Origin of the sequence: Pseudomonas inefficax, assembly GCF_900277125.1 — a bacterium.
Classification (GTDB): Bacteria; Pseudomonadota; Gammaproteobacteria; order Pseudomonadales; family Pseudomonadaceae; genus Aquipseudomonas; species Aquipseudomonas inefficax.
On sequence record NZ_OPYN01000224.1, the window covers coordinates 170,871 to 212,274 of the forward strand.

35 protein-coding genes and 2 pseudogenes (1 of these 37 running past the window's edge) are annotated in these 41,404 nt (G+C 63.0%); 20 read left to right on the plus strand and 17 right to left on the minus strand.

All coding sequences use genetic code 11. The features are described 5' to 3' along the window. A protein-coding gene (gene putP / locus JV551A3_RS28560) for a sodium/proline symporter PutP (protein WP_133975824.1) crosses the window boundary here: on the minus strand, positions 1–437 show its 5' end (the start). 1,042 nt of this gene lie to the left of the window's left edge; 437 of the gene's 1,479 nt are visible here — the first part of the coding sequence; its start codon is at positions 435–437; its stop codon lies off the left edge, out of view. Between the two features lie 74 nt (positions 438–511). On the opposite strand from putP, the gene JV551A3_RS28565 reads away from it, so the two are divergent. The 5 genes from JV551A3_RS28565 (at position 512) to JV551A3_RS28585 (ending at position 7,534) form a co-directional block, all read left to right on the plus strand. Next, complete coding sequence (locus JV551A3_RS28565; RefSeq protein ID WP_133975826.1) at positions 512–763, plus strand: hypothetical protein; 252 nt, start codon at positions 512–514, stop codon at positions 761–763. Positions 764–794: 31 nt separating this feature from the next. After that, positions 795–4,748 (plus strand): trifunctional transcriptional regulator/proline dehydrogenase/L-glutamate gamma-semialdehyde dehydrogenase, encoded by a 3,954-nt coding sequence (gene putA / locus JV551A3_RS28570; RefSeq protein WP_133975828.1) that lies wholly within the window; start codon positions 795–797, stop codon positions 4,746–4,748. Between the two features lie 208 nt (positions 4,749–4,956). Next, positions 4,957–5,214: a hypothetical protein gene (locus JV551A3_RS28575; RefSeq protein ID WP_133975830.1), complete on the plus strand. Its 258-nt coding sequence runs from the start codon at positions 4,957–4,959 to the stop codon at positions 5,212–5,214. Between the two features lie 95 nt (positions 5,215–5,309). After that, entirely contained in the window at positions 5,310–5,546 is a 237-nt protein-coding gene (locus JV551A3_RS28580; RefSeq protein WP_133975832.1) for a hypothetical protein, read from the plus strand. 185 nt (positions 5,547–5,731) lie between these two features. Then, a complete protein-coding gene (locus JV551A3_RS28585) occupies positions 5,732–7,534 on the plus strand; it encodes an acyl-CoA dehydrogenase (RefSeq protein ID WP_133975834.1) in 1,803 nt (600 codons plus the stop codon). Between the two features lie 17 nt (positions 7,535–7,551). Here JV551A3_RS28585 and JV551A3_RS28590 read toward each other — a convergent pair whose 3' ends face one another. The 3 genes from JV551A3_RS28590 to JV551A3_RS28600 are packed head-to-tail and all read right to left on the minus strand — an operon-like array spanning position 7,552 to position 10,440. Beyond that, a complete protein-coding gene (locus JV551A3_RS28590; protein WP_133975836.1) occupies positions 7,552–8,472 on the minus strand; it encodes a DMT family transporter in 921 nt (306 codons plus the stop codon). A 2-nt stretch (positions 8,473–8,474) separates the two neighbouring features. After that, on the minus strand, positions 8,475–9,434 hold the full coding sequence (locus tag JV551A3_RS28595; RefSeq protein WP_133975838.1) for a 2OG-Fe(II) oxygenase: 960 nt from the start codon (positions 9,432–9,434) through the stop codon (positions 8,475–8,477). A 25-nt stretch (positions 9,435–9,459) separates the two neighbouring features. Beyond that, entirely contained in the window at positions 9,460–10,440 is a 981-nt protein-coding gene (locus JV551A3_RS28600; RefSeq protein ID WP_133975840.1) for a hypothetical protein, read from the minus strand. A 124-nt stretch (positions 10,441–10,564) separates the two neighbouring features. Between JV551A3_RS28600 and JV551A3_RS28605 the strand changes: the two genes are divergently transcribed. The 8 genes and pseudogenes from JV551A3_RS28605 to yccS all read left to right on the plus strand — a co-directional run bounded on the left by JV551A3_RS28605 (position 10,565) and on the right by yccS (position 21,043). Further along, positions 10,565–11,440, plus strand: a complete 876-nt coding sequence (locus JV551A3_RS28605; protein WP_133975864.1) for a LysR family transcriptional regulator — start codon at positions 10,565–10,567, stop codon at positions 11,438–11,440. An 8-nt stretch (positions 11,441–11,448) separates the two neighbouring features. Continuing rightward, positions 11,449–11,546: pseudogene (locus JV551A3_RS31495) on the plus strand (hypothetical protein); the annotation flags it as partial. A gap of 31 nt (positions 11,547–11,577) precedes the next feature. Then, entirely contained in the window at positions 11,578–13,020 is a 1,443-nt protein-coding gene (locus JV551A3_RS28610) for a TldD/PmbA family protein (RefSeq protein WP_133975842.1), read from the plus strand. After that, positions 13,020–14,339 (plus strand): TldD/PmbA family protein, encoded by a 1,320-nt coding sequence (locus tag JV551A3_RS28615; RefSeq protein ID WP_133975844.1) that lies wholly within the window; start codon positions 13,020–13,022, stop codon positions 14,337–14,339. The genes JV551A3_RS28610 and JV551A3_RS28615 overlap by 1 nt, the downstream gene beginning before the upstream one ends. A gap of 127 nt (positions 14,340–14,466) precedes the next feature. Next, positions 14,467–15,894 carry a multidrug transporter subunit MdtD gene (mdtD, locus tag JV551A3_RS28620; protein WP_112249395.1) on the plus strand — a complete coding sequence of 476 codons (1,428 nt, stop codon included), beginning with the start codon at positions 14,467–14,469 and terminating at the stop codon, positions 15,892–15,894. 112 nt (positions 15,895–16,006) lie between these two features. Next, on the plus strand, positions 16,007–17,344 hold the full coding sequence (gene dbpA / locus JV551A3_RS28625) for an ATP-dependent RNA helicase DbpA (protein WP_235874650.1): 1,338 nt from the start codon (positions 16,007–16,009) through the stop codon (positions 17,342–17,344). A gap of 122 nt (positions 17,345–17,466) precedes the next feature. Further along, positions 17,467–18,648: a BaiN/RdsA family NAD(P)/FAD-dependent oxidoreductase gene (locus JV551A3_RS28630; protein WP_133975848.1), complete on the plus strand. Its 1,182-nt coding sequence runs from the start codon at positions 17,467–17,469 to the stop codon at positions 18,646–18,648. A 211-nt stretch (positions 18,649–18,859) separates the two neighbouring features. Continuing rightward, positions 18,860–21,043: a YccS family putative transporter gene (gene yccS / locus JV551A3_RS28635; protein WP_133975850.1), complete on the plus strand. Its 2,184-nt coding sequence runs from the start codon at positions 18,860–18,862 to the stop codon at positions 21,041–21,043. A gap of 129 nt (positions 21,044–21,172) precedes the next feature. On the opposite strand, the gene JV551A3_RS28640 is transcribed toward yccS, so the two are convergent. After that, positions 21,173–21,910, minus strand: coding sequence for a substrate-binding periplasmic protein (locus tag JV551A3_RS28640; RefSeq protein ID WP_133975852.1), 738 nt, complete (start codon positions 21,908–21,910; stop codon positions 21,173–21,175). A gap of 155 nt (positions 21,911–22,065) precedes the next feature. Between JV551A3_RS28640 and JV551A3_RS28645 the strand changes: the two genes are divergently transcribed. Further along, a complete protein-coding gene (locus JV551A3_RS28645; RefSeq protein ID WP_133975854.1) occupies positions 22,066–22,518 on the plus strand; it encodes a GNAT family N-acetyltransferase in 453 nt (150 codons plus the stop codon). A 122-nt stretch (positions 22,519–22,640) separates the two neighbouring features. On the opposite strand, the gene JV551A3_RS28655 is transcribed toward JV551A3_RS28645, so the two are convergent. The 9 genes from JV551A3_RS28655 to tkt form a co-directional block, all read right to left on the minus strand. Further along, positions 22,641–22,937: a winged helix-turn-helix domain-containing protein gene (locus tag JV551A3_RS28655; protein ID WP_075046570.1), complete on the minus strand. Its 297-nt coding sequence runs from the start codon at positions 22,935–22,937 to the stop codon at positions 22,641–22,643. 12 nt (positions 22,938–22,949) lie between these two features. Next, on the minus strand, positions 22,950–23,450 hold the full coding sequence (locus tag JV551A3_RS28660) for a M48 metallopeptidase family protein (RefSeq protein ID WP_084785286.1): 501 nt from the start codon (positions 23,448–23,450) through the stop codon (positions 22,950–22,952). A 39-nt stretch (positions 23,451–23,489) separates the two neighbouring features. Beyond that, a complete protein-coding gene (locus JV551A3_RS28665) occupies positions 23,490–25,616 on the minus strand; it encodes a putative bifunctional diguanylate cyclase/phosphodiesterase (protein ID WP_133975856.1) in 2,127 nt (708 codons plus the stop codon). 322 nt (positions 25,617–25,938) lie between these two features. Then, entirely contained in the window at positions 25,939–27,003 is a 1,065-nt protein-coding gene (gene fba / locus JV551A3_RS28670; RefSeq protein WP_008093958.1) for a class II fructose-bisphosphate aldolase, read from the minus strand. Between the two features lie 100 nt (positions 27,004–27,103). Further along, complete coding sequence (locus JV551A3_RS28675) at positions 27,104–27,433, minus strand: MliC family protein (protein WP_133975868.1); 330 nt, start codon at positions 27,431–27,433, stop codon at positions 27,104–27,106. Between the two features lie 160 nt (positions 27,434–27,593). Next, on the minus strand, positions 27,594–27,845 hold the full coding sequence (locus JV551A3_RS28680; RefSeq protein ID WP_133975870.1) for a hypothetical protein: 252 nt from the start codon (positions 27,843–27,845) through the stop codon (positions 27,594–27,596). Further along, complete coding sequence (locus JV551A3_RS28685) at positions 27,845–29,008, minus strand: phosphoglycerate kinase (RefSeq protein ID WP_133975872.1); 1,164 nt, start codon at positions 29,006–29,008, stop codon at positions 27,845–27,847. Before JV551A3_RS28685 ends, JV551A3_RS28680 begins: the two co-directional genes overlap by 1 nt. Before the next feature lie 12 nt (positions 29,009–29,020). Further along, positions 29,021–30,082 carry an erythrose-4-phosphate dehydrogenase gene (gene epd, locus JV551A3_RS28690; RefSeq protein ID WP_013974502.1) on the minus strand — a complete coding sequence of 354 codons (1,062 nt, stop codon included), beginning with the start codon at positions 30,080–30,082 and terminating at the stop codon, positions 29,021–29,023. Between the two features lie 150 nt (positions 30,083–30,232). Continuing rightward, positions 30,233–32,230 (minus strand): transketolase, encoded by a 1,998-nt coding sequence (tkt, locus tag JV551A3_RS28695; RefSeq protein WP_133975874.1) that lies wholly within the window; start codon positions 32,228–32,230, stop codon positions 30,233–30,235. Between the two features lie 344 nt (positions 32,231–32,574). On the opposite strand from tkt, the gene JV551A3_RS28705 reads away from it, so the two are divergent. The 4 genes from JV551A3_RS28705 (at position 32,575) to JV551A3_RS28720 (ending at position 37,147) form a co-directional block, all read left to right on the plus strand. Beyond that, positions 32,575–33,567, plus strand: coding sequence for an ArsR/SmtB family transcription factor (locus JV551A3_RS28705; protein WP_133975878.1), 993 nt, complete (start codon positions 32,575–32,577; stop codon positions 33,565–33,567). A gap of 18 nt (positions 33,568–33,585) precedes the next feature. After that, the gene (metK, locus tag JV551A3_RS28710) at positions 33,586–34,776 is read left to right on the plus strand and encodes a methionine adenosyltransferase (RefSeq protein ID WP_003249375.1); all 1,191 of its coding nucleotides are present in this window, start codon (positions 33,586–33,588) and stop codon (positions 34,774–34,776) included. A gap of 145 nt (positions 34,777–34,921) precedes the next feature. After that, complete coding sequence (gene ligB / locus JV551A3_RS28715; protein WP_133975880.1) at positions 34,922–36,622, plus strand: NAD-dependent DNA ligase LigB; 1,701 nt, start codon at positions 34,922–34,924, stop codon at positions 36,620–36,622. A 132-nt stretch (positions 36,623–36,754) separates the two neighbouring features. After that, positions 36,755–37,147, plus strand: a complete 393-nt coding sequence (locus JV551A3_RS28720) for a DUF1090 domain-containing protein (protein WP_133975882.1) — start codon at positions 36,755–36,757, stop codon at positions 37,145–37,147. A 157-nt stretch (positions 37,148–37,304) separates the two neighbouring features. Here the strand turns inward: JV551A3_RS28720 and JV551A3_RS28725 are convergent, their stop codons facing one another. Further along, positions 37,305–37,751, minus strand: a complete 447-nt coding sequence (locus tag JV551A3_RS28725; RefSeq protein ID WP_133975885.1) for a c-type cytochrome — start codon at positions 37,749–37,751, stop codon at positions 37,305–37,307. 119 nt (positions 37,752–37,870) lie between these two features. On the opposite strand from JV551A3_RS28725, the gene mltA reads away from it, so the two are divergent. Beyond that, on the plus strand, positions 37,871–39,022 hold the full coding sequence (mltA, locus tag JV551A3_RS28730) for a murein transglycosylase A (RefSeq protein ID WP_133975887.1): 1,152 nt from the start codon (positions 37,871–37,873) through the stop codon (positions 39,020–39,022). Positions 39,023–39,137: 115 nt separating this feature from the next. Here the strand turns inward: mltA and JV551A3_RS28740 are convergent, their stop codons facing one another. Both JV551A3_RS28740 and JV551A3_RS28745 read right to left on the minus strand, forming a co-directional pair. Beyond that, positions 39,138–39,524, minus strand: coding sequence for an MAPEG family protein (locus JV551A3_RS28740; RefSeq protein ID WP_075046579.1), 387 nt, complete (start codon positions 39,522–39,524; stop codon positions 39,138–39,140). 28 nt (positions 39,525–39,552) lie between these two features. Further along, on the minus strand, positions 39,553–40,386 hold the full coding sequence (locus JV551A3_RS28745) for an EamA family transporter (protein ID WP_112249375.1): 834 nt from the start codon (positions 40,384–40,386) through the stop codon (positions 39,553–39,555). Between the two features lie 283 nt (positions 40,387–40,669). Between JV551A3_RS28745 and JV551A3_RS28750 the strand changes: the two are divergent. Further along, positions 40,670–41,404 (plus strand): annotated as a pseudogene (locus JV551A3_RS28750) (cation:proton antiporter domain-containing protein); the annotation flags it as partial.

Genomic DNA, 41,404 nt, shown 5'->3' on the forward strand with positions numbered 1-41,404 from the left:
CCGGCAACGATGCCGGAAGCGCAGTAGATGGTGAAGAACACCAGGATGACGATGGCCGAGATGATCCGCAGCAGGCCGCTATTGTCTTCGAAACGGCTGGAGAAGTAGTCCGGCAGGGTCAGCGCATCACCGTTGTGCTCGGTCTGCACGCGCAGACGGCCAGCGACGAACAGCCAGTTCAGGTAAGCGCCGACGGTGAGGCCGATGGCAATCCAGGCTTCGGACAAGCCGGAGAAGTAGATAGCGCCCGGCAGGCCCATCAGCAGCCAGCCACTCATGTCGGAAGCGCCGGCGGAAAGCGCGGTGACCACACTCCCCAGGCTGCGACCGCCGAGGATGTAGTCGGAAAGGTTGTTGGTGGAGCGATAGGCGGCGAAGCCGATCAGCACCATTGCGGCGATATAGATCACGAAAGTGATCGTTAGTGGATTGCCCATGCGTGTGCCCTGGCGTTTGTTTTTATGTCATGCACAACCGCAGCCATGGCGGTTGCACCCAGGCGGCGAATCGTATGCAACAACGCAAAGCGGGTGCAACCATTTTTCATTTGCAAGTTGCACCTGCTCGTGCATTTTCCGAAAAATCTGATTTTTTGCTCCTTTTTGGAGCAAAAAGCCTGCTTTCAAGAATAAAACGCACCAGAAACGACCCTTTTCAGAATATGAAAATGGCAGTCGGACGAGTTGCACCTTTTCCGTCAAAAATTCGGGTTGCACCTGGTTGCACCCGAATTGTCCTACAGCTACTCTTGGCGTCAGCTTAGGCCACAACCGTGGCAATAACGAGGATAAGAAATGGCGACGACCACCCTTGGGGTCAAACTCGATGACCCGACCCGTGAGCGACTCAAGGCAGCTGCGCAGTCGATTGACCGCACCCCGCACTGGTTGATCAAGCAAGCGATCTTCAATTACCTGGAGAAGCTCGAGGGTGGTGCCACCCTGACCGAACTCAACGGCCATGCCAGCAACCTGGCTGACGACGCCGGAGAGGTCCAGCCCGAACACAGCCACCAGTGCTTCCTCGAGTTCGCCGAGAGCATCCTGCCGCAGTCGGTACTGCGCTCGGCGATCACCGCCGCCTACCGCCGCCCCGAGCAGGAAGTGGTGCCGATGCTGCTGGAGCAGGCGCGCCTGAGCGCCCCGCTGGCCGAAGCGACCAACAAGATGGCCGCCGGCATCGCCGAAAAACTGCGTAACCAGAAGAGCGCTGGCGGTCGTGCCGGCATCGTCCAGGGCCTGCTGCAGGAGTTCTCGCTGTCGTCCCAGGAAGGCGTGGCACTGATGTGCCTGGCCGAAGCCTTGCTGCGCATCCCCGACAAGGGCACTCGTGACGCGCTGATCCGCGACAAGATCAGCACCGGCAACTGGCAGCCGCACCTGGGCAACAGCCCGTCGCTGTTCGTCAACGCCGCCACCTGGGGCCTGCTGCTGACCGGCAAGCTGGTGTCCACCCACAACGAATCCGGCCTCACCTCTTCGCTCACCCGCATTATCGGCAAGAGCGGCGAGCCGATGATCCGCAAGGGCGTCGACATGGCCATGCGCCTTATGGGCGAGCAGTTCGTTACCGGCGAAACCATCGCCGAAGCCCTGGCCAACGCCAGCCGCTTCGAGTCCAAGGGCTTCCGCTATTCCTACGACATGCTCGGCGAAGCCGCACTGACCGAGCACGACGCACAGAAGTACCTGGCGTCCTACGAGCAGGCCATCCACTCGATTGGCAAGGCCTCCCATGGCCGTGGCATCTATGAAGGCCCGGGCATCTCGATCAAGCTGTCGGCGCTGCACCCGCGCTACAGCCGCGCCCAGTACGAGCGCGTGATGGAAGAGCTGTACCCGCGCCTGCTGTCGCTGACCCTGCTGGCCAAGCAGTACGACATCGGCCTGAACATCGACGCCGAAGAAGCCGACCGCCTGGAGCTGTCGCTCGACCTGCTCGAGCGCCTGTGCTTCGAGCCTTCGCTGGCCGGCTGGAACGGTATCGGCTTCGTCATCCAGGCCTATCAGAAACGCTGCCCGTATGTGATCGACTATGTCATCGACCTGGCCAAGCGCAGCCGCCACCGCCTGATGATTCGCCTGGTGAAAGGCGCCTACTGGGACAGCGAAATCAAGCGCGCCCAGGTCGAAGGCCTGGAAGGCTACCCGGTCTACACCCGCAAGGTGTACACCGACGTGTCCTACGTCGCCTGCGCCCGCAAGCTGCTGGCAGTGCCAGAAGCCATCTACCCGCAGTTCGCCACCCACAACGCCCACACCCTGTCGGCCATCTACCACATTGCCGGTCAGAACTATTACCCGGGCCAGTACGAGTTCCAGTGCCTGCACGGCATGGGCGAGCCGCTTTACGAGCAGGTGGTCGGCAAGATTTCCGAAGGCAAGCTGAACCGCCCGTGCCGCGTCTATGCACCGGTCGGCACCCACGAAACATTGCTGGCCTACCTGGTGCGTCGCCTGCTGGAAAACGGCGCCAACACCTCGTTCGTCAACCGCATCGCCGACCACTCGATTTCCATCCAGGAACTGGTCGCCGACCCGGTCGCCAGCATCGAGCGCATGGGCACCCAGGAAGGCAGCATAGGCCTGCCGCACCCACGTATCCCGCTGCCGCGTGAACTGTATGGCAGCGAGCGGGCCAACTCGGCCGGCATCGACATGGCCAACGAACACCGCCTGGCATCGCTGTCCTGCGCCATGCTGGCCACCGCCCACAACGACTGGAAAGCCACGCCACTGCTGGCCTGCGCCGCCAGCGAGGGTGCAGTCGCACCGGTGCTGAACCCGGCGGACCACCGCGACGTGGTCGGCCATGTTCAGGAAGCCACTGTCGCCGACGTCGACAATGCCATCCAGTGCGCACTGAATGCAGCACCGATCTGGCAGGCCACCCCGCCGGCCGAGCGTGCCGCCATTCTGGAGCGCACCGCCGACCTGATGGAGGCCGAAATCCAGCCGCTGATGGGCCTGCTCATCCGCGAGGCCGGCAAGACCTTCGCCAACGCCATCGCCGAAGTGCGTGAAGCCGTGGATTTCCTGCGCTATTACGCGGTGCAGGCACGCAACGATTTCAGCAACGACGCCCACCGCCCGCTGGGCCCTGTGGTGTGCATCAGCCCGTGGAACTTCCCGCTGGCGATCTTCACCGGTCAGGTGGCCGCAGCGCTCGCCGCCGGCAACCCGGTCCTGGCCAAGCCGGCCGAGCAAACCCCGCTGATCGCTGCGCAGGCCGTGCGCCTGCTGCTGGAAGCCGGCATCCCTGAAGGCGTGCTGCAACTGCTGCCAGGCCGCGGTGAAACCGTCGGTGCCGGCCTGGTGGGTGACGAGCGCGTCAAAGGCGTGATGTTCACCGGTTCCACCGAAGTGGCCCGCCTGCTGCAGCGCAATGTTGCCGGCCGCCTGGACAACCAGGGCCGCCCGATCCCGCTGATCGCCGAAACGGGTGGCCAGAACGCGATGATCGTCGATTCCTCGGCACTGACCGAGCAGGTAGTGATCGATGTGGTGTCCTCGGCCTTCGACAGCGCCGGTCAGCGTTGCTCGGCACTGCGCGTGCTGTGCCTGCAGGAAGACTCCGCCGACCGCGTGATCGAAATGCTCAAGGGCGCCATGGCCGAAAGCCGCCTGGGCTGCCCGGACCGCCTGGCCGTGGACATCGGCCCGGTGATCGACGCCGAAGCCAAGGCCGGCATCGAGAAGCACATCCAGGGCATGCGTGAGAAAGGACGCTCGGTCTACCAGGTGGCGATTGCCGATGCTGCCGAGATCAAGCGCGGCACCTTCGTCATGCCGACCCTGATCGAGCTGGAAAGCTTCGACGAGCTCAAGCGTGAAATCTTCGGCCCGGTGCTGCACGTGGTGCGTTACAACCGTCGCAACCTGGACCAGCTGATCGAGCAGATCAACAACTCCGGCTACGGCCTGACCCTCGGCGTGCACACCCGCATCGACGAAACAATCGCCAAAGTGGTGGAAACCGCCAACGCCGGCAACATGTACGTCAACCGCAACATCGTCGGTGCGGTGGTGGGTGTTCAGCCGTTCGGTGGTGAAGGCCTGTCCGGCACCGGCCCGAAAGCTGGCGGCCCGCTGTACCTGTACCGCCTGCTGTCGACCCGCCCGGCCGACGCGATTGGCCGCCACTTCCAGCAGCAGGACGGCGAAGGCAAGCCTGACCGCGCCCTGCACGAACAGCTGATCAAGCCGCTGCATGGCCTGAAGTCCTGGGCCGAGAGCAACCAGCTGGCCGACCTGGTCGCGCTGTGCAGCCAGTTCGCCAGCCAGTCGCAGAGCGGCATCGCCCGCCTGTTGCCAGGCCCGACCGGCGAGCGCAACAGCTACACCATCCTGCCACGCGAGCACGTGCTGTGCCTGGCCGACAACGAAGCCGACCTGCTGGCGCAGTTCGCCGCAGTACTGGCCGTTGGCAGCTCGGCGGTATGGGCTGACGGCGAGCCAGGCAAGGCCCTGCGTGCCCGCCTGCCGCGAGAGCTGCAGGCCAAGGTCAAGCTGGTGGCAGACTGGAACAAGGATGAAGTGGCGTTCGACGCCGTGATCCACCATGGCGACTCGGACCAGCTGCGCGGCGTGTGCCAGCAGGTAGCCAAGCGTGCCGGGGCAATCGTTGGTGTACATGGGCTGTCCAGCGGGGATCACCAGATTGCGCTGGAGCGCTTGGTGATCGAACGTGCGGTGAGTGTGAACACTGCTGCTGCGGGTGGTAATGCCAGCCTGATGACCATTGGCTGAGAAAGCAGTCCGTTCATGATAAGGAGAGCTTCGGCTCTCCTTTTTTGTTTCCGTAGCTGCCCCTTGGCAAGACGCATATAACGCGCACTGCGAGCGCTCGCTCTTCAGCCACTTTCAATTCATCAACCTAGTAAGAATGCCAGTTTTATTGGCACACACGAAGAGAGATCATTTGCCTCGCACTCAATCCACTAGCAGCGAGAGAAAAATGAACAAAGAAATTGAAGTTAATGGCATCACGATCTTCGCCAAAGAAGAATATGAAGGTGAAATCTGGACCAACCTCTACCAGCCTAACGGACCGCTCCAGAGCTGTGTCGTGCGGGACATGAACGTGATTGACGCTCTTCACACCGCAAAGTCTGCGCTGCAACCCGGCAAGCCACTGAAGGTTTACGCCACGATCACAACCAGTGGCCATCCAATCCTGCTGGAAAAAGTCAGGATCGGTAATTTCTCGGAATAACCCCTTCACCCATCCGAGCTCGAAGTTGTTCGCCAGACTTTGCGCAAAGCCAACTTGATCTATAACAAGTTCAACAATCCAGAAGGAGCACCACCATGGCCGAATTCAACATTGATAAAATAAGCCTTTTTGCAGAACAAGGCAAAGTTTCAGCGAATCTTTATGTCGCCTCCGGCGGCTTTCGATCCTACGTCGTCGTGGACAAAACTGTCATCAAGGCATTACATACGGCTCTCGTAACAATCGCACACAACGATAGTTACCAGATCGTCGCCACTACCGATGAATCAGCTTCGCCATTTGTACTCACCGAGCTCCGAATCGACAACTAGCACTAAAAGCTTTTAGTTAACGCTGGACTCAAGACCTACATAAGAAAGGCTTTTATCTCCTTCGCTCCAAAGTAGGCACATGCAATATTTGCAGTAACTCACCTTGATGATCATTTCGATCAATCGTCCTTGTCGCCAGTGCTGATAATGTATCAGGCTACCCTTCCGTATCTAGGACTGCCGACATGGACGAGACTTTACTCAGCTCTCGCAACCTCGCCTTCGAACTCTACGAAGTCCTCGACGCCGAGGCCCTGATCCAGCGCCCACGCTTCGCCGAGCACAGCCGCGAAACCTTCGACGCTGCCCTGACCACCGCGCGCACCATCGCCGAAAAGTTCTTCGCCCCGCACAACCGCAAGGCCGACGAAAACGAGCCGCGCTACGTGGACGGCCGCGCCGAGCTGATCCCCGAGGTGAAACCCGCTGTCGAGGCCTTCCTCGAAGCCGGCTTCCTCAACGCCAACCGCGACTTCGAGGTCGGCGGCATGCAGCTGCCCAGCCTGGTCTCGCAAGCCTGCTTCGCCCACTTCCAGGCCGCCAACGCCGGCACCACGGCCTACCCGTTCCTGACCATGGGCGCGGCCAACCTGATCGAGAGCTTCGGCAGCGATGAACAGAAACGCCTGTTCCTGCAGCCGATGATCGAAGGCCGCTACTTCGGCACGATGGCCCTGACCGAACCTCACGCCGGCTCGTCACTGGCCGATATCCGCACCCGCGCCGAACCTGCCGGTGACGGCAGCTACCGGCTCAAGGGCAACAAGATCTTCATCTCCGGCGGTGATCACGAGCTGTCGGAAAACATCGTGCACATGGTGCTGGCCAAGCTGCCGGATGCACCGCCCGGCGTGAAGGGCATCTCACTGTTCATCGTGCCCAAGTACCTGGTCAACGAAGATGGCAGCCGTGGCCCGCGCAACGATGTGCTACTGGCCGGTCTGTTTCACAAGATGGGCTGGCGCGGCACCACCTCGACTGCACTTAACTTCGGTGACAATGGCCAGTGCGTCGGCTACCTGGTCGGCCAGCCGCATCGCGGCCTGGCGTGCATGTTCCAGATGATGAACGAGGCACGCATCGGCGTTGGCATGGGCGCAGTGATGCTCGGCTACGCCGGCTACTTGTATTCGCTGGAGTACGCCCGCCAGCGCCCGCAGGGGCGGTTGGCGGACAACAAAGATCCGCAAAGCCCGGCGGTGCCAATCATCGAACACACTGATGTGAAACGCATGCTGCTGACGCAGAAAGCCTACGTCGAAGGCGCCTTCGACCTCGGCCTGTACGCAGCGCGGCTGTTCGACGACACCCACACCGGCAGCGACGAAAATGCCCGCAACCAGGCGCAGGAGTTGCTCGACCTGCTGACCCCGATCGTAAAGTCCTGGCCCTCGACGTTCTGCCTGAAGGCCAACGAACTGGCGATCCAGGTTCTCGGCGGCCATGGCTACACCCGCGAATACCCGGTTGAACAGTATTACCGCGATAACCGCCTGAACCCGATCCACGAGGGTACCGAGGGCATCCAGTCGCTCGACCTGCTCGGCCGCAAGCTGGTACAGAACAATGGCGCCGGCCTCAAGCAACTGATCCGCCTGATCGCTGCCACCGGCGAGCGCGCCAGCCACCACCCGAACCTCGACCCACTGCGTCAGCCACTGGAGCAACTGGTCAACCGCCTGCAAGGTGTAACCCTGACCCTGCTGGGCGACCTGGCCCAGGGCAAAGTCGCCGGCGCCCTGGCCAACTCGGCCCTGTACCTAAAGGCCTTCGGCCACTGCGTGATCGGCTGGCGTTGGCTGGAACAGGCGATTCATGCCGAGCTTGGCCTGCTCAAGGGCAACCCCGCCGACCGCGAGTTCTACCTTGGCAAGCTCCAGGCCGCACGTTACTTCCTGACCTGGGAAGTACCTGGGTGCCACAATGAACTGGCCTTGCTCGAGGCGCGCGACGACACCTGTCTCGCCATGCAAGACGAGTGGTTCTAGACAGCCTTTGAAGTGCATCACTGAGCACACTTGGCGGGTGATGCCGAACTGCGGGGATTGCGAGCAATAGCGATTCCTGCAGCGACTACCGCAATGCCCAGGTACGTTGTCCAGTGGATCGCGTCGCCGAACATCAACGCAGCCCATAACAACGTCACCGGCGGTTCCAGATAAACCAGCGCCGACACACGCGTCGCCGTCAGCTTGGTCAGCAACATCCACAGGCTCAAATAAGCGATGAATGTCGAGAATAGCGTCAGCCAGGCGACAGCCACCCAGGCCTGGGTGCTGGCAGGCACTTCGATCAAGCCCAACGGCAAGCCTGTAGCGGTGAGCAGAACCAGCGTTGCGGTCGACTGCAGGAACAGAGGCGTCAACAAGCCGTCCTTGCTGTGGTTTGTCTCCATAACCGATTGCCGTCGCTGGTAGAGCGTGGCGATGGACAGGGTAACTGCAGCGATCAGCGGCAGGGCGTACAGCCAGAGCTCAAGCCGGGCCGTCGACAGGCGGTACTCCCCCAGAATGACCACGCTGACACCCGCAAATCCAAGTACAAGCCCCAGCCACTCCTGACGACCACTGCGCTCTCCGTGCCCCCTGCTGCTCATCGATGCCGTGATCAATGGCTGCAAGGCGCAAATGATGGCAGCAATCCCCGCCGGCAGGCCGCCCCGAATGGCAACGTAAACGCTTACCAGGTAGGCAAACTGGGCCAGAAAACCAATCACGGCGTTGTACCTTATCTGCGCCCACGACAGCACACGCAACCGGTGCAGGACAAAGGGCAACAGGCAGATGCAGACCAGCAAGAAACGCCAGAACAGCAGGTTTATGGCACCAGCGTCCTCCGTGCCCAGCCGAGCACCAATGAAGCCGGAACTCCAGGACAGGACAAAGATGACTTGCAGCAGGATCAGATACGGCGTGCTACTCGGCATGTTCACACCTCTCTCTGATACAAATCCTCGAAGGTGATCGGCTCGATGCCCGTGCATGCAAAGTGCCGAGCAGCCGATCGGTACAGAGCCCAACGCAGGCCCAGCCAATTGGGAATGGTCGCAGGTATGCCGTCGTCAGAGGCCAGGTGCCAGAAACGGTTGGAGTCGTCACTGAAGTAGGGGCAGTGGAAGGACAGCACCAGAGACATGCGGCGCCCGCTGAGCACTGGCCGCACACCGTGATACAAGCGGCTGCCATGGATGAACAGGGCATCGCCAGGCTCATCCAGCCTTGCGGTTTCGAAAGTACGGTAGTCCAGGGCATCGAAGTTATCGACAGTGCCATTGTGGAAAAGGAATTCGCCTCCGCTGTAGTCGCAAGGCGCTGACAGCACGATGTTCAGCACGTAATTGGTGCCGTCCGTGTGCCACATGCCCAGTTGTTGCTGCCGCTCGCCAGGCTTGGGGTAGTAATAGTTGATCTGCGAGCGTGCGTTGAGCATGGGGTACGGCACCAGCGGCACGCCGGCTATGCGCGAAACAGCCAGAAGGAATGCGCGACTGAACATCATGTCGTGGATGAACGACGACAGTGCCGTAACACCCCGCGTACGCCGGGAGATGATCCAGTCGCTATCCCCTGCCCCTTCCTCCAGGCGAGCGCAGATCTCCTGCAATACCGCGACACCCTCTGGAGTGAACAACCGATGCACGGTAGCTACGCCGGTGATGGCATCCACCGCGATCTTCGCGTGTGGGCTCTGGGTATAGCCGAGTTGCCCCAATGTCCGGGTGTCCGTGACAGTCGGCCCTGGTCGCCGAAGCAAATCGTCCCGCCAGGCTATCTGCTCTCCACGGCATAGCGACGAAGCACGCGGTGTGCGCTTCCACGTTGATTTGAGCGCGAGCTTCAAGCGGCCAACGCCGCGCTCGAACAAGGGTAACGTGTCTGAGTGGTTCATGATGTGCAGTCCCCGTTGGTCATCACTACTGGAGGTACTTTGCAATCTGGTAGCGCACCGTGCCGTCCCCACTGGCGAATTCGTCCACCACGCTGCAGTTGCAGTGCCGGGCTCGGATGCGACGGAATTGTTCAGGCGTGTATTTGAGGCAGATGTTGGTCAGCAGATAGCCATGTTGCTGCAGGCGCTGGACTGGCTGCAGCGTAACGGCCACATGGATCGTCTCATCGAGGATTCGCAAACGTACAAGGATGGCTTCATGCTCGCCCGATGGGTCGAAGCCTTGTTGAAGCGCGACCATCCGGGAAAACTGCAGCATGTGGGGGTTGCCATAGAAGGCGAGGATGGGCCGCTCAAGCCCCTCTTCGTAAACCTGCATTTCCGAAAGAATGTAGGTCATGCCACCCGCAAGGTTACGTATCAGTCTCCCCGTGCTCACGGGCAGCTCGTTACCCTCCTGGAAACCAAGCAAGGTGATCAGGGTGAGTTCTTCATCGTGGCGCAAAACATCATGGGTGACGGTGCGATAGTCGGCGGCGATGTAATTGAAGCTGCCATCGGCTTGCACGATGGGACGCACGGCATCGCTCATCGCGGGTTCCGAGGTCTGGTTGATATCGATGGCGGTGTAGCGGATGGAGCTTGAACTCTGGGCTATTCGCCTCAGCAAGCAGGTGCTCTTGATCGGCTCGGGGCCCAGCTCGACGTAGTGCAGTCGGCGCCCACTGCTCAACACCGCCAACCGCTCGGCAACATTGCCGATGACACTTTTCAGCGCACCCTGCCCCCGCGCGTCGGCACAAAGCCCGTCCTCGCCCACGCCTTGTTCATTCAAGGCACGCATGAGCAGAAATATCTCGTGGTTGAAATGATGCCCATCTTCAAGGTAGGGCTCAGGCTGCTCCAGGGTCGAGTACTTCTCATGGTTCTCGACAGTCCACAGCCGCGCATTCTGATACGAGGGGGTGCGCACAAGTGCATCTACAACGAAGTCGTTCAGGCTCATCCGTATCATTCCTTTGCAATTTCGGGGGTAGCTATGCCTTGCCCACACAGTAGGAGGGGGTATAAAGCCTGTACAGTTGATTAAATCGAAGCGCTGGTTCGATCCGGCCAAATCAGGTGGTTCAATGGGGAAAGGCCTCGACATCAACGTACTGAGAACCTTCCAGGCAGTAGCCCGGCTGGGGCGTTTCAAGGATGCCGCCGACTATGTCCATCGCAGCCCGTCGGCGGTGACCACGCAGATCCAGAAGCTGGAGGAGCAGATCGGCCAACAGCTGTTTGCTCGCAGCAACCAGTCCGTCGAGTTGACCCCGGCAGGTCGACACCTGCTGGTTGAGGCGACACGTTTTCTGATGGCCCATGACAGGTTGCTGGCTACGCTGTCGCCACAGCAAATGACCGGCAAGGTACGTCTTGGGGTACCAGACGGATATGCAGCCAGCCTCATGAGTGATTTCCTGCCAGTTTTCGTCGCCAGCAATCCGAAGCTGGAACTGGAAGCCGTAGCTCGGTCCAGCGCAGAACTCGTCGACCTGTTTGCGCGACAGCGCCTGGACTTGGCAGTGGCGGTCAGCAGCGAAGCATGGGAGCAAGGGGAGTGGCTTCGCTCGACCAGGCCTCGTTGGGCCGCAGCTCCAGGGTTCCAGCACGACCCTGATCGTCCCTTGCCACTGGCCCTGCAATTGAAGGGCTGCCCGTACCGAGAGGCGGCATTGCAGGCACTGAAGACGCATGGCATTGCGTACCGCATCCTGCTGGAGAGCGCCAACTGGCATGCGGTGCTGGCCTGCATGAGAAGCGGCTTGGCAGTTGGTATTGTCGAGGGGCTGGACAGTGGTGATACATCACTTGCGTACGTGGAAGGCATGGGCTTCCCCGAGCTCCCCGAGCACCACGTCTACCTGCTGACGGACACCTCTCACCATGTCGCGTCGCATCTGAACGATATCTTGAAAGCCGCCATTCAGAAGGATGGGCCTGCAACACCTGGCCCCTGCTGATCTCACTTTATTTCCTGACCCGGGAAGTGCCTGGCTGCCATAATGAGCTGGCATTGCTCGAGGCGCGCGACGATCCTGCCTCGCCATGCAGGATGGGTGGTTCTAGGGGGAGCCACCGTGTACACGGAGGCTTCCACATGTTCGATACCAGCGCCCTGCTGCGCCAGCGCTTTGCCGCACTGCGCAGTACGGCCGAGTTGTTTTCCCTGCGCCATGTGAAACAGTCGCACCAGGCGCTGTCGGTTCGCCGCAACGTCGCGGAACCACCCTTCTTCACCCAGGACGAGGGCGCCATACTCACCGTGCGGGTGAATGGCGTGGAAGCCTATGCCGCCACCGCCGACCTGTCCCAGGCCGGCCTGCAGCGCGCGCTGGAGCATGCCGAGGCACTGGCCCGGCAGATCGCCAGGTACAACCTGCTGGACCTGCGCGAGCAACCGGTGACCAGCGCACGCCACGACCACATCTCGCCCAACTTCGATCAGCCCGTGCCCAACCTCGCCGACTGCCTTGGCCTGCTCGCTGCCGAATCGGCCAGCGTGCCCAGGGACAGCCGCCTTGTGGACTGGCAGGCCAGCCTGGGCCTGAGCCTGGTCGAGCAGACCTACCTGAACTCGGCCGGCGCCGAGCTGCGCCATGCCCAGCGCTTCCTGTTCCCGGGCCTGAGCGTTACCGCCAGCGACGGCCAGGACAGCCAGAACCGCAGCCTGGGCCGCGACAACTTCGGCCAGCAGGGCGGCTTCGAGATCATCGAGCGCAGCGGCCTGGTCGGCGCTGCCCGCCGAGTGGCTGACGAGGCGCTGCAGCTGCTGCTGGCGCCGAACACCCCCAGCGGCCCACGCGACCTGCTGTTGATGCCGGACCAGATGATGCTGCAGATTCACGAATCCATCGGCCACCCGCTGGAGATGGACCGCATTCTCGGCGACGAGCGCAACTATGCCGGCACCAGCTTCGTCAAGGCCGATGACTTCGGCCACCTGCAATACGGCTCCGCGCTGCTCAACGTGACCTTCGACCCGACCATAGGCGAAGAGCTGGCCAGCTACAGCTTCGATGATGACGGCACCCCGGCCAGCAAGCAGTTCTTGATCCGCGATGGCCTGCTGCTGCGCCCGCTGGGGGGTGCGCTGTCGCAGTTCCGCTCCGGCCTGGACGGTGTGGCCAACAGCCGTGCCTGCGGTTGGAACCGTGCACCGATCGACCGCATGGCCAATCTCAACATCGAGCCGGGCGACCAGAGCCTGGATCAACTGGTGAAGGGCATCGAACACGGCATCCTGATGCGCACCAACCGCTCCTGGTCCATCGACGATGCGCGCAACAAGTTCCAGTTCGGCTGTGAATGGGGCCAGTTGATCGAAAACGGCGAGCTCAAGGGTATCGTCAAGAACCCCAACTACCGCGGCATTTCCGCGCAGTTCTGGCGCAACCTGGCGGCGGTCGGCGACAGCAGCACCTTCCAGGTGCTGGGCACGCCCAATTGCGGCAAGGGCGAACCCAACCAGGTGGTGCGGGTCGGCCACGCCTCACCGGCCTGCGTGTTCCGCCAGATCGACGTATTCGGAGGAGATGCCTGATGAAACACGCTTTCGAAACCCTGGTCGGGGATGTGCGCAAAGCCCTGCAGGCGGGCGAACAGTTCACCCTGGGCTACAGCGCCGAACAGTCGCAATTCGTGCGTTTCAACCATGCCAAGGTGCGCCAGGCCGGCACCGTGAACCAGGCCGGGGTGCAACTGCGGCTGATCCGCGCTGGCCGCCAGGCAGAGCAACAGGTGACCTTGAGTGGTGACACGCAACTGGATAGCCAGCGCCTGTTCACGGCCCTGGAGCAGCTGCGCCAGACCTTGCCACTGCTTGCGGTCGATCCGTACCTTCGCCTGGACGAAGGCGCCTGGCACAGCCACAGCCAGCAGGAGCAGCGGCTGCCCGAACTGAGCGATGTGCTGACGCTGCTCGAGCGCGAAGCCGGCGATCTGGACCTTGTTGGCATCTACGCCGCCGGCCCCATCTGCCGGGGCTTCGCCAGCTCGTTCGGGGCGTTCGGTTGGCACCAGGCCAACAGCTTCAACTTCGACTGGAGCCTGTTCCACGAAAACGGCGAGGCGGTGAAGGCCAATTATGCCGGGCAAGTGTGGAGCGCCGACGACTTCACCGCACGCCTGCGCCAGGCGCGGGAACAGCTGGGCTTCCTTGGCCGCCCGGCAGTCACCCTGAAGCCCGGCAGCTACCGCGCCTACCTGGCTCCGGCGGCCGTGGACGAAATAGCCGGCATGCTGTGCTGGGGCGGGTTTTCCGCACAGGCCCTGGCCACTGGCAACAGCGCCTTGCAGCGCCTGTACAACGGCGATGCACGGCTGAGCCCGCTGGTGAGTTTCACCGAACAGGTCAGCGGCTCGCTGAGCCCGGCGTTTTCCGATGAAGGCTCGCCGCGCCTGGATGTGGCATTGATCCAGCAAGGCGAGGCCCGGCAGCGATTGATCAGTGCGCGCAGTGCGGCCGAGTTCGAGTTGCTGGCCAATGGCGCCGATAGTTACGAGTCGCCGTGTGCGCTCAGCCTGGCGGCAGGTAGCCTGCCCAGCGAGCAGATCCTGGAGCGGCTCGGTACCGGGCTGTACATCAGCAACCTGTGGTACCTGAACTATTCCGACCTGCCGGCAGCACGCATGACCGGGCTGACCCGCTTCGCCACCTTCTGGGTGGAGGATGGGCAGATACAGGGCCCGGTGAGCACCATGCGCTTCGATGACAGCCTGTACAGTTTGCTCGGCAGCCAGCTGGAAGACCTGACCAAGGAGCGCGAGATGATTCTGTCGACCAGTACCTATGGACAGCGCAGTACCGGATCGAGTCATTTGCCAGGTGCACTGGTCAAAGGCCTGACCCTGACATTGTGACTGGACTCGCCGGCCCTTTCGCGGCTAAAGCCGCTCCCACAGGATCTCCACTGCCCTTGAATGTGGTGATATCCCTGTGGGAGCGGGTTCACCCGCGAAGAGGCCGGCACTGACAAACGAGGATGTCATGCCCGAACGCACCCCGCTGGACCCTGTCACCGCCCGCTGGATCCCCTGGGTGGTGGCCATCGCCTTCTTCATGCAGTCCCTTGACGGCACCATCCTCAACACTGCGCTGCCGGCCATGGCCCGCTCGCTGGCCGAAGACCCGCTGCGCATGCAGGGCGTGATCATTGCCTACATGCTCACCGTGGCCCTGCTGATCCCCGCCTCAGGCTGGATCGCCGACCGCTTCGGCACCAAGCGCATCTTCTTCAGCGCCATCCTGCTGTTCAGCTTCGGCTCGCTGCTGTGCGCCGCCGCCAACAGCCTCGGTTTCCTGATCTTCGCCCGCGTCGTACAGGGCTTGGGCGGGGCGCTGATGCTGCCGGTCGGGCGGCTGGTGGTCCTGCGGGCCTACCCGCGCACCGAGCTGGTGCGCATCATGAGCTTCATCACCATCCCCGGCCTGCTCGGGCCACTACTGGGCCCTACGGTTGGCGGCTGGCTGGTGGAAATTCTGAGCTGGCACTGGATCTTCCTGCTCAACCTGCCGGTCGGCCTGATCGGCTGCTACGCCGTGTGGAAGTTCATCCCCGACCTGCGCGGCGCCGAGCGCACCACGTTCGATGGCCCCGGGTTCCTGCTGTTTGGTGCAGCGATGGTATTGATCACCATCGCCATGGAAGGCCTGGGCGAACTGCACCTGCCGCACTTGCGGGTAATGTTGCTGCTGTTCGCCGGCATGGCCTGCCTGGCGGCCTACTGGCTGCGCGCCGGGCGCGACCCAGAGCCGCTGTTCTCGCCCAGCCTGTTTCGCGTACGCACCTTTGCCATCGGTATTCTAGGCAACTTGTTCGCCCGCCTGGGCAGCGGCGCCTTGCCGTTCCTGGTGCCGCTGCTGCTGCAAGTGGCGCTGGGCTACTCGCCGGCCCAGGCCGGCATGAGCATGATCCCGCTGGCGGCTGCGGCGATGCTGGCCAAGTCCATTGCCCGGCCGCTGATCGAACGCTTTGGCTACCGCATCATCCTCACCGGCAACACCCTACTGCTGGGTCTTCTGCTGGCCAGCCTGGGGCTGGTGGACGAGCAGACGCCCTATTGGCTGCTACTGGTACAACTCGGTCTACTGGGCGCGGTGAACTCCATGCAGTTCACCGCGATGAACACGGTGACCCTGATCGACCTCGACGACGCCAGCGCCAGCAGCGGCAACAGCTTGCTATCAGTGGTCGCGCAGCTGGCCCTGAGCCTGGGCGTGGCGTGTGCGGGTGCATTGCTCGGCGGCTTTACCGCAGCTGGCAGCGCAGACGGCGTGGAAACCACCTTGGGCGCATTCCAACTGACCTTCGTCACCATCGGTGTGATGGCCATGCTGGCCGCGGCGATCTTCCTGCAGCTGTCGCCGACAGACGGAAGGCGTGCCCGTCGTCCGGAACAACACATGGAGTCGTAGGGCGAATGGCCACGAGGCTGGTAGACTGTGCGGCATTTTTCGCTTCGCACCGCAGGCCCGCCTCGTGACCACCGAATCCACCGCCTTTGCCACCTTGCCGCTGTCCACTGCCATGCTGGCCAACCTGGACGCCCTCGGCTATGCCTCGATGACGCCGATCCAGGCCCAGAGCCTGCCGGTCATCCTCAAGGGGCAGGACCTGATCGCCCAGGCCAAGACCGGCAGCGGCAAGACCGCCGCCTTCGGCATCGGCCTGCTCAACCCGATCAACCCACGCTACTTCGGCTGCCAGGCGCTGGTGCTCTGCCCCACCCGCGAGCTCGCCGACCAAGTGGCCAAGGAGCTGCGCCGCCTGGCCCGCGCCGAGGACAACATCAAGATCCTGACCCTGTGCGGCGGCGTTTCGCTGGGCCCGCAGATCGCTTCGCTGGAGCACGGCGCGCACATCATCGTCGGCACCCCGGGGCGCATCCAGCAGCACCTGGACAAGGGCACCCTGGTGCTCGACGGGCTGAACACCCTGGTGCTGGACGAAGCCGACCGCATGCTCGACATGGGCTTCTTCGATGCCATCGCCAGCATCATCGGCAAGACCCCGTCGCGCCGCCAGACCCTGCTGTTCTCGGCCACCTACCCGGCCGGCATCAAGCAACTGGCCGCCGACTTCATGCGCAACCCGCAACAGGTCAAGGTCGAGAGCCTGCATGCCGACAACCAGATCGAGCAGCGCTTCATCGAGATCGACCCGCAACAGCGTCTCGAGGCCGTCACCCGCGTGCTCGGCCACTACCGCCCGCAGTCCTGCGTGGCGTTCTGCTTCACCAAGCAGCAGTGCGAGGATGTGGTCGCCCACCTGACCGCCAAGGGCATCGTTGCCCAGGCCCTGCACGGCGATCTGGAGCAGCGCGACCGCGACCAGGTGCTGACCATGTTCGCCAACCGCAGCAGCTCGGTGCTGGTAGCCACCGACGTGGCGGCGCGCGGCCTGGACATCGATGGTCTGGACATGGTCATCAACGTCGAACTGGCGCGTGATGCGGAAATTCATGTGCACCGTGTCGGCCGCACCGGCCGTGCCGGCGAAAAAGGCATTGCGGTCAGCCTGGTGGCGCCAGCCGAAGGCCACCGTGCCCAGGCCATCGAACAACTGCAGAAGAGCCCACTGCGCTGGGACCAGCTGGACAGCTTGAAGAGCAAAGGTGGCGAGCCGCTGCTGCCGGTGATGAGTACCCTGTGCATCGCTGCCGGGCGCAAGGACAAGCTGCGCCCGGGCGACATCCTCGGGGCGCTGACCGGTGATGCCGGGATCCCGGGCAAACAGGTGGGCAAGATTGCGATCTTCGATTTCCAAGCGTTCGTGGCCGTGGAGCGGGCGCTGGCCAAGCAGGCCATGCAGCGCCTAAACAGCGGCAAGATCAAGGGCCGCTCCCTGAAAGTCCGCATTATCTAAAGCCATGCAAGGTCCCTGTGGGAGCGGGTTTACCCGCGAATGCGATAGTGGGCTCACTGCCGCCTTCGCGGGTGAACCCGCTCCCACAGGGTTCTGTGTTTCTTTCTTATAAGGTTTACACCGTGCACTCCACCGACGTGATCATCCTCGGCGCCGGCGCCGCCGGCCTGATGTGCGCCCAACTCAGCGCCCGACGTGGCCGCCGGGTACTGGTGCTCGACCACGCCAACAAACCGGGCAAGAAGATCCTCATGTCCGGCGGCGGCCGCTGCAACTTCACCAACATGTATACCGAGCCGGGCAACTTCCTCTCGCAGAACGCACACTTCTGCAAGTCGGCCCTGGCGCGCTACACCCAGTGGGACTTCATCGAGTTGGTATGCAAGCATGGCGTGGCCTACCACGAGAAGAAGCTCGGCCAGCTGTTCTGCGACAACAAGGCCAGCGACATTCTCGACATGCTGCTGGCCGAATGCGATGAGGCCGGCGCCGAGATCCGCATGCACACCAACATCGAGCAGATCGAGAAGACCGAAGGCGGCTACCTGCTGCAGACCAGCGGCGGCCAATTCGCCTGTCAGTCGCTGGTGATCGCCACCGGCGGCTTGTCGATCCCGACCCTGGGTGCCACCGGCTTCGGCTACCAGGTGGCCCGCCAGTTCGGTCACACCCTGCTGCCAACACGCGCCGGGCTGGTGCCCTTCACCATCACCGAGCCCCAACTGAAGGCACTGTGCACCGAGCTTTCGGGCACCTCGCTGGACTGCACCGCCAGCTGCAACGGCACCAGCTTCCGCGAGAACCTGCTGTTTACCCACCGCGGCCTCAGCGGCCCGGCAATCTTGCAGATCTCCTCGTTCTGGGAAGCCGGTGACACCGTCGAGATCAACCTGCTGCCTGACCGTGATGCACTGACCTGGCTGCAACAGATGCAGGCCGAGCGCGCCAACGCCGAGCTGAAGACCGTGCTGGGCGAGGTGTTTACCCGCAAGCTGGCCAACCTGTTGGCGGAGCAGTGGTTCGAGTCCAGGCCGATGAAGCAGTACACCCCGGCGGAACTGTCACAGATCGCCGAGAAACTGGCGAACTGGCAGGTGATACCGGCCGGCACCGAGGGTTACCGCACTGCCGAAGTGACCCTGGGCGGCGTGGATACCCGCGAGGTGTCGTCCAAGACCATGGAATCGCTGAAGAGCCCCGGGTTGTATTTCATTGGTGAAGTGCTGGATGTGACCGGCCACCTGGGCGGTTTCAATTTCCAGTGGGCCTGGGCATCGGCCAACGCCGCAGCGCAGTTCGTGTAGAGTAGAATCCATTCAGCAGCACGGAACGCTTCTTGCTGGCCCGTGCTCAGTGTCGGAATCCGGGCCGCTTCGCGCCCCTTCGCGGGCACGCCCGCTCCCACAGAGTTCCGCGTATCCCCTGTGGGAGCGGGCGTGCCCGCGAAGGGGCGCGAAGCGGCCCCGGTAACCGTCTCTGAAAGGTATTTCTCTGATCACTGCCTAGCAGGCCATCATGTCATCGAGCTCGTTCCGTCAGTCACTGCGTCGCCTGTGGGGTCAAGACAAGTTCAGCTACAGCATCCGGGTCACCATCGCCCTCACCGGCAGCCTGGCCCTGTGCTGGTACCAGAACGAAATGGCCCTGCTGATTCCGCTGTTTCTCGGCATCATCGCCAGCGCACTGGCCGAAACCGATGACAGCTGGCAGGGCCGCCTCAGCGCCCTGGCCGTCACCCTGGTGTGTTTTGCCATCGCCGCGCTGGCCGTCGAACTGCTGTTCCCCTACCCGTGGGTATTCGTCATTGCCCTGGCCTTGGCGGCCTTCGGCCTGACCATGCTCGGTGCCCTGGGCGAGCGTTATGGCGCCATCGCTTCAGCGACCTTGATCACTGCGGTGTACACCATGATCGGCGTGGACCAGCGCGGCGGCCAGGTCACCGACTTCTGGCACGAACCGCTGTTGCTGGTGACGGGTGCAGCCTGGTACGGGCTGCTGTCGGTGCTGTGGCAGGCGCTGTTTTCCAACCAGCCGGTGCAGCAGAGCCTGGCCAAGCTGTTCTTCGAGCTAGGCAGCTACCTCAAGCTCAAGGCCAGCCTGTTCGAACCCATCCGCACCCTTGACGTCGAAGCCCGGCGCCTGGAACTGGCCCAGCAGAACGGCAGGGTGGTGGCGGCGCTCAACGCGGCCAAGGAAATCATCCTGCATCGGGTGGGCAACAGCCAGCCGAACTCCAAGGTCAGCCGCTACCTCAAGCTGTACTTCCTGGCCCAGGACATCCATGAACGGGTCAGTGCTTCGCACTATCCCTACAACGCGCTGACCGAGGCTTTTTTCCACAGCGACGTGATGTTCCGCTGCCAGCGCCTGCTGCGTAAACAGGGTTCTTCCTGCCAGGAACTGGCCCGCTCTATCCGTCTGCGCCAGCCGTTCGTGCTGGCCAGCGGTTACCCCGAAGCCCTCGAGGACCTTAACGCCTCGCTGGAACACCTGCGCATGCAGAACAACCCGGCCTGGCGCAGCCTGCTGCGCTCGCTGCGGGCGCTGGCCGTCAATCTGGCGACGCTGGACCGCCTGCTCAGCGCTGCCGGCAACCCGGACAGCCTGGCCGATGCCAGCGACAGCAGCCTGCTCGACCGCTCGCCGCGTTCGCTGAAGGATGTATGGAGCCGTCTGCGTACTCAGCTGACACCGACCTCGCTGCTGTTCCGCCATGCCCTGCGCCTGCCACTGGCGTTGTCGATCGGCTATGGCATGGTGCACCTGATCCACCCGACCCAGGGCTACTGGATAATCCTGACCACGTTGTTCGTATGCCAGCCCAACTACGGTGCGACCCGGCGCAAGCTGGTACAGCGCATAATCGGTACCGCCGTCGGCCTGACGGTGGGCTGGGCGTTGTTCGACCTGTTCCCCAACCCGATCATCCAGTCGCTGTTCGCCGTGGTCGCCGGGGTGGTGTTCTTCGTCAACCGTACCACCCGCTACACCTTGGCCACGGCCGCGATCACCCTGATGGTGCTGTTCTGCTTCAACCAGATCGGCGATGGCTATGGCCTGTTCCTGCCGCGCCTGTTCGACACCCTGGTCGGTAGCCTGATCGCCATCCTCGCGGTGTTCCTGTTCCTCCCCGACTGGCAGGGGCGACGGCTGAACAAGGCGCTGGCCAACACCCTGGCCTGCGCCAGCGTGTACCTGCGGCAGATCATGCAGCAGTATGCCCACGGCAAGCGCGACGACTTGGCCTACCGCCTTGCCCGACGCAACGCACACAACGCCGATGCGGCGCTGTCCACCACCCTGGCCAACATGCTGATGGAGCCGGGGCACTTCCGGAAGGAAGCCGACGTCGGCTTCCGCTTCCTGGTTTTGTCGCATACCTTGCTCAGCTACCTCTCGGGACTGGGCGCGCACCGCGACACGGCCCTGCCGGCGGAGGTGCAGGAGCAGTTGATCGAAGGTGCCGGGCAAAGCCTGGCCAGCAGCCTGGACGAGATAGCCAACGGCCTGGCCGCGCGGCTGCCGGTGGCGATTCACAGTGATGCCGAAGAGGCGCTGGCCAATGCCCTGGAGCAGATGCCGGAAGAGCTGGATGAGCATCAGCGGCTGGTGCAGACGCAGTTGGCGTTGATCTGCCGGCAGTTGGGGCCGCTGCGGACCTTGGCCGCGCATTTGATCAAGGAAGGTGCACCGGCCTGAATGCATTGTTACCTGCTCTGGCCTCTTCGCGGGTAAACCCGCTCCCACAGGAACCCTACAAGTTTCGGGATCTATGTAATACCTGTGGGAGCGGGTTTACCCGCGAAGAGGCCGGCACAGGCCGCAGCATCAAAAGCCATGCTGACGCATGAGCCGCGCATAGCTGCCATCCGCCTTCATCGCCGCGATCGCCTGCTCGAACCGCTCGACAATCCGCGCATGCTCCGGGTGCTTCAGGCTGACCAGGATATGCAAGGTGTTCTCTGCCAACGGCGGTTCCACCAGCATCACTCCATCGCGCACTTCCGGCAGCTCGCGCTGCAAGTTGTAACGGGCCACGTACTCGTCTTCCACCGCCAGGCCCACCCGCCCCGCCGCCAGCATGCGTACCGCAGAGGAAAAGTTGCGCACCGCCACCTTGTGCAGGCGGGTGTCGCGGTCGAACTCGGGTGAATAGGCGTAATCACGCACCACAGCAATACTGTAGGGGTACAAGTCAGACTGGCGCTTGTAGCTAAACGCCTCGTCCTTACGCTGCAGCAGGCGAATACGGTTGACCAGGTAGGCTTTGGAAAATTGCCCGATGCTGGCGCGCGAGTCGTTGTACCAGGCGTTGATCAACACGTCGTAACGCCCCTCGTTCACCCCCCGCAGGGCCCGCGCCCACGGTGCCTCTTCTACCCCACTGGTGTAGCCGGCCCGGGCCAGTGCCGCGGTGACGATACTGGTCGCCAGGCCACCGCCCGGCATGCTGGCATCGGTGAATGGCGGCCAGTTGTCGGCAACCAGGCGTAGCGTTTCGCGCCCCGGGGCGGGCGTTGCAAGCATCATTGCCAACAATCCCAGAACACAAAGCAGTGGCCGCATGCTCACGTCCTTTCGCAATGGAAGGCACACACTGCCGACGAGATTACACAAAGCAGTGGCCGAGGGCAGCGGCCAATAGTGTCATTTAGCCTCTATTTTGGCCGTGACACATACATCATGCGATGATCGACGGCTCACTCAAGGAGTTCGCGCCAATGTCAATCGACTGGCTCTGCAAGCACCACACCGATCTCAGCAAGGACCAGCTGTACGCCATTCTGCAATTACGCACTGAAGTGTTCGTGGTCGAGCAACGCTGCGCCTACCAGGAAGTCGATGGCCAGGACCTGACCGGCGATACCCTGCACTTGATGGGCTGGCAGGAGGACAAGCTGGTGGCCTACCTGCGCTTGCTTGACCCGCAATCCCAGGGTGGGGATGTGGTGATCGGGCGAGTGGTGACTTCAGCTGAGGCACGTGGGCTGAAGCTGGGGCACACCTTGCTGCTGAAGGGGCTGGAGGCAGCGGAGCATTGCTGGCCTGGGGTTCCGGTTTATCTGTCGGCGCAGGCGCATTTGCAGGGGTTCTATGCCCGGCATGGGTTCGAGGCGGTGGGCGAGGAATATCTGGAGGACGATATTCCGCATATCGGGATGCGCAAGGGCTGAGTTAACCGCTATCCCTGTGGGAGCGGGCTTGCCCGCGAATCAGGCACCGCGGTGGATGGCACGGGCTTCGCCCGTGTTCGCGGGCACGCCCGCTCCCACAGGGAATGCGTCAGCTTTTCGATTCAGGGATAACCCAGCACCTCGCGAACCTGCCGCAAGTGCCGGATGATCCACTGCTTGTCGATCGCTCCCCAGTCATGAATGCGGTAATGCCCGGCGTGGTTGCGCGCGCCTTCCTGCTGTTCGAACTCGCAGACGATATCCAGGTCGGCCAGCGCCGCAATGGTGTCCTGAGCGGTGCGCCGGGGCATGCCGGTGGCCTCCATCAGGGCCGGTACGCTGGTCGCGGTCTGGCTGTCGATCAGCCAGGCCACGTACAGGCGGCGGTAGAAGCTGCTCTTGGTCTTGCTCACTTCCATGCTGCGTGGTCCTTAACAGTTGCCCGGCAGCTCCCGATAGGTCAGGTAGACGCGCAGGTCGAATTCCAGTTGGTGGTAGTCCGGCTCCATATGCTGGCAGAGCTGGTAGAACGCCTTGTTGTGGTCGCGCTCGCGCAGGTGCGCCAGTTCGTGTACCACGATCATGCGCAAGAATTGCGGCGCAGCCTCCTTGAACAGCGAGGCGATGCGGATTTCCTTCTTCGCCTTGAGCTTGCCGCCCTGCACCCGCGATATCGCCGTATTCAGGCCCAGGGCCCGATGGGTCAGGTCGAGACGATTGTCGAACAGCACCTTGTCCAGGTTCGGCGCGCTGCGCAGGTATTGCTGGCGCAAATCCTGGGCATAGCCGTACAACGCCTTGTCGTTCTGCACGTCATGGCGGTCGGGGTAACGGCGCTGCAGGTACTCGCCCAGGCGGTCGCTGTCGATCATCTCCCGCACCTGCTGCTGCAGGTGCGGGGGGTAGGCTTGCAAGTATCGTAATACGGTCATGGCGCTGCATTCGGTGTAACGAATGCCGATTCTAGCCAATCATGGCCCCGGCCAGGAGAAAATCGCCGGGAAGCTGCTGGCATCCGTGGCGGTCATCGGGTAAGCCACCAGGAACCCCTGCACGTACTCACAACCATTGGCCTTGAGCCAGGCCGCCTGGGCCGGGGTTTCCACCCCCTCGGCGATCACCGTGATGCTGTAGTCGGCGCACAGGCTGACGACGCTTCGCACCAGCGCTGTATCCACCGCCGAATCGGGCAGGCGCGCCACCAGGTGGCGGTCGAGCTTGAGTGTATCTATCGGCAGGTCGCGCAACATGCGCAACGAACAGTCGCCGGCACCAAAATCATCCAGCGCTACCCGTACACCCAGCTCGCGCAAGCGGTGTATCTGTTTCACCGCCGCATCGATATTGTACATCAGCGAGGTTTCCGCCACTTCCACTTCCAGTTGCGCCGGGTCCAGCTGGTAAAGCTGGATGACCCGGTGCAGCTCGTCGACCAGGCTGGGCATTGCGAACTGTGCACGGCTCAGGCTGATACCCAGCACCAGGTCCGCCGGGAAACGCTGGCACCATGCCTGGCGCTGAGCCGCGCCCTGGCGGTAGATCCAGCTGGCCAGGCGGTTGATCAAACGCGCCTCTTCCAGCAACGGGATGAACAGCCCCGGCGGTACGTCGCCGACACTGGGATGCTGCCAGCGCAGCAAGGCCTCGAAGCCACGCAAGCGGCCATCGTGGAAGCCGACCTGTGGCTGGTAAACCAGTGTGAAGTCTTGCTGCTCCACGGCCGTGCGTACGCTGTCCTCGAGCATCAGCCGCGAACGCGCCCGGCCGTTGAGCTCCTGATCGTAGAAGCGATACTGCTGGCGCCCCGCCTGCTTGGCCGCGTACATCGCCGCATCGGCCGCGCGCAACAGGCCTTCGACATTGGCGCCGCAATCCGGATAGGTGGCGATACCGATGCTCACCCCAAGGCTCACATCCAGCCCTTCCACCTGATGGCTGATGGAAATGCGCTCCAGCAACCGCTCGGCATAGCGCCCGGCCTGCTCCGGGTAAGGCAGGCTGTCGAACAGTGCGGTGAACTCGTCCCCGCCCATGCGCGCCAGCAACGCTTCACTGCCCAGGCAATCCTTGAGCTGTTCGGCCACCCAGTGCAGTACCCGGTCGCCCGCGTCGTGGCCGAGCGAGTCGTTGATGCGCTTGAAACCATCCAGGTCCATGTACATCAGCGCCTGCGCCTTGTCCGAGCGCTCGTTGCGCAGCAGCACACCTTCGGCGGCCTGGTAGAACCCGCGGCGGTTGAGCAGGCCGGTAAGCGGGTCGGTGACGGCCTGGTACTCCAGCTGCTGGTGCAGGTTGCGCACCACTGACATGTCCAGCACGGTGACTACCATGCCCTGCTGTTCGGCCGGCAGTGGCGCACAGGACAACGCCACCGGCACCAGTTCGCCGCCAAGGGTACGCAGCTGGGCATCGTGCACGCGGAAGATGCGCCGCCCCAGGTAGGCCTGGTAGAAGTCCGATTCGTTCCACAAGCAGGCAGTGGCCAGGTGCACCAGTTCGAGCAGATGGGCGCCCTGCAACTGCTGCACAGGCGCTGACAACAAACGGGAAATGGCCGGGTTGGCAAAGCTGATGATGCCCTGGGCATCCACCACCAGAATGCCCTCGGCGGCGTTCTCCAGGATCGACGCGTTGAACGCCCTGGCCGCTTCCAGCTCTCGGGTCAGGCGCTGCAGCATGCGCCGGTTGCGCTGCTGGTCGAGCAGCGCCTGGACCTTGGGCTTGAGAATTTGCGGGTCGAACGGTTTGAACATGTAGTCCACGGCGCCACTGGCGTAGCCCTTGAGCACGGCCGCTTCGGACTGTTCGTTGGCGGTGAGGAAAATGATCGGGGTCAGCCGTGTGCGCTGGCTGCCGCGCATAAGCCGGGCGACTTCGAAGCCGTCCATCTCCGGCATCTGTACATCCAGCAGGACCAGGTCGACATCGTGCTCGAGCAACGCGCTCAGGGCTTCCATCCCCGAGTTTGCCGTCAACACCTGCCAATCCTGACGGGCCAGCAATGCCCGCATGCTGATGAGGTTTTCGGGGTAATCGTCTACCACCAGAAGAACCGAGTTGCCATCCACTAGCTGAGGTTGAGGGTGAGCGCCATCCATGCTGCTTCTCTGTTATGTGACCGACTTCAATATACGGTTGGATCCACTAGTACTCTAGACCTGAGCGGATAACACGCAATGCAATCAGAACGCTATCAGTGCCTCAACTCTACGGTAGCCGACTAACGGTCGCTTTGCAGGGAATATGTGCCGGCCTCTTCGCGGGCATGCCCGCTCCCACAGGTACTGCACGGTCTGGAGATTTGCATGCTCCCTGTGGGAGCGGGCGCGCCCGCGAAGAGGCCATCACCGATGCCAGGTTCTAACACCCAAAAATGAAAAAGCCCGCATCGCTGCGGGCTTTTTCATCAATGCCAGAAGATCAGTTGACCTTGGCGGCCAGCTCACCTTTCAGGTAGCGCTGGAACATGCCTTCCAGGGAGATCGGCTTGATCTTCGAGGCATTGCCAGCCGTGCCGAAGGCTTCGTAACGGGCGATACAAACGTCACGCATGGCCTTGACGGTTTCACCGAAGAACTTGCGCGGGTCGAACTCGCTCGGGTTCTGCGCCATCAGGCGGCGCATGGCACCGGTGGAGGCCAGACGCAGGTCGGTGTCGATGTTGACCTTGCGCACGCCGTGCTTGATACCTTCGACGATTTCCTCGACCGGTACACCGTAGGTTTCCTTGATGTCGCCGCCGTACTGGTTGATGATCGCCAGCCACTCTTGCGGTACCGAGGACGAACCGTGCATCACCAGGTGGGTATTGGGGATGCGCTTGTGGATTTCCTTGATGCGGTCGATGGCCAGCACGTCACCGGTTGGTGGCTTGGTGAACTTGTAGGCACCGTGGCTGGTACCGATGGCAATCGCCAGGGCGTCGACCTGGGTCTTCTTGACGAAGTCGGCGGCCTCTTCCGGGTCAGTCAGCATCTGGCTGTGGTCCAGCACGCCTTCGGCGCCAATACCGTCTTCTTCACCGGCCATGCCGGTTTCCAGCGAACCCAGGCAGCCCAGCTCGCCTTCTACCGAAACGCCGCAGGCGTGTGCCATGGCAACGGTCTGCTGGGTAACGCGGACGTTGTATTCGTAGTCGGTCGGGGTCTTGCCGTCTTCACCCAGCGAGCCGTCCATCATCACCGAGCTGAAACCCAGCTGGATCGAGCGCTGGCAGACGTCGGGGCTGGTGCCGTGGTCCTGGTGCATGCACACCGGGATATGCGGGAATTCTTCGATGGCTGCCAGGATCAAGTGACGCAGGAACGGCGCACCGGCGTATTTGCGGGCACCGGCCGAAGCCTGGACGATCACCGGGGAGTCGGTCTTGTCGGCCGCTTCCATGATGGCGCGCATCTGCTCGAGGTTGTTGACGTTGAAAGCTGGTACGCCGTAACCGAACTCGGCGGCGTGGTCCAGCATCTGGCGCATGCTAATGAGTGCCATTGTGTATCTCTCTCCCGACAAGCGTCGTTTGTTTCGTGCAAGCCTGCCGCAGGGGCGGTTGCTGTTCAAGTAGTGTGGGCCACCCTCGCGGCCCGGCCAGTCACGGTGCCTTGCAGCCCCGCCCAATCAGATCGTTGGTTGCCACCCAGTACACCAGGCCTTCTTCGCCCTTGGTATGGAAGGCCAGCATGCCATCGCTGTACAGCGCACCCGAGGCACCCGGCTCGGCCTTGAGCCGGTAGACCTGGTCGCCGCCACCAAGACGCACATCGACCTGGTCGCGCTGCGCATCGGCGAAGCGCCACAGCACTTCAGCCTGGGAGTCGCAGACCCAACGGGTCCATTCGTCTGCCGGGGCGGGTTGCGCCGGCTTCAGTAGCGAGCATCCTGCCAGTGTCGCCAGGGCCGTCACGGCCAAAAGCGCTTTCATTCAGTTTCCTCGATTGGGGGCTGCTGTGCAGCCCTTCGCGGGCTTGCCCGCTCCCACAGGTCAAGCGCTGTACCTGTGGGAGCGGGCAAGCCCGCGAAGGGCCGCACAGCGGCCCCTACCTCAAGACCACAAATCAGCCTTCAGGTTGCCTGTTACCCGATCAAGGGCAACCTGGCGCCTTGCGCTGGTGGTCTTCGTCGTACTTTTCCAGGCCTTCCGGGCCCACGCGCTTGCTGATGACCGGCACAGTCTCGGCCTGCCACTCGGACTGGTAGCAACCGCCCTTGGGCGACCGCGCCGGGTCGGCATCCGAGGCCGGGCTGCCGGCGCATGCGCTCAGCAAGCCAGCCAGCATCATCACAGGCAATTGCTTGACCATCTGGCCACTCCCTTTGCCAAGCGCCGACGTCATCAGGCCTTGGCCCGCTCTTCCAGAATCGCCACGGCCGGCAGGACCTTGCCCTCGACGAACTCGAGGAAGGCGCCACCACCGGTAGAAATGTAGGAGATATCGGCGCCAACGCCATATTTGTCGATGGCTGCCAGGGTGTCCCCGCCGCCGGCAATGGAGAACGCGGCGCTGTCGGCGATGGCCTTGGCCAGTACCTTGGTGCCGTTGCCGAACTGGTCGAACTCGAACACGCCGACCGGGCCGTTCCACAGGATGGTCTTCGACGACTTCAGCAGCTCGGCGAAATTGGCTGCGGTTTGCGGGCCGATGTCCAGGATCATGTCGTCGGCGGCAACGTCGGCAATGGCCTTGACGGTGGCTTCGGCGCTCTCGGCGAACTCTTTGGCAACCACCACGTCGACCGGCAGAGGCACGCTGACCTTGGCGGCGATGGCCTTGGCGGTGTCGACCAGGTCAGGCTCGTACAGCGACTTGCCTACCGGATGGCCGGCTGCGGCCAGGAAGGTGTTGGCAATGCCGCCACCGACGATCAGCTGGTCGCAGACCGAGCTCAGGCTGTTCAGCACGTCCAGCTTGGTGGAAACCTTGGAACCGGCAACGATGGCCGCCATCGGCTTGGCGGGGGCCTTCAGGGCCTTGCCCAGGGCGTCCAGCTCGGCAGCCAGCAGCGGGCCGGCAGCAGCGACCTTGGCGAACTTGGCAACGCCATGGGTAGAACCTTCGGCACGGTGGGCAGTACCGAATGCGTCCATGACGAACACGTCGCACAGGGCGGCGTATTTCTGCGCCAGTTCGTCGGCGTTCTTCTTCTCACCCTTGTTGAAGCGCACGTTCTCGAACAGCACCAGGTCACCAGCATTGACCTCGACACCGTCCAGGTAATCGGCAACCAGTGGCACGTCGCGGCCCAGGGCCTTGCTCAGGTAGTCTGCGACCGGCTTTAGGCTGTTCTCGGCAGAGAACTCACCCTCGGTCGGGCGGCCCAGGTGCGAGCAGACCATTACCGCCGCGCCCTTCTCCAGGGCCAGCTTGATGGTCGGCAGCGCTGCCAGGATACGCGCGTCGCTGGCTACCACACCGTCCTTCACAGGCACGTTGAGGTCTTCGCGGATCAGTACGCGCTTACCTTGCAGGTCGAGGTCGGTCATCTTCAACACGGTCATGAATGCAGTCCTTCAGGGCTGTTTGTTGCGGGTTGGGTGGACGACGTGCAGATAGTGTTCGGCAACGTCGAGCATACGGTTGGCGAACCCCCACTCGTTGTCGAACCAGGCCAGCAGGTTCACCAGGCGGGGGCCGGAAACACGGGTCTGGCTGGCATCGACGATCGCCGAATGCGGGTCATGGTTGAAATCACAGCTGGCGTGGGGCAACTCGGTATAGGCCAGCAAGCCTTTGAGCGGGCCTTCCAGCGCCGCCTCGCGCAGCACCCGGTTGACTTCGGCCGCGCTGGTATCGCGGGCGGTCTGCAGGGTGATGTCCAGACACGAGACGTTGACGGTTGGTACGCGTACCGCTTTGGCCTGGATTCGCCCGGCAAGTTCCGGAAGCAGGCGCTCGATACCACGTGCCAGACCAGTGGACACCGGGATCACCGACTGGAAGGCCGAACGCGTGCGGCGCAGGTCTTCATGGTGATAGGCGTCAATCACCGGCTGGTCGTTCATCGCCGAGTGGATGGTGGTGATCTGCACGTACTCGATGCCGAATGCCTGGTCCAGCACGCGCAGCAGCGGCACGCCGCAGTTGGTGGTGCACGATGCGTTGGACACCAGGCGCTCGTTGCCGGTCAGGCAAGCCTGATTGACGCCGTAGACCACCGTGGCATCGACGTCGGCCTCGCTGGCCATCGGCTGCGAGAACAGCACCCGCGGCGCCCCGGCGTCGAGGAAGCGCTGGCCATCGGCACGGGTGTGGTAGGCGCCGGAGCATTCCAGCACCAGGTCGATATCCAGGGCGGCCCAGTCGATGCCTTCGGGGGTGGCACTGCGCATCACCTTCACGCAGTCGCCATTGATATGCAGACAGTCGCCATCGACCTTCACCTCACCGGGGAAACGCCCGTGGGTGGAGTCGAAGCGTGTCAGGTATTCCAGGCTGGCCTGGTCGGCCAGGTCGTTCAGCGCGACGATCTCGAAACCGGCCTTTGCCCCCCGCTCGAACAGCGCGCGCAGGACACAGCGGCCGATACGGCCATAACCGTTGAGTGCAACTTTGTAGGGACGCAGGTGGGGCATAGGTAGCTCTTGAACTCCGGCAGTTGAACGGGGCCGCTGCGCAGCCCATTCGCGGCACAAGGCCGCTCCTACAAGGGACGGCGTACGCAATACCCTGTAGGAGCGGCCTTGTGCCGCGAACGAGGGCCAAAGGCCCTCGCCTTCCTTGTATCAGTCTTCCAGCAGCTCTTCGGCAGTACCGAGGATGTTCTCCACGGTGAAGCCGAACTCTTCGAACAGTGCCGAAGCCGGCGCCGACTCACCGTAGGTGGTCATGCCGATGACACGACCTTCCAGGCCGACGTACTTGTACCAGAAGTCGGCGTGTGCGGCTTCGATGGCGATACGCGCACCTACTTCCAGCGGCAGCACGGACTGCTTGTAGGCAGCGTCCTGGGCATCGAACACGCTGGTGCACGGCATGGAAACCACGCGCACCTTGCGGCCTTGTTCGGTCAGCTTGGCGTACGCCTGAACAGCCAGGCCCACTTCGGAACCGGTGGCGATCAGGATCAGCTCAGGCTCGCCGGCGCAGTCCTTGAGCACGTAGCCGCCGCGGCTGATGTCGGCGATCTGCTGGGCGTCGCGTTCCTGGTGCTGCAGGTTCTGGCGCGAGAAGATCAGCGCCGAAGGGCCGTCCTTGCGCTCCAGGGCGTTTTTCCAGGACACGGCGGATTCCACCGCGTCGGCTGGGCGCCAGGTGTCCAGGTTCGGCGTGCTGCGCAGGCTGGTCAGTTGCTCGATCGGCTGGTGAGTCGGGCCGTCTTCGCCCAGGCCGATGGAGTCGTGGGTGTAGACATGGATCACGCGCTGCTTCATCAGCGCCGACATGCGCACGGCGTTACGGGCGTATTCCATGAACATCAGGAAGGTCGCGCCGTAAGGCACCAGGCCACCGTGCAGGGCAACGCCGTTCATGATGGCGGTCATGCCGAACTCGCGCACGCCGTAGAACACGTAGTTGCCGCTGGCGTCGTTGGCTTCGACACCCTTGCAGCCCTTCCACAGGGTCAGGTTGGAACCGGCCAGGTCGGCCGAACCGCCGAGGAACTCTGGCAGCAGCGGGCCGAAGGCATTCAGGGCGTTCTGGCTGGCCTTGCGGCTGGCGATGGTTTCGCCCTTGGCAGCCACTTCGTTGATGTAGGCCTGGGCCTTCTCGCTGAAGTCGGCCGGCAGCTCGCCGCTGGCACGGCGCTTGAACTCGGCAGCCAGCTCCGGGTAGGCCTTGGCGTAGGCATCGAAGCGCTGGTTCCAGTCGGCTTCGGCCTTGGCACCAGCAGCCTTGGCGTCCCACTCGGCGTAGATCTCGGCCGGGATTTCGAATGGGCCGTGGTTCCAGTTCAATTCCTTGCGGGCCAGGGCGATTTCGTCGTTGCCCAGCGGTGCGCCGTGGCAGTCTTCCTTGCCCTGCTTGTTCGGCGAGCCGAAACCGATGATGGTCTTGCAGCAGATCAGGGTCGGGCGAGCGCTCTTGCGGGCGGTCTCGATGGCGGTCTTGATCTCGTCGGCGTCATGGCCGTCGACGTTGCGGATCACCTGCCAGTTGTACGCTTCGAAGCGCGCCGGGGTGTTGTCGGTGAACCAGCCGTGCACTTCGCCGTCGATGGAAATGCCGTTGTCGTCGTAGAAGGCGATCAGCTTGTTCAGGCCCAGGGTGCCGGCCAGCGAGGCGACTTCGTGGGAGATACCTTCCATCATGCAGCCGTCGCCGAGGAACACGTAGGTGTTGTGGTCGACGATGTTGTGGCCGTCACGGTTGAACTGGGCAGCGAGCACTTTTTCGGCCAGGGCGAAGCCCACGGCGTTGGCGATACCCTGGCCGAGCGGGCCGGTGGTGGTCTCGACGCCTGGGGTGTAGCCGTATTCCGGGTGGCCCGGGGTGCGGCTGTGCAGCTGGCGGAAGCCTTTGATGTCATCGATGGTGACGTCGTAGCCGGTCAGGTGCAGCAGCGAGTAGATCAGCATCGAACCGTGGCCGTTGGACAGTACGAAGCGGTCACGGTCGGCGAAACTCGGGTTGCTCGGGTTGTGCTTCAGATAGTCGCGCCAAAGCACTTCGGCGATATCCGCCATGCCCATGGGGGCACCTGGGTGGCCGCTGTTGGCCTTTTGCACGGCATCCATGCTGAGGGCACGAATGGCGTTGGCACGTTCACGACGGCTGGGCATCGCTGATCTCCTGAGGGGCTTGAATAGGTGGTGTCACGAAAAAAGGCGGCCATTTTCGCCCACTGGGGGGGCTTGGGGCAATGACGTATGGTCGCAGTCGGGGGATTTTCCTCTGATTGGCACTCATTTCGGGGCAAAATCTGGAAATCGATGCCGGCTTCTTCGCGGGTGAACCCGCTCCCACAGGGTCGCACCAAGCCTGAGGGCAGTACTGAACCTGTGGGAGCGGGTTCACCCGCGAAGAGGCCAGCAATGGCAGCCTCGCCCTCCGCCCATCATCCAATATCAAAACTTTTTGATATTGCCCTTGCTAGGGCAACGATGCCTGTCTAGACTGCCGCACCATGAACCTCCGTGCGCAATCGATCCCCGAGCAACGCGAAGCATTGGCAGCCCTGTGCAAAGCCAGTGGCGACGAGTTGCGCCTGAACGTATTGCGCGCCCTGGCCAACGACTCGTTCGGCGTGCTGGAACTGGCGCAGATCTTCGATGTGGGCCAGTCGGGCATGAGCCACCACCTGAAGGTGCTGGCCCAGGCCGAGCTGGTGGCAACCCGCCGCGAGGGCAACGCCATCTTCTACCGCCGCGCCCTGCCCGACAGCCTGCGCCTGGGCGGTCGGCTGCATGCGGCGTTGCTCGAAGAGGTGGATGACCTGACCCTGCCGCCTGACGTGCAGGCGCGCATCGCCCAGGTACAGCAGCGCCGCGCAGCCACCAGCCAGGACTTCTTCCTGCGCGTGGAAGAGAAGTTCCGCGCTCAGCAAGACCTGATCGCCGGCCTGCCGCAGTACCGCGAAAGCCTGCTGGCGTTGCTCGACAAACTGAATTTCGACCCGGCCGCCAGCGCCCTGGAGGTCGGCCCCGGCGACGGTGGCTTCCTGCCCGACCTGGCCCGGCGCTTCGCCCAGGTCACTGCCCTGGACAACAGCCCGACCATGCTCGAACTGGCGCGCCAGGTGTGCCAGCGCGAAGGGCTCGACAATGTGAACCTGCAGTTGGCCGATGCACTGGGTGCAACGGATGTGGCCGCCGACTGCGTTGTGCTGAACATGGTGCTGCACCATTTCAGCGACCCGGCCCTGGCCCTGCGCCAGCTGGCCAAAAGGGTGAAGGCAGGCGGCAGCCTGCTGGTAACCGAACTGTGCAGCCATGACCAGGGGTGGGCGCGCGAAGCCTGCGGCGACCTGTGGCTTGGCTTCGAGCAGGACGACCTGGCCCGTTGGGCCAACGCCGCCGGGCTGGCCCCCGGGGACAGCCTGTACGTGGGTTTGCGTAACGGTTTCCAGATCCAGGTCCGCCATTTCCAGCGGACGGCTGGCGACATACACCATCGGTAAATTTCAGGAACCTTCGAGATGAGCGAATACTCCCTTTTCACCTCCGAGTCCGTGTCCGAAGGGCATCCGGACAAGATCGCCGACCAGATTTCGGACGCCGTCCTTGATGCCATCATCGCCCAGGACAAGTACGCCCGCGTAGCCTGCGAAACCCTGGTCAAGACCGGTGTCGCCATCATCGCCGGCGAAGTCACCACATCGGCCTGGGTCGACCTGGAAGACCTGGTGCGCAAGGTCATCATCGACATCGGCTACAACAGCTCCGACGTCGGCTTCGACGGCGCCACCTGCGCCGTGATGAACATCATCGGCAAGCAGTCAGTGGACATTGCCCAGGGCGTCGACCGCTCCAAGCCGGAAGACCAGGGCGCCGGTGACCAGGGCCTGATGTTCGGCTATGCCAGCAACGAAACCGAAGTGCTGATGCCAGCGCCAATCTGCTTCTCGCACCGTCTAGTCGAGCGCCAGGCCGAAGCACGCAAGTCCGGCCTGCTGCCATGGCTGCGCCCGGACGCCAAGTCGCAAGTCACCTGCCGCTACGAAAACGGCAAGGTGGTCGGCATCGACGCCGTGGTGCTGTCGACCCAGCACAACCCTGAGGTTTCGCAGAAAGACCTGCAGGAAGCCGTGATGGAGTTGATCGTCAAGCACACCCTGCCTGCCGAACTGCTGCACAAGGGCACCCAGTACCACATCAACCCGACCGGCAACTTCATCATCGGCGGCCCGGTGGGTGACTGCGGCCTGACCGGGCGCAAGATCATCGTTGACTCCTACGGCGGCATGGCCCGCCACGGTGGTGGCGCGTTCTCCGGCAAGGACCCGTCCAAGGTCGACCGTTCGGCCGCCTATGCCGGCCGCTACGTGGCCAAGAACATCGTCGCCGCAGGCCTGGCCGAGCGTTGCGAGATCCAGGTGTCGTACGCCATTGGCGTGGCCCAGCCGACCTCCATCTCGATCAATACCTTCGGTACCGGCAAGGTCTCCGACGACAAGATCATCCAGCTGGTGCGCGAGTGCTTCGACCTGCGTCCTTACGCCATCACCACCATGCTCGACCTGCTGCACCCGATGTACCAGGAAACCGCTGCCTACGGCCACTTCGGCCGTACTCCGCAGCAGAAGACTGTCGGCGACGACACCTTCACCACCTTCACCTGGGAGCGCACCGACCGCGCCCAGTCGCTGCGTGACGCTGCCGGCCTGTAAATTTCCCATCGCGCTGGTCAAAAGCCCCTGCCGAGCAATCGGCAGGGGCTTTTTTGTGACATATGGGCTGACAAACGCTGCATGGCAACCCGCACGCAACCTGCCTAGGCTGAGGGCTCCCACCCGCCATGCAAGGATGCTGGCCATGCCGTTGATACTGCTGTTCACCCTGCTGTTGACACTGAGCTCCCCCCTGGCACGTGCCGCCCCATGCCCTACCTGGAACCCGCAACAAGTCGAGGCTGAAGTAAGCCGACTAAGTGCCACGCTCGCCCACTGGGACGACCACTACCACCGCCAGGGCGTTGCGCTCGTACCCGATGAACTCTACGACCAGAGCCGCCAGCGCCTGACGCACCTGCAGCAATGCTTTGGCATCGCGACCATCCAGTCTCCGCTGGCCAGCGCTGGCGGGCCGATCCCGCATCCGGTGCCGCATACCGGCGTCGACAAGCTGGCCGACCGCCTGGCTGTAGAACGCTGGCTGGCCGGCAAGACCGATGTCTGGGTGCAGCCAAAGGTCGATGGCGTAGCGGTCTCCCTCATTTACCGACAGGGCCGGCTGGAGCAGTTGATCAGCCGCGGGGACGGCGTGCAGGGGCACGACTGGAGCCGCCACATTCCCCAGCTCCACGCCATCAATCGGCAGTTGCCCCAGGCCATCGACCTGCAACTGCAGGGCGAACTGTACCTGCGTCTGGACGCGCACGTGCAAGCCCAGGCAGGCAGCGCCAACGCCCGAGGGACGGTAGCCGGGCTGCTGGCTCGCAAGCAGCTGGGTCGTGAGCAAGGCGAGCGCATTGGCCTGTTCGTGTGGGACTGGCCGCGCGGCCCCGAGCAGCAGGCCGAACGCCTCGCGCAGCTGGCGGAACTGGGCTTTGCGCACAGCCGGGATTACAGCGTCGCCATAAAAACAGTGGACGATGCGGCGCACTGGCGTGAGTACTGGTACCGCTCACCCCTGCCCTTCGCCACCGATGGCGTGGTGCTGCGCCAAGGCGTCCGGCCACCGGCCGAGCGCTGGCAGGCCAAGGCCCTCTATTGGATCGCAGCGTGGAAGCACCCGTACACACAGGCCTTGGCCGAAGTGCGCGAGGTCCGCTTCCGCATCGGCCGCACCGGTAGGGTCACACCGGTCTTGCAGGTGCTGCCGGTTACCCTGGATGACCGGCGAATCACCCAGGTGAGCCTGGGCTCGCTGGCACGTTGGCTCAAGCTCGACATCCGTCCCGGTGACCTGGTGGCCGTCAGCCTTGCCGGGCTGACCATCCCACGCCTGGAGCAAGTGGTGCACCGCTCCGCCGAGCGGCAACCGGCGACCGCACCAGCGCCCGGCCAACATCATGCCCACAGCTGCTGGCAGATCAGCGAAGGCTGCGAGGACCAGTTCATTGCCCGCCTCACCTGGCTCAGCGGCAAGCAGGGGCTGGCCCTGCCGCGTACCGGCCCTGGCACCTGGCGCCGATTGGTGGCCGCCGGGCTGGTGACCTCGATGACCGACTGGCTGCATCTGGACGCCGAGCGCCTGGGCCAGGTAACCGGTATCAGTGACGCAACGGCTGCGCAGTTGCTCGGCAGTTTCGACCAAGCCCGCTCACGGCCCTTTGCCCAATGGCTGCGCGGGCTGGGCGCGCCCACACCCACCGGCATGCAGGTGACAGGCGACTGGCTGGAGCTTGCTGCCCGCACCAACCTTGAATGGCAAGCCATGCCCGGTATCGGCGAAAAGCGCGGGCAACAGCTTGCAGGATTTTTTGCGGCCACCGAGGTGCAAGCCATTGCAACGCAGCTGGCCAAGGCAGGGATCGACGGCTTCCGGCCCGACAGGCAAAGCATCAAGCAATGATTGTTTACCAATTTACTCGTAGGAAAATCCTGAGATTAAGCCGGAAAAGCCCAACAAGGGTTTCTAAATGGGCAAAACCAAGGCAGGATTTCCCCCAACTTTTGCTGCCCCGCCCCGTCAAGGAGGCTTTTCATGAAACGTATTTCGACCCTTTTCCTGCTCGCGACACTGGGCCTGGCCGCTGCTGCCGCACAAGCCGCCCAGCCAGATGCCGGCCTGACCGGTTGCGCCGCCAAGCGCAGCGCCATCGAGAACCAGTTGAAGATTGCCCGAGACCACGGCAACAACGACCAGGCCGAAGGGCTCGAAGAGGCGCTGCGAGGAGTCGACAACTGCACCGATGCCGGCCTGCGCAAGGAACGTGAGCAAAAGGTGCTCGACGCCCGTCACGAAGTGGCGCAGCGGGAAAGGGACTTGAAGAAAGCCGAGAAGAAAGGCGATTCGGAGAAGATCAACAAGCGCAAGGACAAGCTGGCCGAGTCGCGCAAAGAACTGCAGGAAGCGGTAGAGGATCTCGACCGCTGAGGCTCCGACCGGGCGAACGCGATCATTGTAGGAGCGGCCTTGTGTCGCGATAGGGCTGCGCAGCGGCCCCAGGATTTCAGCTGATGCACAAATCGCCGGGGCCGCTTTGCGGCCCATCGCGACACAAGGCCGCTCCTACACAGAGCAATGCAGGCAATCAATGATTGCGGAATTCGGTATGACAGGCCTTGCAAGCTGCTTCGACCTTGTCCATCGGCGCCTTCAACTGCGCAGCGTCCAGCGGCTGGCCACGGGTGACATCGACCAGTTCGCCAGTGACGCCTTCCAGCTGCCGGGCCAGGTCATGAAAGCGCGTCTGCCGTTCCCATACCTCGGCCCGTGCGCTACTGTCGCCGCCATCACGCGCCTGTGGAAAGTGCTGCCAGGGCTGGTGCGAAAGGTTGTCCAGCTTCAGCGCACCGTCGGCAAACTTCACCCCGTCGAACGGCAACCGCCCACGCAACATGCCGCCCAGGTCTTCGCTGGTCTTGAGCATGTCCTTGAAGATTACCTTGCGCTTGCCCAGCGGGGAGTTCGGGTCAACCCGGTCGCAACCACCCAGGGCCAGTGCTGCCAGCAGAACAACGGTCAATCGCTTCAACATCACGGTCACTTCGGCCTACGCAAATGGGTGGCCAGTATCGCTGCCCAACGGCCAAAGACCAATAGCCACATAAAAAACAGGGGCGAATATCCGTATTCACCCATGACAGGAATGTATTCATGAAATCTGCCCTGCGCCACCTGGTCTGGACACTCCCGGCACTGGCCCTGCTGGCCGGCTGCAACGGTGGTGAAAGCGCCAAGCCCGAACCGCATGCCATCGCCACCTACGCCAATGCCACCTGGCAGGACCTGCCCAGCGTCAGCGACAGCGACCTGGTGGCGGGCTTCCAGGCCTGGCGCAACGGCTGTGAAAAGCTCAAGCGCGACACCGTCTGGGCCAGCACCTGTGAAGCAGCCGCCGACGTGCCCGACAATGCCTTGCAGGTGCGCGCCTTCCTGCAACAGAACCTGCAGGTATACGGCCTGCGTTCGGCCGAAAACAATGCCAACGGCCTCATCACCGGTTACTACGAACCGGTCTACCCTGGCAGCCTGAGCCAGTCGGCAACCAACCATGTGGCGGTTTACGGCATCCCTGACGACATGATCGTGGTCGACCTGGCCAGCGTGTATCCCGAACTCAAGGGCAAGCGCCTGCGCGGTCGCCTCGATGGCCGGGTGCTCAAGCCTTACGACACCGCCGAGGTGATCAACCGTGACGGCGTCAAGGCACCGGTGCTGGCCTGGCTGACCGACCCGATGGACCTGCAGTTCCTGCAGATCCAGGGCTCCGGCCGGGTACAACTGGAAGATGGCCGCCAGCTGCGCCTGGGTTACGCCGACCAGAACGGCCACCCCTACCGGCCGATCGGGCGCTGGCTGGTGGACCAGGGCCAGTTGAAGAAGGAAGAAGTAAGCATGGGTGCCATTCATGCCTGGGCCCAGGCCAACCCGCAGCGGGTACCGGAACTGCTCGCCAGCAACCCCAGCTACGTGTTCTTCAGCACCCGCCCGGACAGCAACGAAGGGCCGCGAGGTTCGCTGAACGTGCCGCTGACCGCTGGCTACAGCGTGGCCATCGACCGCAAGGTGATTCCGCTGGGCAGCTTGTTGTGGCTGTCCACCACTCGACCGGACGGTACACCGGTGGTACGCCCGGTGGGGGCTCAGGATACCGGCGGTGCAATTACTGGTGAAGTGCGGGCGGACTTGTTCTGGGGCACAGGGCCGGAAGCCGGGGAACTGGCCGGGAACATGAAGCAGCAGGGGCAGATCTGGATGCTGTGGCCCAAGGGCAAGCCGCTGCCTGAGGTGCCGAAAGTCCTCTGACGTTACGCTGCCCCTGTGGGAGCGGGTTTACCCGCGAAGAAGACTACGCGGTATATGGCACCGGCTTCGCCGGTGTTCGCGGCTAAAGCCGCTCCCACAGGAACCGCACCAGCTTTCAGATGGAAACCACAAAGAACGCCACGATAATCGCCATCCCGGCAAACCACACCAGCGATCGCAGCATGGCCCAGTCGGCCAGGTAACAGATGATGTAGAGCAGCCGGCTGGTGATGTACATCACACCCAGCACATCCTGGGTTACCTGCTCGGCATTGCCGACGATATCTGCCACCAGCACCGCCGCGGCAAATGCCGGGAAGGCTTCGAAACTGTTCTGCTGGGCAGCATGTGCGCGCCGCGGCAGCCCGGACAGGGTATCCAGGAAGGCGCGCGGGTCGTGGTTGTCGCGTAGGCGGAAGCGGCCACTACCGACTTTGGCGATCAACGCACACAGTGGTGGCAAGAACAGCGCGATCAGGATGCACCACAGGGCAACAGTCATGGACAGGACTCCTTGTTCAGTCTTCGGGTCAAAGCTTCATTACCAGCATGCCGGCCAACACCAGCCCGCAAGCTAGGAGTCTCGGCCCGCCAAAAGGTTCTTTCAGGTAGCGCATCCCCAACAGCACCACCAGGATCACGCTCAACTCGCGCAACGCGGCCGCCTCGGCTACCGACCCCAGGTGCATGGCCCACAGCACCAACGCGTAACTGAGCAATACACATAGCCCCACTGCCAGCCCCAGGCGCCACTGCAGGCGCCAGAACAATACGAACGGCGCACGCCGCGCCACGCTGGCCAGCAGCGGGAAGGGCCAGGCACTGAGCAAAGTCAGCCACACCAGGTAATCCCAGGGCTTACCCCACAGGCGCACGGCCTGGCCGTCGAACCAGGTGTAGCAACCAATACACAGGCCGATAAGGGCAACAACCGGCAGCATCGACCAAGGCAGCCGGTCACCGCCACCGCCCTGCCACAGCAGGCAGGCCATGCCACAGGGGATCAGCAGGATGCCGATGATCTGCTGCTGGCTCAGCGATTCCCCGGCAAAGGCCAGGGTCAGGCCCAGCACCACCAGCGGTGATAGCCCGCGCATCAGAGGATAGACCAGGCCCAGGTCGCCCACGCGATACGCCTGGATCAACAGAAAGCGGTACAGCTGCTCGGCCAGCGCCGAGGCCAGCAACCACGGCCAGATATTGGCTGGCGGCAGCTCGACGAAGGGCACTGCCAGCACCGCGAATGCCAACGCCACCGTGTCCATGCTGGCAATCACCAGCAAGCGTTCGCCGCTGAATTTGATCAGGGTATTCCAGGTCGCGTGCAGCAGGGCAGCGACCAGCACCAGGGATGTTGCCAACACGCCTTGTTGTCCTTATGGCTGTTTCTGGCTGGGACTATACAGCGCTCAAGGGGCCGTTGTGGGAGCGGGCACGCCCACGAAGCTGCGACTAGGTGTATGGCACCGGCTTTGCCGGTGTTCGCGGGCACGCCCGCTCCCACAGGGGACCTCGGTGAGGCGGGTTAACGGGAACGATTGGAACGAATCCGGTCAAACCTTGTGTCCCGAACCCCGCGCCAGGTCATCAAAGAACTGCCCGAGCCATTCGGGTTACGACTTGGAAGCCACTGTTACAGGATTCGGGATGCTTGAACTAGTTGCCGCGTTTATCTGCCTTACCACCCTCCTCACCTACGTAAATTACCGTTTCATCGGCCTGCCCCCCGCCATTGGCGTGATGGTAACGGCGCTGCTGTTTTCCCTGATGCTGCAGGGCCTGAGCCTGATCGGCTTCCCTGGCCTGGAAGCGCGCGTCGAAGGGCTGATGAACCAGATCGACTTCAACGACTTGCTGATGCACTGGATGCTGGCATTCCTGTTGTTCGCCGGCGCCTTGCACGTCAACCTTTCCGACCTGCGCAGCTACCGCTGGCCGATCGGCCTGCTGGCCACCGTCGGGGTGCTGATCGCCACCGTGGTCATCGGTTACCTGTCGCACTGGGTGTTTGCCCTGTTCGGCTGGCAGGTACCGCTGATCTATTGTCTGCTGTTCGGTGCGCTGATCTCGCCCACCGACCCGATTGCCGTACTGGGCGCGCTGCGTACCGCGAATGCCTCCAAACCCTTGAAAACCACCATCGTCGGCGAGTCGCTGTTCAATGACGGCACCGCCGTGGTGGTGTTCACCGTGTTGCTGGGCATCATCCAGCTGGGCGAAACGCCAAGCATGGCCGATACGGCCGTTCTGTTCGCCCGCTAGTCCATCGGCGGCGTAGTGTTCGGCGCGCTGATCTGCTACGCCACCTACCGCATGATCAAGAGTGTCGAGCAATACCAGTTGGAAGTGATGCTGACCCTGGCGCTTGTCATCGGCGGCTCG

Excerpts from the sequence above, each read along its gene's own strand:
- JV551A3_RS28565 (WP_133975826.1), top strand. The coding sequence starts at position 512 with ATGCAACAACGCAAAGCGGGTGCAACCATTTTTCATTTGCAAGTTGCA.
- putA (WP_133975828.1), top strand. The coding sequence starts at position 795 with ATGGCGACGACCACCCTTGGGGTCAAACTCGATGACCCGACCCGTGAG.
- JV551A3_RS28575 (WP_133975830.1), top strand. The coding sequence starts at position 4,957 with ATGAACAAAGAAATTGAAGTTAATGGCATCACGATCTTCGCCAAAGAA.
- JV551A3_RS28580 (WP_133975832.1), top strand. The coding sequence starts at position 5,310 with ATGGCCGAATTCAACATTGATAAAATAAGCCTTTTTGCAGAACAAGGC.
- JV551A3_RS28585 (WP_133975834.1), top strand. The coding sequence starts at position 5,732 with ATGGACGAGACTTTACTCAGCTCTCGCAACCTCGCCTTCGAACTCTAC.
- JV551A3_RS28590 (WP_133975836.1), bottom strand. The coding sequence starts at position 8,472 with ATGCCGAGTAGCACGCCGTATCTGATCCTGCTGCAAGTCATCTTTGTC.
- JV551A3_RS28595 (WP_133975838.1), bottom strand. The coding sequence starts at position 9,434 with ATGAACCACTCAGACACGTTACCCTTGTTCGAGCGCGGCGTTGGCCGC.
- JV551A3_RS28600 (WP_133975840.1), bottom strand. The coding sequence starts at position 10,440 with ATGAGCCTGAACGACTTCGTTGTAGATGCACTTGTGCGCACCCCCTCG.
- JV551A3_RS28605 (WP_133975864.1), top strand. The coding sequence starts at position 10,565 with ATGGGGAAAGGCCTCGACATCAACGTACTGAGAACCTTCCAGGCAGTA.
- JV551A3_RS28610 (WP_133975842.1), top strand. The coding sequence starts at position 11,578 with ATGTTCGATACCAGCGCCCTGCTGCGCCAGCGCTTTGCCGCACTGCGC.
- JV551A3_RS28615 (WP_133975844.1), top strand. The coding sequence starts at position 13,020 with ATGAAACACGCTTTCGAAACCCTGGTCGGGGATGTGCGCAAAGCCCTG.
- mdtD (WP_112249395.1), top strand. The coding sequence starts at position 14,467 with ATGCCCGAACGCACCCCGCTGGACCCTGTCACCGCCCGCTGGATCCCC.
- dbpA (WP_235874650.1), top strand. The coding sequence starts at position 16,007 with ATGCTGGCCAACCTGGACGCCCTCGGCTATGCCTCGATGACGCCGATC.
- yccS (WP_133975850.1), top strand. The coding sequence starts at position 18,860 with ATGTCATCGAGCTCGTTCCGTCAGTCACTGCGTCGCCTGTGGGGTCAA.
- JV551A3_RS28640 (WP_133975852.1), bottom strand. The coding sequence starts at position 21,910 with ATGCGGCCACTGCTTTGTGTTCTGGGATTGTTGGCAATGATGCTTGCA.
- JV551A3_RS28645 (WP_133975854.1), top strand. The coding sequence starts at position 22,066 with ATGTCAATCGACTGGCTCTGCAAGCACCACACCGATCTCAGCAAGGAC.
- JV551A3_RS28655 (WP_075046570.1), bottom strand. The coding sequence starts at position 22,937 with ATGGAAGTGAGCAAGACCAAGAGCAGCTTCTACCGCCGCCTGTACGTG.
- JV551A3_RS28660 (WP_084785286.1), bottom strand. The coding sequence starts at position 23,450 with ATGACCGTATTACGATACTTGCAAGCCTACCCCCCGCACCTGCAGCAG.
- JV551A3_RS28665 (WP_133975856.1), bottom strand. The coding sequence starts at position 25,616 with ATGGATGGCGCTCACCCTCAACCTCAGCTAGTGGATGGCAACTCGGTT.
- fba (WP_008093958.1), bottom strand. The coding sequence starts at position 27,003 with ATGGCACTCATTAGCATGCGCCAGATGCTGGACCACGCCGCCGAGTTC.
- JV551A3_RS28675 (WP_133975868.1), bottom strand. The coding sequence starts at position 27,433 with ATGAAAGCGCTTTTGGCCGTGACGGCCCTGGCGACACTGGCAGGATGC.
- JV551A3_RS28680 (WP_133975870.1), bottom strand. The coding sequence starts at position 27,845 with ATGACGTCGGCGCTTGGCAAAGGGAGTGGCCAGATGGTCAAGCAATTG.
- JV551A3_RS28685 (WP_133975872.1), bottom strand. The coding sequence starts at position 29,008 with ATGACCGTGTTGAAGATGACCGACCTCGACCTGCAAGGTAAGCGCGTA.
- epd (WP_013974502.1), bottom strand. The coding sequence starts at position 30,082 with ATGCCCCACCTGCGTCCCTACAAAGTTGCACTCAACGGTTATGGCCGT.
- tkt (WP_133975874.1), bottom strand. The coding sequence starts at position 32,230 with ATGCCCAGCCGTCGTGAACGTGCCAACGCCATTCGTGCCCTCAGCATG.
- JV551A3_RS28705 (WP_133975878.1), top strand. The coding sequence starts at position 32,575 with ATGAACCTCCGTGCGCAATCGATCCCCGAGCAACGCGAAGCATTGGCA.
- metK (WP_003249375.1), top strand. The coding sequence starts at position 33,586 with ATGAGCGAATACTCCCTTTTCACCTCCGAGTCCGTGTCCGAAGGGCAT.
- ligB (WP_133975880.1), top strand. The coding sequence starts at position 34,922 with ATGCCGTTGATACTGCTGTTCACCCTGCTGTTGACACTGAGCTCCCCC.
- JV551A3_RS28720 (WP_133975882.1), top strand. The coding sequence starts at position 36,755 with ATGAAACGTATTTCGACCCTTTTCCTGCTCGCGACACTGGGCCTGGCC.
- JV551A3_RS28725 (WP_133975885.1), bottom strand. The coding sequence starts at position 37,751 with ATGTTGAAGCGATTGACCGTTGTTCTGCTGGCAGCACTGGCCCTGGGT.
- mltA (WP_133975887.1), top strand. The coding sequence starts at position 37,871 with ATGAAATCTGCCCTGCGCCACCTGGTCTGGACACTCCCGGCACTGGCC.
- JV551A3_RS28740 (WP_075046579.1), bottom strand. The coding sequence starts at position 39,524 with ATGACTGTTGCCCTGTGGTGCATCCTGATCGCGCTGTTCTTGCCACCA.